Source organism: Pantoea sp. Seng (assembly GCF_009829935.1).
Lineage (GTDB): Bacteria > Pseudomonadota > Gammaproteobacteria > Enterobacterales > Enterobacteriaceae > Pantoea > Pantoea communis.
Map to the genome: position 1 here is coordinate 57672 of NZ_SZZV01000009.1, position 57671 is coordinate 115342.

The 57671-nt window shown below is 55.0% G+C and carries 50 protein-coding genes and 1 pseudogene (1 of these 51 only partly in view); 28 read left to right on the plus strand and 23 right to left on the minus strand.

Annotated elements, in window-relative coordinates:
- On the minus strand, nt 1–1937 hold the 5' portion of the coding sequence (gene hrpB / locus FD737_RS11230) for an ATP-dependent helicase HrpB (RefSeq protein WP_160833515.1). Its footprint begins 535 nt before the window's first position; 1937 of the gene's 2472 nt are visible here — the first part of the coding sequence; it begins with the start codon at nt 1935–1937; its stop codon lies beyond the left edge, outside the window.
- A 25-nt stretch (nt 1938–1962) separates the two neighbouring features.
- On the opposite strand from hrpB, the gene thpR reads away from it, so the two are divergent.
- From thpR to panD, 9 genes are all read left to right on the plus strand, one after another.
- A complete protein-coding gene (gene thpR, locus FD737_RS11235; RefSeq protein WP_097118377.1) occupies nt 1963–2502 on the plus strand; it encodes an RNA 2',3'-cyclic phosphodiesterase in 540 nt (179 codons plus the stop codon).
- Nucleotides 2503–3219 carry a DNA/RNA nuclease SfsA gene (gene sfsA, locus FD737_RS11240; RefSeq protein WP_160833516.1) on the plus strand — a complete coding sequence of 239 codons (717 nt, stop codon included), beginning with the start codon at nt 2503–2505 and terminating at the stop codon, nt 3217–3219.
- 258 nt (nt 3220–3477) lie between these two features.
- Nucleotides 3478–3933 carry an RNA polymerase-binding protein DksA gene (dksA, locus tag FD737_RS11245; protein WP_034829547.1) on the plus strand — a complete coding sequence of 152 codons (456 nt, stop codon included), beginning with the start codon at nt 3478–3480 and terminating at the stop codon, nt 3931–3933.
- 70 nt (nt 3934–4003) lie between these two features.
- Nucleotides 4004–4939, plus strand: coding sequence for a tRNA glutamyl-Q(34) synthetase GluQRS (gene gluQRS / locus FD737_RS11250; protein WP_160833517.1), 936 nt, complete (start codon nt 4004–4006; stop codon nt 4937–4939).
- A gap of 36 nt (nt 4940–4975) precedes the next feature.
- Nucleotides 4976–6391, plus strand: coding sequence for a polynucleotide adenylyltransferase PcnB (gene pcnB / locus FD737_RS11255; RefSeq protein ID WP_217992809.1), 1416 nt, complete (start codon nt 4976–4978; stop codon nt 6389–6391).
- The gene (gene folK / locus FD737_RS11260) at nt 6388–6873 is read left to right on the plus strand and encodes a 2-amino-4-hydroxy-6-hydroxymethyldihydropteridine diphosphokinase (RefSeq protein ID WP_160833518.1); all 486 of its coding nucleotides are present in this window, start codon (nt 6388–6390) and stop codon (nt 6871–6873) included. The genes pcnB and folK overlap by 4 nt, the downstream gene beginning before the upstream one ends.
- Nucleotides 6874–6955: 82 nt before the next feature.
- The gene (gene panB / locus FD737_RS11265) at nt 6956–7750 is read left to right on the plus strand and encodes a 3-methyl-2-oxobutanoate hydroxymethyltransferase (protein ID WP_160833519.1); all 795 of its coding nucleotides are present in this window, start codon (nt 6956–6958) and stop codon (nt 7748–7750) included.
- Between the two features lie 15 nt (nt 7751–7765).
- Entirely contained in the window at nt 7766–8620 is an 855-nt protein-coding gene (panC, locus tag FD737_RS11270; RefSeq protein ID WP_038648994.1) for a pantoate--beta-alanine ligase, read from the plus strand.
- 40 nt (nt 8621–8660) lie between these two features.
- Complete coding sequence (gene panD, locus FD737_RS11275; protein WP_034829560.1) at nt 8661–9041, plus strand: aspartate 1-decarboxylase; 381 nt, start codon at nt 8661–8663, stop codon at nt 9039–9041.
- A gap of 37 nt (nt 9042–9078) precedes the next feature.
- Here the strand turns inward: panD and FD737_RS11280 are convergent, their stop codons facing one another.
- From FD737_RS11280 to hpt, 3 genes are all read right to left on the minus strand, one after another.
- Entirely contained in the window at nt 9079–9849 is a 771-nt protein-coding gene (locus FD737_RS11280; RefSeq protein WP_034829563.1) for an ABC transporter permease, read from the minus strand.
- Nucleotides 9846–10769 (minus strand): ABC transporter ATP-binding protein, encoded by a 924-nt coding sequence (locus FD737_RS11285; protein WP_097118370.1) that lies wholly within the window; start codon nt 10767–10769, stop codon nt 9846–9848. Before FD737_RS11285 ends, FD737_RS11280 begins: the two co-directional genes overlap by 4 nt.
- A 245-nt stretch (nt 10770–11014) precedes the next feature.
- Nucleotides 11015–11551, minus strand: coding sequence for a hypoxanthine phosphoribosyltransferase (hpt, locus tag FD737_RS11290; RefSeq protein WP_039331277.1), 537 nt, complete (start codon nt 11549–11551; stop codon nt 11015–11017).
- Nucleotides 11552–11717: 166 nt separating this feature from the next.
- On the opposite strand from hpt, the gene FD737_RS11295 reads away from it, so the two are divergent.
- Complete coding sequence (locus tag FD737_RS11295; RefSeq protein ID WP_034829570.1) at nt 11718–13007, plus strand: cystathionine gamma-synthase family protein; 1290 nt, start codon at nt 11718–11720, stop codon at nt 13005–13007.
- 250 nt (nt 13008–13257) lie between these two features.
- Here the strand turns inward: FD737_RS11295 and cueO are convergent, their stop codons facing one another.
- Nucleotides 13258–14880 (minus strand): multicopper oxidase CueO, encoded by a 1623-nt coding sequence (gene cueO / locus FD737_RS11300; protein ID WP_160833520.1) that lies wholly within the window; start codon nt 14878–14880, stop codon nt 13258–13260.
- A 177-nt stretch (nt 14881–15057) separates the two neighbouring features.
- Here cueO and FD737_RS11305 point away from each other — a divergent pair, with 177 nt between their 5' ends.
- From FD737_RS11305 to speD, 3 genes are all read left to right on the plus strand, one after another.
- Nucleotides 15058–15405 (plus strand): YacC family pilotin-like protein, encoded by a 348-nt coding sequence (locus FD737_RS11305; protein WP_097118367.1) that lies wholly within the window; start codon nt 15058–15060, stop codon nt 15403–15405.
- A gap of 108 nt (nt 15406–15513) precedes the next feature.
- On the plus strand, nt 15514–16377 hold the full coding sequence (gene speE, locus FD737_RS11310; protein WP_160833521.1) for a polyamine aminopropyltransferase: 864 nt from the start codon (nt 15514–15516) through the stop codon (nt 16375–16377).
- Nucleotides 16378–16382: 5 nt separating this feature from the next.
- Complete coding sequence (gene speD, locus FD737_RS11315) at nt 16383–17192, plus strand: adenosylmethionine decarboxylase (protein WP_097118365.1); 810 nt, start codon at nt 16383–16385, stop codon at nt 17190–17192.
- A 117-nt stretch (nt 17193–17309) separates the two neighbouring features.
- On the opposite strand, the gene FD737_RS11320 is transcribed toward speD, so the two are convergent.
- From FD737_RS11320 to FD737_RS11330, 3 genes are read right to left on the minus strand one after another with little or no spacing between them, the layout of a single operon-like run.
- Nucleotides 17310–18071 carry a DeoR/GlpR family DNA-binding transcription regulator gene (locus FD737_RS11320; protein WP_034829581.1) on the minus strand — a complete coding sequence of 254 codons (762 nt, stop codon included), beginning with the start codon at nt 18069–18071 and terminating at the stop codon, nt 17310–17312.
- Between the two features lie 6 nt (nt 18072–18077).
- A complete protein-coding gene (locus FD737_RS11325) occupies nt 18078–19058 on the minus strand; it encodes a D-threonate 4-phosphate dehydrogenase (RefSeq protein WP_034829583.1) in 981 nt (326 codons plus the stop codon).
- Nucleotides 19051–20322: a four-carbon acid sugar kinase family protein gene (locus FD737_RS11330; RefSeq protein WP_160833522.1), complete on the minus strand. Its 1272-nt coding sequence runs from the start codon at nt 20320–20322 to the stop codon at nt 19051–19053. The genes FD737_RS11325 and FD737_RS11330 overlap by 8 nt, the downstream gene beginning before the upstream one ends.
- A gap of 189 nt (nt 20323–20511) precedes the next feature.
- Here FD737_RS11330 and FD737_RS11335 point away from each other — a divergent pair, with 189 nt between their 5' ends.
- From FD737_RS11335 to FD737_RS11360, 6 genes and pseudogenes are all read left to right on the plus strand, one after another.
- Nucleotides 20512–21660: an iron-containing alcohol dehydrogenase gene (locus FD737_RS11335; protein WP_034829587.1), complete on the plus strand. Its 1149-nt coding sequence runs from the start codon at nt 20512–20514 to the stop codon at nt 21658–21660.
- A 17-nt stretch (nt 21661–21677) separates the two neighbouring features.
- The gene (locus FD737_RS11340) at nt 21678–22562 is read left to right on the plus strand and encodes a dihydrodipicolinate synthase family protein (RefSeq protein WP_034829589.1); all 885 of its coding nucleotides are present in this window, start codon (nt 21678–21680) and stop codon (nt 22560–22562) included.
- A gap of 54 nt (nt 22563–22616) precedes the next feature.
- Nucleotides 22617–23570: a phosphoglycerate dehydrogenase gene (locus tag FD737_RS11345; protein WP_160833523.1), complete on the plus strand. Its 954-nt coding sequence runs from the start codon at nt 22617–22619 to the stop codon at nt 23568–23570.
- Between the two features lie 150 nt (nt 23571–23720).
- A complete protein-coding gene (locus FD737_RS11350; protein ID WP_160833524.1) occupies nt 23721–25040 on the plus strand; it encodes an MFS transporter in 1320 nt (439 codons plus the stop codon).
- A gap of 70 nt (nt 25041–25110) precedes the next feature.
- A pseudogene (locus FD737_RS11355) lies at nt 25111–26448 on the plus strand (MFS transporter).
- Nucleotides 26445–27488, plus strand: a complete 1044-nt coding sequence (locus FD737_RS11360; protein WP_058960880.1) for a cyclase family protein — start codon at nt 26445–26447, stop codon at nt 27486–27488. The pseudogene FD737_RS11355 and the gene FD737_RS11360 overlap by 4 nt, the downstream one beginning before the upstream one ends.
- Nucleotides 27489–27685: 197 nt before the next feature.
- On the opposite strand, the gene yacL is transcribed toward FD737_RS11360, so the two are convergent.
- From yacL to FD737_RS11400, 8 genes are all read right to left on the minus strand, one after another.
- Nucleotides 27686–28048: a protein YacL gene (gene yacL, locus FD737_RS11365; RefSeq protein ID WP_160833525.1), complete on the minus strand. Its 363-nt coding sequence runs from the start codon at nt 28046–28048 to the stop codon at nt 27686–27688.
- 112 nt (nt 28049–28160) lie between these two features.
- Nucleotides 28161–29096: a spore coat protein U domain-containing protein gene (locus tag FD737_RS11370; protein ID WP_160833526.1), complete on the minus strand. Its 936-nt coding sequence runs from the start codon at nt 29094–29096 to the stop codon at nt 28161–28163.
- Nucleotides 29093–31453 (minus strand): fimbria/pilus outer membrane usher protein, encoded by a 2361-nt coding sequence (locus tag FD737_RS11375; protein ID WP_160833527.1) that lies wholly within the window; start codon nt 31451–31453, stop codon nt 29093–29095. The genes FD737_RS11370 and FD737_RS11375 overlap by 4 nt, the downstream gene beginning before the upstream one ends.
- Nucleotides 31450–32214 carry a molecular chaperone gene (locus tag FD737_RS11380; protein WP_160833528.1) on the minus strand — a complete coding sequence of 255 codons (765 nt, stop codon included), beginning with the start codon at nt 32212–32214 and terminating at the stop codon, nt 31450–31452. The genes FD737_RS11375 and FD737_RS11380 overlap by 4 nt, the downstream gene beginning before the upstream one ends.
- A gap of 2 nt (nt 32215–32216) precedes the next feature.
- Nucleotides 32217–32732, minus strand: a complete 516-nt coding sequence (locus FD737_RS11385; protein ID WP_160833529.1) for a spore coat U domain-containing protein — start codon at nt 32730–32732, stop codon at nt 32217–32219.
- A gap of 7 nt (nt 32733–32739) precedes the next feature.
- Entirely contained in the window at nt 32740–33282 is a 543-nt protein-coding gene (locus FD737_RS11390; protein ID WP_160833530.1) for a spore coat U domain-containing protein, read from the minus strand.
- A 581-nt stretch (nt 33283–33863) separates the two neighbouring features.
- Complete coding sequence (gene acnB, locus FD737_RS11395) at nt 33864–36461, minus strand: bifunctional aconitate hydratase 2/2-methylisocitrate dehydratase (protein WP_160833531.1); 2598 nt, start codon at nt 36459–36461, stop codon at nt 33864–33866.
- A gap of 237 nt (nt 36462–36698) precedes the next feature.
- Nucleotides 36699–37694: an aldo/keto reductase gene (locus tag FD737_RS11400; protein WP_160833532.1), complete on the minus strand. Its 996-nt coding sequence runs from the start codon at nt 37692–37694 to the stop codon at nt 36699–36701.
- 98 nt (nt 37695–37792) lie between these two features.
- Between FD737_RS11400 and FD737_RS11405 the strand changes: the two genes are divergently transcribed.
- Together FD737_RS11405 and FD737_RS24145 are read left to right on the plus strand one after the other, a co-directional pair.
- Nucleotides 37793–38692 (plus strand): LysR family transcriptional regulator, encoded by a 900-nt coding sequence (locus tag FD737_RS11405; RefSeq protein ID WP_160833533.1) that lies wholly within the window; start codon nt 37793–37795, stop codon nt 38690–38692.
- A 280-nt stretch (nt 38693–38972) separates the two neighbouring features.
- Nucleotides 38973–39119, plus strand: coding sequence for a Hok/Gef family protein (locus FD737_RS24145; RefSeq protein WP_370523063.1), 147 nt, complete (start codon nt 38973–38975; stop codon nt 39117–39119).
- Between the two features lie 144 nt (nt 39120–39263).
- Here FD737_RS24145 and lpdA read toward each other — a convergent pair whose 3' ends face one another.
- The 4 genes from lpdA to pdhR all read right to left on the minus strand — a co-directional run bounded on the left by lpdA (nt 39264) and on the right by pdhR (nt 46327).
- Entirely contained in the window at nt 39264–40688 is a 1425-nt protein-coding gene (lpdA, locus tag FD737_RS11410) for a dihydrolipoyl dehydrogenase (protein WP_034829692.1), read from the minus strand.
- Between the two features lie 175 nt (nt 40689–40863).
- Nucleotides 40864–42753: a pyruvate dehydrogenase complex dihydrolipoyllysine-residue acetyltransferase gene (gene aceF / locus FD737_RS11415; protein WP_160833534.1), complete on the minus strand. Its 1890-nt coding sequence runs from the start codon at nt 42751–42753 to the stop codon at nt 40864–40866.
- 14 nt (nt 42754–42767) lie between these two features.
- Nucleotides 42768–45434, minus strand: a complete 2667-nt coding sequence (aceE, locus tag FD737_RS11420) for a pyruvate dehydrogenase (acetyl-transferring), homodimeric type (protein ID WP_160833535.1) — start codon at nt 45432–45434, stop codon at nt 42768–42770.
- 128 nt (nt 45435–45562) lie between these two features.
- The gene (gene pdhR / locus FD737_RS11425; protein WP_160833536.1) at nt 45563–46327 is read right to left on the minus strand and encodes a pyruvate dehydrogenase complex transcriptional repressor PdhR; all 765 of its coding nucleotides are present in this window, start codon (nt 46325–46327) and stop codon (nt 45563–45565) included.
- Nucleotides 46328–46840: 513 nt separating this feature from the next.
- On the opposite strand from pdhR, the gene aroP reads away from it, so the two are divergent.
- The 3 genes from aroP to FD737_RS11440 all read left to right on the plus strand — a co-directional run bounded on the left by aroP (nt 46841) and on the right by FD737_RS11440 (nt 50715).
- Nucleotides 46841–48196 (plus strand): aromatic amino acid transporter AroP, encoded by a 1356-nt coding sequence (gene aroP, locus FD737_RS11430; protein ID WP_097118353.1) that lies wholly within the window; start codon nt 46841–46843, stop codon nt 48194–48196.
- Between the two features lie 162 nt (nt 48197–48358).
- Complete coding sequence (locus FD737_RS11435) at nt 48359–49765, plus strand: glycoside-pentoside-hexuronide (GPH):cation symporter (RefSeq protein WP_160833537.1); 1407 nt, start codon at nt 48359–48361, stop codon at nt 49763–49765.
- On the plus strand, nt 49762–50715 hold the full coding sequence (locus tag FD737_RS11440; protein WP_097118351.1) for a family 43 glycosylhydrolase: 954 nt from the start codon (nt 49762–49764) through the stop codon (nt 50713–50715). The genes FD737_RS11435 and FD737_RS11440 overlap by 4 nt, the downstream gene beginning before the upstream one ends.
- Here the strand turns inward: FD737_RS11440 and ampE are convergent.
- Nucleotides 50697–51551 (minus strand): beta-lactamase regulator AmpE, encoded by an 855-nt coding sequence (gene ampE, locus FD737_RS11445; RefSeq protein WP_034829634.1) that lies wholly within the window; start codon nt 51549–51551, stop codon nt 50697–50699. The genes FD737_RS11440 and ampE overlap by 19 nt on opposite strands.
- A 16-nt stretch (nt 51552–51567) precedes the next feature.
- Nucleotides 51568–52119: a 1,6-anhydro-N-acetylmuramyl-L-alanine amidase AmpD gene (ampD, locus tag FD737_RS11450; protein ID WP_045816802.1), complete on the minus strand. Its 552-nt coding sequence runs from the start codon at nt 52117–52119 to the stop codon at nt 51568–51570.
- A gap of 181 nt (nt 52120–52300) precedes the next feature.
- Here ampD and nadC point away from each other — a divergent pair, with 181 nt between their 5' ends.
- From nadC to hofC, 4 genes are all read left to right on the plus strand, one after another.
- A complete protein-coding gene (nadC, locus tag FD737_RS11455) occupies nt 52301–53197 on the plus strand; it encodes a carboxylating nicotinate-nucleotide diphosphorylase (protein WP_160833538.1) in 897 nt (298 codons plus the stop codon).
- A gap of 177 nt (nt 53198–53374) precedes the next feature.
- Nucleotides 53375–53818: a prepilin peptidase-dependent pilin gene (ppdD, locus tag FD737_RS11460; RefSeq protein WP_097118349.1), complete on the plus strand. Its 444-nt coding sequence runs from the start codon at nt 53375–53377 to the stop codon at nt 53816–53818.
- Nucleotides 53818–55206 (plus strand): type II secretion system protein GspE, encoded by a 1389-nt coding sequence (gene gspE, locus FD737_RS11465; RefSeq protein WP_160833539.1) that lies wholly within the window; start codon nt 53818–53820, stop codon nt 55204–55206. Before ppdD ends, gspE begins: the two co-directional genes overlap by 1 nt.
- Nucleotides 55199–56398: a protein transport protein HofC gene (hofC, locus tag FD737_RS11470; protein ID WP_160833540.1), complete on the plus strand. Its 1200-nt coding sequence runs from the start codon at nt 55199–55201 to the stop codon at nt 56396–56398. Before gspE ends, hofC begins: the two co-directional genes overlap by 8 nt.
- A 173-nt stretch (nt 56399–56571) precedes the next feature.
- On the opposite strand, the gene FD737_RS11475 is transcribed toward hofC, so the two are convergent.
- On the minus strand, nt 56572–57612 hold the full coding sequence (locus FD737_RS11475; protein WP_160833541.1) for a GMP reductase: 1041 nt from the start codon (nt 57610–57612) through the stop codon (nt 56572–56574).
- Nucleotides 57613–57671 lie beyond the last annotated feature (59 nt).

The following is a 57671-nucleotide window of genomic DNA, read 5'->3' on the forward strand; positions in this document are numbered from 1 at the left end:
AGCTGTTCCGCTTCGGGGGTCCAGCCGAGTACCGAGAGCCCTTTTTCGCGGATCCAGCGCAACATCGCCGGGTGTAAAATCTCCGGTTCCGGTCGCGCCTGCGGCTGTGCTTTTAGGACCAGCGCACCCACGAGTTCCCGTTTCCAGGCGCGCAATGTCCCTTTCTCCTCATCCCATTCCACATCAATGCGCTGCGACACCAGTTCAGGACATTGCTGGCGTAACGCACTTATCTCTACCGGCAGCGCCAGTAACATGCGGGCTTCGGCGGCACTGGCGCCCTGTAACAGGGTCGGCGCGATTAACCACTCATAGCGGCTCAGGCCATCCTGTTCATCCAGCATGGCGCCAATACCGTTAGCCAGCTGATAGCGTGCGCTTTCGCCTCGTCGCTGCGCCAGACGATCGGCAAAGCCTGCCACCAATAATGCGGGGAAAAGATCGGGATTGACGCGGCCATCGCTGGCATTCAACCGTTGCTGCCACTGACGCGCGCGCCTTTGCCAATGCGGCTGTGGTCGATTAAGGGCGTCGCGCAAATCTGCACTACCGTTGCGCGGTGGATCTTCAAGTATCGCCACCAGCAGAGCGGCACTGGCGATGGCATCCTGACTTTGTGCCGCACACAGAATCGCCGTCAAACGTGGATCGCTGCCAAGCGTCGCCATTTTACGGCCGCGCGCGTTAAGCCTGCCGTTTTCTAATGCGCCTAAGCGCGTTAGCAAAGCCTGTGCCGCTCGCAAGCTGAGTTGCGGTGGCGCGTCCAGCCAGCAGAGCTGTGACGCATCCTGGCAACCCCATTGCAGCAAATCGATCTGCAGCGCAGCCAAATCGCTATTGAGGATTTCGGGTTCACTTTGCGCCGCTGCACGCATCGCCTGCTCCTGCGGCAGCAAATGCAGGCAAATACCGGGTTCAAGACGCCCGGCTCGCCCGGCTCGCTGGGTCATGGAAGCCTGGCTGATGCGTTGCGTTTGCAGGCGCGTGACGCCGCTACGCACATCAAACTGTGCCGAACGCTCCAGCCCGCTATCCACCACTAAGCGGATACCTTCAATAGTGAGACTGGTTTCGGCAATGTTTGTGGCGAGCACCACTTTGCGGCGACCGGCAGGCGCAGGCAGAATCGCTCGACGCTGCGCATCCAATGACAGCGCACCATATAAAGGAGAGAGAGCCACGTCTTCATCGACGCGGGATTCCAGCTCGCGCTTTACGTGCTCAATTTCTGCCACGCCCGGCAGGAACAGCAGCAGCGAGCCCGACTCCTCACGCAGCAACTGCGCCACTTCTCGCGCCACCGCTTCGTCAAAACGTTGCTGCGGGTTGAGTGAGGCATAACGGCGTATCACCGGAAAGCTGCGTCCTTCAGAAACAATAAAAGGCGCAGCAGGCAGTAGCTGGCGCAGCCTCTCGTTATCCAGCGTTGCGGACATCAGCAGAATTTTCAGGTCATCGCGCAGCCCTTGTTGCACATCCAGCAGCAGCGCCAGCGCCAAATCAGCCTGTAGGCTGCGCTCATGAAACTCATCGAGGATCACCAGCGACACACCTTCGAGCATCGGATCGCGCTGCAACATGCGCGTCAGAATGCCTTCGGTCACCACTTCCAGTCGCGTATGGGGGCCGCAGCAGTTTTCACCGCGCATGCGATAACCCACGGTGCCACCGGGCTGTTCCCCCAACTGATCCGCCAGGCGCTGCGCCACATTTCGCGCCGCCAGACGACGCGGCTCAAGCATAATGATGCGCCCCGGCAGCACCGACTGCTGTAGCAGTTGCAGCGGCAGCCAGGTCGATTTTCCCGCGCCGGTGGGTGCCGCCAGTAAAACTTGTGATGACTGAGACAATGCATCGAGCAATGCAGGCAGCACCTCACTTACCGGTAATTCACTCACACTTAACTCCCACTCTGCCTGTGCTAACATGGCGCGCATTGTAGCACTCAACGGCCACGTCACCATGTCGATACAACGTCTGTTTTTTGCCCTCGAACTGCCCGCGCCACTCCAGCAACAGCTGGTACAGTGGCGCGCAGATCACTTTGCAGAAGGGGCAGGAAAACCGGTGGCCGCCGCCAATCTGCATCTGACGCTGGCGTTTCTGGGGGATGTCAGTGCCGAGACCTCGCAGCAGTTACAGCAGTTAGCTTCGCGCATTGTTCAGCCCGGTTTTAGCCTGGATTTGGATGATGCGGGACACTGGCCGCGCCCCGGTGTCGTGTGGCTTGGCTGCCAACGTGCGCCACGCGGCTTGTTGCAGTTAGCGAGCCTGCTGCGTGCTCAGGCGGCACGCCATGGCTGCGCCCAGAGTGCACAGCCTTTTCACCCGCATATCACTTTGTTGCGCCACGCCACGCAAAAAGTGGCCTTACCCCCGCGCGGCTTTCACTGGCAGTACGATGTCAGTGACTTTGCGCTGTTCTCATCGACCTTTAGCCAGGGACGCACCCGCTATCGGCGGCTGGCGCGCTGGCCATTGCCCTCGTCGTCAGGAGCCTGAATGCAGTTTGATCCACCGTTAAAACCCGCTCGTCTTATCGCGCGCTATAAGCGCTTTCTTGCCGATGTCGTGACGCCAGAGGGGGAGACACTGACCATTCACTGCGCCAATACCGGCGCGATGACCGGCTGCGCCACACCGGGCGATACCGTGTGGTACTCCACCTCAGACAGCATCACGCGCAAGTATCCGCACAGCTGGGAACTGACCGAGACACAACAAGGCCACTGGATCTGCGTGAACACCCTCAGAGCCAATCAACTGGTACGTGAAGCCTTAACCCTTGACGCCATTCCAGAATTGTCCGCTTACAGCCACTGCCAACCTGAAGTGAAATACGGTACGGAAAAAAGCCGAATTGACTTCCTGCTGCAAGCGGAGGGCAGATCAAACTGCTATATTGAAGTCAAGTCCGTCACCCTTTTACAGCAGGGTAAAGGCTTTTTTCCGGATGCGGTGACGGCTCGAGGACAGAAGCATCTGCGCGAACTCAGTGCTATCGCGGCAGAGGGTCATCGAGCTGTTTTGTTGTTCGCCGTTCTGCATACGGGGATTGAGGACGTCTCCCCGGCGCGCCATATCGACGCACACTACGCAGAACTACTGGGACAGGCTCAACGCTGTGGAGTGGAAGTGTTGGCGTATCAGGCTCAGATTTCACCTGCTCAAATGTTACTCACTCAGCCCGTCGCCGTGACGATTAACGTAGAGTTGTAATATTTATAGCAATTTGCTGTGATAGGAATGTTCTGGGCGGTGCGCTAAATACGCTGTTCCTCACAGGCTTGTCAAGGTGCGAATATGAATAATTGCCAACCTTGACTGCTTCTGCTATTTATAGCGGCCTGTTTTTTCCCTGATGGGAATCGATATACCCCTTAATAATTCGCGTTGCTGGCAGTCGGTGGTCAATTTAGCCAATGCACATGCAACCTGAAGTATGACGGGAAGGGCGTGTTATCCAGGAGAAACAACATGCAAGAAGGGCAAAACCGTAAAACATCGTCCCTGAGTATCCTCGCCATCGCTGGTGTGGAGCCGTATCAGGTGAAACCGGGCGAAGAGTATATGAACGACGCCCAACTGAGCCATTTCCGCAAGATTCTGGAAGCCTGGCGCAACCAACTTCGGGATGAAGTAGACCGCACTGTGTCGCATATGCAGGACGAAGCTGCGAACTTCCCGGATCCGGTAGACCGTGCCGCACAGGAAGAAGAGTTCAGCCTGGAATTACGTAACCGCGATCGTGAGCGTAAACTGATCAAAAAGATCGAAAAAACGCTGAAGAAAGTGGATGACGACGATTTCGGCTACTGTGATTCTTGTGGTGTAGAAATTGGTATTCGTCGCCTCGAAGCGCGTCCGACTGCCGATCTTTGCATCGACTGCAAAACGCTGGCTGAAATCCGCGAGAAGCAGATGGCAGGCTAATGGCCGTGAGCAGACTGTCGCCGCACTGCCGGGAAAACCACTGTTTTCCCGACGTGCGGTGCACCTCAAAATGAACTCTTCAACCTCTTCCTGCGTCGGGCGTTTCGCTCCCTCTCCTTCTGGTGATCTGCATTTTGGTTCGCTGATAGCCGCGTTAGGCAGCTACCTGAGCGCGCGTGCGCAACAAGGCCGTTGGCTGGTGCGTATTGAAGATATCGATCCGCCGCGAGAAGTGGCTGGCGCAGCGACACGCATCCTGAAACAGCTGGAGCATTATGGCCTGCAGTGGGATGGCGACGTGTTGTGGCAGTCGCATCGTCATGATGCCTACCGGGAAGCGCTGAGCTGGCTGCAACAGCACCGTCAAAGCTACTTTTGTACCTGCACGCGCAGCCGTATTCAGCAGCTTGGGGGGTTCTACGACGGTCACTGTCGGGAATTACATCTCCCCGCAGAGAACGCAGCGCTGCGCCTGCGTCAGCATGCGCCGGTTTATGGCTTTGACGATCGCCTGCGCGGCCATTTAGCGGCAGAGCGCTCGCTGGCGGAAGAAGATTTTATTATCCATCGCCGGGATGGTTTGTTTGCTTATAACCTGGCGGTAGTAGTAGATGACCATTTTCAGGGTGTGACGGAAATCGTACGCGGGGCAGATTTGATTGAACCCACGGTGCGTCAAATCGCGCTCTACCAGCAGTTCGGCTGGCCGGTGCCTGCGTATCTGCACCTGCCGCTGGCCATCAATGACGATGGCAATAAGCTCTCTACACAGAATCATGCGCCCGCTCTACCTGATGGGGATGCGCGCCCATTGCTGATATGCGCGTTGCACTTGCTGGGGCAATCGGTTTTGGAGAGTTGGCAAGATGCCACAGTGGAGCAACTGCTCGATAACGCGGTGGCACAGTGGAGTATCCAACTGATCCCACAACAGAACGCGCGAATCACGGATGAGGCGACATCGCCATTCCTAAATGGTTCGCAACAGGCTATGATTAGCCGCTGATTTATTAACACCCTTTTATCACTGTCGAGGTGTCCCATTTTTACCCGAGTCGCAAATTTTTGCCGGAGAGTCCTCAAGCGTGACGAGGAGGCGCCTGAAGAGGTGGAAACTGAAAGTCTGATGACCGTCATTCCCCGTGAAAGCCATAACATCTCACGCAAAGATATCAGCGAAAATGCCCTTAAAGTGCTGTATCGCCTGAATAAAGCCGGTTTCGAAGCTTACCTGGTAGGCGGCGGCGTGCGCGATTTGCTGCTGGGTAAGAAGCCAAAAGACTTTGATATCACCACCAACGCCACGCCTGAGCAGATGCGCAAATTGTTCCGCAACTGCCGTCTCGTCGGTCGTCGTTTCCGTCTGGCACATGTGATGTTCGGTCCTGAAGTGATCGAAGTCGCGACTTTCCGTGGCCATCACCAGGAAGAAGCTGAAGACGATCGCAACAACTCCCAGCGCGGCCAGAACGGCATGCTGCTGCGTGATAACATTTTTGGCAGCATCGAAGATGATGCCCAGCGCCGCGATCTCACCATCAACAGCCTGTATTACAGCGTGGCGGATTTCTCCGTACGTGATTACGTCGGCGGTTTGCAGGATCTGGAAGACGGCGTGATCCGTTTGATTGGCGATCCGGAAACCCGTTATCGCGAAGATCCGGTACGTATGCTGCGCGTGGTGCGTTTTGCCGCCAAGCTGGAGATGCGCATTGCCGCGGAAACTGCCGAGCCGATTCCGCGCCTGGCCACGCTGCTGAATGACATTCCGCCTGCGCGTCTGTTTGAAGAATCCCTTAAATTGCTGCAAGCCGGTTACGGATTCCGTACCTATCAGATGATGCGTGAGTACCATCTGTTCCAGCCGCTGTTCCCTACCCTGACGCGTGGCTTCACCGCCGAAAGCGACAGTCTGATGGAGAAAATGCTGGCTCAGGTGCTGAAAAACACCGACAACCGCATTCAGAACGATATGCGCGTCAATCCGGCCTTCCTGTTTGCCGCGATGTTCTGGTATCCGCAGCTGGAATCGGCCCAACGCATTGCGCAGGAAAGCGGACTGACCTATTACGACGCCTTTGCGCTGTCGATGAACGAAACGCTGGATGAAGCCTGCCGTGCGCTGGCGATTCCTAAGCGTATCACCACCCTGATTCGCGATATCTGGCAGCTGCAGTTGCGCATGTCACGTCGTCATGGCAAACGCGCATGGAAGCTGATGGAGCATCCTAAATTCCGTGCCGCTTATGATCTGCTGGCGCTGCGAGCCGATGTGGAACACAACCGCGAACTGCAAAGCCTGACCCATTGGTGGGGCGAGTTCCAGGCTGCGGCGCCGGTCGAGCAGAAAACCATGATGAACACGCTGGGCGATGATCCGGTGGCACCGCGTCGCAAACCACGTCGTCCGCGCCGTCGTCCAACCGGCCCGCGCCGCGATACCAATAGCGCATCATGATTCGTGTTTACCTCGCCTTAGGCAGTAATCTGGCCGACCCGCTGCATCAGGTTGATGCAGCGCTGGCCGCGATTGATGCGATACCGCACACCTCGCGCGTCGTCACCTCTTCGCTGTATCGCACGCCACCGTACGGCCCGCCAGACCAGCCCGATTACCTGAATGCGGTGGTCGCGCTGGACACCACGCTGGAAGCTGAAGCGCTGCTCGATCATACGCAACGTATCGAGCTGGAACACGGACGAGTGCGCAAAGCGGAGCGCTGGGGTCCGCGCACCCTCGATATCGACATCATGCTGTTTGGCCAGCAGATGATTCACACCCCACGTCTCACCGTGCCACACTACGACATGCACAACCGTGCGTTTATGCTGGTACCGCTGCTGGAAATCGCGCCTGGCCTGCGCTTGCCCAACGGTCAGCCACTGACCGGCATCCTCGCCACGCTGGATCGCAGCACCATCCGCTTGTGGTCTGAGTAGGCGGCAATAATCGCACTACGGTCGTATCGCCTTTTCAATCAATCCAGTACACTGCGCGCATCAGAAAACTCTGGAGTGTGCGATGAAACCGACAACCATCTCCCATTTACGCCAGCTCAAAGCCAGTGGCCGCAAATTTGCCACCCTGACGGCCTACGACTTTAGCTTTGCCCGCCTGTTTGCCGATGAAGGCATTCAGGTGATGCTGATTGGCGACTCCCTTGGCATGACCGTGCAAGGCCATGAATCCACATTACCTGTCACCGTGGCGGATATCGCTTATCACACCGCGTCCGTGCGCCGAGGCGCGCCGAATGCGTTGGTGATGGCCGACCTGCCGTTCATGAGTTACGCCACACCGCAGCAAACCTTCGATAACGCCGCTCAACTGATGCGTGCCGGTGCCAACATGGTGAAGCTGGAAGGCGGTGAATGGCTGGCAGACACCGTGCGTATGCTTACCGAGCGCGCCGTGCCGGTCTGTGGTCATCTAGGCCTGACGCCACAGTCTGTGAACATCTTTGGTGGCTACAAGGTGCAGGGCCGTGATGAAGCGGGCGCGGAGCGTTTGCTGGCCGATGCACTGGCGCTGGAAGCCGCCGGAGCACAGTTGATGGTGCTGGAGTGCGTGCCGGTGTCGCTGGCAGAGCGCATCACTAAAGCGTTAAACATTCCGGTGATTGGCATTGGTGCGGGTAACGTCACCGATGGACAGATTCTGGTGATGCACGATGCCTTTGGCATTACCGGCGGTCATATTCCTAAATTTGCCAAAAATTTCCTCGCGGAAACCGGCGACATTCGCGCGGCAATTCGCCAGTATATTGCCGACGTTGAGGCGGGCATCTACCCTGCCGCCGAACACAGTTTCCAGTAAATCAGGAGAGTTGCAGTGCTGATTATTGAATCGCTGCCGATGCTGCGACGAGAAATTCGTCGCTGGCGGCAGGAAGGCAAACGTATCGCGCTGGTACCCACCATGGGCAACCTGCATGACGGCCACCTGACGTTGGTAGATGAAGCGCGCGAGCGGGCCGATATCGTGGTGGTCTCGATCTTCGTCAACCCGATGCAGTTTGAACGCGCCGATGACCTGGCGCGTTATCCCCGCACCTTGCAGGACGATTGCGAGAAGCTCAATCGTCACAGTGTCGATTTGGTGTTTGCCCCTGCGCCAGCGGATGTGTATCCCAAAGGGCTGGATAGCCAGACCTTCGTTGAAGTTCCGGGGTTATCGTCTCTGCTGGAAGGTGCCAGTCGTCCCGGTCACTTCCGCGGTGTGTCCACTATTGTGAGCAAACTGTTTAACCTGGTGCAGCCCGATATTGCCTGTTTTGGTGAGAAAGATTTCCAGCAGTTAGCCATTATCCGCAAGATGGTGGCCGACATGGGCTTCGATATCGAGATTGTCGGCGTGCCAACCGTCCGCGCGCAAGATGGTTTGGCGTTGAGCTCACGTAATGGTTATCTCACCAGCGAAGAGCGCGCGATCGCTGCGGGTCTGAGCCAGGTGATGAACAGCATGGCCGAGCGTCTGAACAACGGCGAACGCCATGTTGAAGAGATTATCGAAACGGCCGAGGCCGCATTGCGTGAGAAAGGCTTCCGCCCTGATGGCCTGGCCATTTGCGATGCCGACAATTTGCAGCCGCTGACGGTGGATAGCCAGCGCGCCGTGATTCTGATGGCCGCCTGGTTGGGCAATGCGCGCCTGATCGATAATCAGCAAGTGGATCTGACGGAGTAACCTCCGTCGTTTAATCGCAGCTTAATAAGGTTATCCCGTTATGATTCGTACCGTACTTCAGGGCAAACTGCACCGTGTGAAAGTCACGCAGGCAGATTTGCACTACGAAGGTTCCTGCGCCATCGACCAGGATTTTCTTGATGCATCCGGCATTCTGCAATACGAAGCCATCGACATTTATAACGTCACCAACGGTCAGCGTTTCTCCACCTACGCGATTGCCGCTGAGCGTGGCTCGAAGATCATCTCCGTCAATGGTGCCGCCGCCCGTTGTGCCTGTGAAGGTGACATCATGATCATCTGCTCTTATGTGCAGGTGGAAGATGAAGTCGCCCGCAGCTGGCAGCCCAAAGTCGCTTATTTCGAAGGCGACAACGAGATGAAACGCATCGCTAAAGCGTTGCCGGTTCAGGTGGCTTGATACAACGAGGGCGGCCATTCGGCCGCCCCCGTAAAACTTAAGTCCGCAATCCGCGACCGCGCTGAATCAACGCATACACCAGTACGTAAAACACCACAATAAAGGCAATCAGCACTGACAGGGTAAACACCAGCGGCACATCATTGATGCCGAGGAAACCGTAGCGGAATCCACTGATCATATATACCACCGGGTTCAGTTTCGACACCGCCTGCCAGAACGGCGGCAGCAGCGTCAGCGAATAGAACACCCCCCCCAAATAGGTTAACGGTGTCAGCACGAAGGTGGGGATCAAGCTGATATCGTCAAAGGTACGCGCAAACACCGCATTCAGCAGGCCAGCCAGCGAGAACAGAATCGCAGTCAGCAGCAGCGTCAGGGCCACCATTGACCACGAGTGCACGTGGAACGGCACAAAGAACAGCGAAATCGCCGTCACCAGAATACCGACGCACACGCCACGCGCCACGCCGCCGCCAACATAACCAGCGATGATAATGTGCGTGGGCACCGGCGCCACCAGCAGCTCTTCAATATTGCGCTGGAATTTGGCGCTGAAGAATGAAGAGGCCACGTTGGCGTAAGCGTTGGTAATCACCGCCATCATGATCAGACCCGGCACGATGAACTGCATATAGCTGAAGCCATGCATATCGCCGATGCGGGAACCAATCAGATTACCGAAGATGATGAAATAGAGCGTCATGGTGATCACCGGTGGCACCAGCGTCTGAATCCAGATGCGGGCAAAACGGTTGATCTCCTTGGCCCAGATACTCTTGAGCGCCACCCAGTATAAATGTGTCATGCTTTCACTCCTTTACCCTGGGTCAGGCTGACGAACAGCTCTTCAAGGCGGTTCGCTTTGTTACGCATACTCAGCACCTGCACGCCCTGCGCACTCAGCTGGCTGAACACGCTGTTGAGCCCCTGCTCACGCATCACTTCCACTTCCAGCGTAGAGGTATCCACCAGGCGATACTGGAAGCCTTCCAGCTGCGGCAGCGGACTACGCGGCGCCAGATCGAGGATGAAGGTTTCCGATTGCAGCTTTGACAGCAGGCCTTTCATCGAGGTGTTTTCCACCAGCTCACCGCTCTGAATAATGCCGATATTGCGGCACAGCATTTCTGCTTCTTCCAGGTAGTGCGTGGTGAGAATAATGGTGGTGCCTTTGATGTTGAGATCTTTCAGGAAGGTCCACATTGAACGACGCAGTTCGATATCGACACCTGCGGTCGGTTCATCCAGAATCAGCAGTTTTGGCTCGTGCATCAGCGCACGTGCGATCATCAAACGGCGTTTCATCCCGCCCGACAGCATGCGTGCACGCTCGTTGCGTTTGCCCCACAGATCGAGTTGGTTAAGGTATTTTTCCGCGCGCTTGTTAGCTTCAGAACGCTCCACGCCGTAGTAACCCGCCTGATTCACCACAATCTGCATCACGGTTTCAAACGGGTTAAAGTTGAACTCCTGCGGAACCAGACCCAGCTGGCGTTTCGCATTGACCACGTCTTTTTCCAGGTCATAGCCAAACACCCGCACGCTGCCGCCGGATTTATTCACCAGCGAACTGATGATGCCGATAGTGGTCGATTTACCCGCGCCGTTTGGCCCGAGCAGTGCGTAAAAATCGCCTGCCTCAACGTTGAGATCAAGCTTCTTCAGCGCCTGAACGCCGCCGGGATAGGTTTTGGTGAGCCCGGAAAGTTCCAGTGCATAAGTCATTGCGAATCCATACCCTGTTGTAGTGACATCAAAGCCCTATGAAATGATAGTGCGCTCACGCCGAGCATGCGGGGTTATTCAGAGATAACGAGTGAAAAATCAAAGATGAAGCGCTGAGCGATAACCCGCGACACTTTACCACTCTGCATGCGGTAGGGGAACGCAAGCGCAGCCCGTCAGTCATTGACTCGCGGGCTGCGCATCTTATCGCAGGCTGGCGGGATTAGCCTTGGAAGATTGTGCGGTTATTCACCGGTCGGGATAACTTTGCCAATATACGGCAGATGACGATAGCGCTGCGCGTAGTCGATACCAAAGCCGACCACGAACTCGTCAGGAATGGTGAAACCAACGTATTCCACGGTCACTTCCACTTCGCGACGCTCTGGTTTATCCAGCAGCGTGCAGATGGCCAGTGACTTTGGCTCGCGCAGGCGCAGGATCTCGCGCACTTTGCTCAGCGTGTTGCCAGAATCGATGATGTCTTCCACGATCAGCACGTCTTTGCCGCGAATGTCCTCATCCAGATCTTTCAGGATTTTCACGTCGCGGGTCGATGACATGCCGCTGCCGTAGCTGGAGGCGGTCATAAAGTCGACTTCATGCGGGACATCGATGGCACGGCAGAGATCGGCCATAAACATAAAGGAGCCACGCAGCAGACCCACCAACACCATTTCGCTGCCGCTGCTACGGTAGTGTTCGCTAATCTGCTTGCCCAGTTCGGCAATACGGGTTGCAATCTCCTGCTCAGAGATCATCACGTCGACGGTGTGTTTCATTGCATTCGCCTGGTTAAGGTTTTCAGAAAGCCACGAAGTCTATCATAGTCGAACCAACCTCTAACACCGCGCACAGAACGCAAACGATACCGTGGCAAAATTTATTGCGCTGGCCTTAACTACAGAAAACCCACCCGCACTCTCACCGGTATTCTCTGGAGATCCTATGGCCGCTTCATCCAGTAAAAAAACACAGATTGGCACCCACGATCTGCATCCGGAAACGCAGATGCTTAATTACGGTTACGATCCGCGGCTATCGGAGGGCGCAGTCAAACCTCCTGTATTCCTGACTTCGACCTTTGTGTTCAACAGCGCCGAAGAGGGACAGGACTTTTTTGATTTCGTTGCCGGACGTAAGCAGCCACCGGAGGGCAAGAGCGGTGGGCTGGTATACTCACGCTTTAACCATCCCAATAGCGAGATTGTGGAAGATCGGTTGGCCATCTATGAACAGGCAGAAAGTGCCGCGCTGTTCTCCTCCGGAATGTCGGCCATTGCCACCACGCTGCTGGCGTTTGCGCGGCCAGGTGAAGTGATTTTGCATTCGCAGCCGCTGTACGGCGGCACTGAAACGTTGCTAAGCAAAACGCTGCACGATTTAGAGATTAAAGCCGTCGGCTTCAGCGATGGCACCGATGAAGACAAAGTGTATGAAGCAGCCAAACTGGCGTGGCAGCGCGGTCGTGTGGCGCTGATTCTGATTGAGACGCCGGCCAACCCGACCAACAGCCTGGTGGATATTCAGCTGATGAAGCAGGTAGCAGATGTCATCACCCAGCAGCAAGGTTCGCGCCCGATTCTCGCCTGCGATAACACCTTGCTTGGCCCGCTGTTTCAACGCCCTTTGCAGCACGGTGCAGACTTGTCGCTCTACTCGCTCACCAAATATGTCGGCGGCCATTCGGATCTGATTGCCGGTGCGGTGCTGGGCAGCAAAGCGCTGGTGAGCAAGGTGCGATCGCTGCGCAGCGCCATCGGCACCCAACTTGATCCGCACTCCAGCTGGATGATTGGACGATCGCTGGAAACGCTGTCGTTGAGGATGGAGAAAGCCGCCAGCAATGCAGAAAAAGTCGCCGCGTTTTTGCGTGATAACCCGCAGGTAGAAAAATTGCACTGGCTGCCCTATCTCGATGCGGACACCTCTGCGGGTGAAACCTTCCAGCGACAATGCAGCGGCGCAGGTTCCACCTTCTCGTTCGATATCAAAGGCGGCCAGCCAGCAGCATTTCGTTTTCTCAATGCCCTTGCGTTGTTTAAACTGGCCGTGAGCCTGGGCGGTACCGAATCACTCGCCAGCCATCCGGGCAGCACCACCCATTCCGGCGTGCCGCAGGAAGTACGCCAGCGTATTGGCATTACCGATGCCACGGTACGTTTGTCGATTGGTATCGAACATGCTGATGATTTGATTGAGGATATCCGGCTGGCACTGGAAGCGGCTCAGGCCTAATCACTTGCCTGGCACGCTCAGTGCGTGATGGGCGGCGTTGACCATGCATCGAGCAGTTGGATAAGGCTGTCCGATGTCCACGCTCGGGTGCTGCAGTAACCAGGCCACTTGTGCCCTGCCCCTGTAACAGGAAATCAGGCCACTTACGCCCTGATACTGCTGCTGAGCAGTCAATGTCCCGCTTATGCCCGGGCATTGCTAAACAACCCGCAGCGAAGACGTTAAGGCTTCGCTGCGGTGTGGCAGTCACTTAGCCGACGGTGAAGCCCAGCATCATGCCCGTATCTTCATGCTCCAGCAGATGACAATGCGCCATGTAGGCGTTATCGGCATTGGCAACGTAGTTAAACCGCACCAGCACCTCACTGCGCCAGCCGTTCACGCTGACCATGTCTTTCCAGCCCGCGCGATGCGGCGCTGGCGGCTTGCCGTTTTCTGACAGGATGCGGAACTGAGTGCCATGAATGTGGAACGGATGCAGCATGGCATCGCCCTCACCGGAAATGGTCCATTTTTCCAGCTTGCCGAGTTCAGCATTGAACATCGGCTTGGTCATGTTAAACGCCTGACCGTTGATTTTATTGCCGTTGTGGAAATCGTAAGCCGCTGTTTTTGCGTGATCCATCGGCATACTGCCATGGTCCATCTTCATGGCACCGCCGCTCATGTCCATGTTGCCGTGATCCATCTGCATCGCCCCACCCTTCGAGTCCATGTTGCCGTGGTTCATTTTCATCCCGGCCATGGCTTGATGACCGTAACGATCCATCAACGCCTGCATGCCTTGTTGATCCAGCTGCGGATCCATCATCAGTTGTAGCCAGCGGCTTTGCACGCCTTCCACTGATGGCAGCGGCGGCAGATCCACCAGCTTATCCGGCATAGAACCACTTGCCATCACGCGCAGTGGCAGAATTTGCACCAGCGGCAAGGGTTGATCAAAGGGTGCCAGCGTCATGCCCATCTGCGTCACCGGCAGCGTCACCATGTCGAAGGTTTTGCCGTCTGAAGTATCAATCATCACTTCGAAACGCTCGCCAGGCAGCAGCGGCAGGCTATCCACTTTTACCGGCTCGGCCAGCAAACCGCCATCGCTGGCAATCACGTACATTGGGCGCTTATCACTGGTGGCGATATCCAGCGAGCGGGCATTGCAGCCGTTCAACAGACGCAAGCGCAGCCAGCCGCGTGGCACCGCTTGCTGCGGATACTGCACGCCGTTGGTTAACATCATGTCACCAAACCAGCCCACCGCCGCGCGCATGATGTCGAGTTGGTAATCGATTTTTGCGCCGTCTTTGGTCAGCTGTTTATCCTGGAAAATCAGCGGCACATCATCTTCGCCCCACTGCATCGGCAGACGCAATTTGCCGGAATCTTCGTCCTCTAACAACACCAGTCCCGCCAGCCCCTGCGCCACCTGATAGCCGGTTTTGCCATGCTGATGCGGATGGAACCAACAGGTGGCAGCCGGTTGATCGGGCGTAAAGGTCACCTGACGTGAGGCACCGGGCGCAATCAGTGCTTGCGGTCCACCATCAACATCGCCAGGAATTTCCAGACCGTGCCAGTGCAATGTCGTTGCTTCCGCCAGCCGATTATGAATATTCACCGTAACGGCTTTCTCGCGCGGCAACCGCAGCGCCGGGCCGAGCAGACTGCCGTTATAGCCCCACGTCGGGACGGATTTGCCGTTCCATTGGCTGGTGCCACTCATCGCGGTGAGCGTGTACGCTCCGCGTGCATCGGGCTGCAAAATAGAGGGGATCGGTAACAGCGGGCGCGTCGCCGCCATTAACGAACGGCTCCACAAAGGCAGCGCACCTGCCGCGCTGAGTGCGGCGGTCAACTTTAGAAAATGACGACGTTGCATATTCTTATCCTTGTCGTGAATAAGGGCACAGCGTAAACCTTTACCCTGCGGGAGGGTCAAGCCCCTTAACAGAATGCGCCGATAAAAACCGTGGGAATGCCCCATTTGGGCAAATTTAGCGGAATCCCTGCAATAACTGTGCTAACGTCAATAAATTGTCCCTTGTTGAGAATGATTATGACGAAAAGCATCAAGATCCTGCTGCTGGCGGGACTCCTTGGCTTCTCCTCCACCAGTTTTGCCCTGAGCGAATCCGAAGCTGAAGATCTGGCCGATCTGACCGCGGTGTTTGTTTACCTGAAGAACGATTGTGGCTATCAGGATCTGCCCGATGCGCAAATTCGCAAAGCGCTGGTGTTTTTTGCCCAGCAGAACCGCTGGGATCTGGGCAATTACAGCAACTACAACATGAAGTCGCTCGGCGAAGAGAGTTACAAAGATTTGAGCGGTATCGCCATTACCAATGACAAGAAGTGTAAGTCGCTGGCGCGTGACTCGCTGAGTCTGCTCGCTTACGTCAAATAGCCCGCCATCCCGCTCTGCTGCTGAAGATTTGACCGTGCAACCACGGTCATATTTCGCTATGCTTTTTCCCCTAATTTCATGGCGATGACATTCGAGGAGAGCCCCATCATGGCCCAGAATGAAATGTGGTATGAGACGCTTCATGCCGGATTTGGACAGTATTTCACGGTAGATAAACTGCTTTATCGCGACAAAACGGCGCATCAGGATCTGGTGATCTTTGAAAATGCCGCTTTTGGTCGTGTCATGGCGCTGGACGGTGTGGTGCAAACCACCGAGCGCGATGAGTTCATCTACCACGAAATGATGACCCACGTGCCAATCCTGGCGCACGGCAAGGCGAAACGCGTGCTGATCATTGGCGGTGGCGATGGCGCCATGCTGCGCGAGGTCTTACGTCACCAAACGATTGAACAGATCACCATGGTTGAGATCGATGCCGGCGTGGTGAGTTTTTGCAAGACGTATCTGCCCAATCACAGCGCCGGTGCCTACGACGATCCACGGCTGAATCTGGTGATTGATGATGGTGTGAATTTCGTCACCCAGACGCAAGAGAAGTTCGACGTCATTATTTCCGATTGCACCGATCCCATCGGTCCCGGTGAAAGTCTGTTTACCTCTGAATTCTATTCCGGCTGTAAACAGGCGCTAAATCCCGGTGGAATCTTTGTGGCACAGAACGGCGTCTGTTTCCTGCAGCAGGACGAAGCGATCAACAGCCATCGTAAACTCGGCCATTACTTCTCCGACGTCAGCTTTTATCAGGCGGCGATCCCCACCTATTACGGCGGCATCATGACATTTGCCTGGGCAAGCGACAACGAGACGCTACGCCAGTGGGATGCAGTCACCCTGCAATCACGCTTTGACGACGCGGGCCTACGCTGCCGCTACTACAATCCCGCGATTCATGTCGGTAGCTTTGCCTTACCGCAATATCTGCTGAATGCCTTATCGTGTGAGGAGTGACGAAATTGCAAAAGCTGAAACTACACGGCTTCAATAATCTGACGAAGAGCCTGAGTTTTTGTATTTACGATATTTGCTACGCCAACAGCGAAGCGGAGCGTGATGGCTACATCGCCTATATTGATGAGCAGTATAATGCGAATCGCCTCACCGAAATCCTGACTGAGACCTGCTCAATCATTGGTGCCAACGTGCTGAACATCGCGCGACAAGATTATGAACCGCAGGGTGCCAGCGTTACCATTCTGGTCAGCGAAGAGCCGATCAATCCGCAGGATATCGACAAATCTGAGCATCCGGGTCCGCTGCCCAATTCGGTGGTGGCGCATCTGGATAAGAGCCATATTTGCGTGCACACCTATCCAGAAAGCCATCCTGAGGGGGGATTGTGCACCTTCCGCGCTGATATCGAAGTCTCCACCTGTGGGGTGATTTCGCCGCTTAAGGCGCTGAATTATCTGATTCACCAACTGGAATCGGACATCGTTACCATTGATTATCGCGTGCGTGGTTTTACCCGTGATGTGAATGGCTTAAAGCACTTTATCGATCATGAGATCAATTCGATTCAGAACTTTATGTCCGAGGATATGAAGTCGATGTACGACATGGTGGATGTGAACGTCTATCAGGAAAATATCTTTCACACCAAGATGTTACTGAAGGAATTTGACCTGAAATATTACCTGTTCAATACCAGGCCTGAAGAACTCAACCCGCAGGAGCACAAGCGCATCACCAATCTGCTGTGGAAAGAGATGCGTGAAATCTACTACGGCCGCAATATTCCGGCGACGGGATTGAAGCTATCGTAGTGGGCTGCGATTAGCGGTTGCGCATCAATGGGCACCTACGCAAGCAAATGTCGGTGCAGGGCTAGCATTGGGTTAACCCTTTGCTGAAGGGTCGCCTTTGATGGCGACCTTGTTACATCAGGCTGTCAGCTGCAAACCAATGCCACGCTCACGCAACGCGCGACAAACTGCGTCGTCGAGACGCGCATCCGTCACCACATCGGTCAAACTATCAATTGGTGCGGCGCAGTATAGCGACCAGGAACCGTACTTACTGCTGTCAGCCAGCAGAATGCGGCGGCGTGCATTCGCCAGCAGATCCATCTTCAGACCGGCTTTATCTTCCGTCGGCGTCGTAATCCCGCGTTCGATACTCCACGAGTTACAGCTAACGAACGCGATATCCGGATTGATGCTGCGCAGCAGGCGTCGGCCATGCTCCCCAATACAAGACTGACTGGAGTCATCAATACGGCCACCAATAATGGTGGTTTCAATCTGCTTGAATTCAGACAGGAACAGCGCGATATGCAGGTCGGCGGTGATCACTCGCAGTTGCAGATGCGTGAGCTGGCGCGCCAGTTCCAGCATGGTGGTACCGGCATCCAGCACCACGGAGTCGCCCGACTGCACATAACTGGCGGCAAACTGCGCGATGGCCTGCTTCTCTGCCAGATTACGCTGCATTTTTTCCAGCGTGGTCGGCTGCGCAGGAATAAAACGATTGAGCGTCACTCCGCCATGGCTGCGGCTAATGACGCCTTCCTTGTCGAGCTTGATCAGATCGCGGCGGATCGTCGCCGGTGAAGCCGAGATCGCACTCACCAGCTGTTCTACAGTGACCAGATTATGACTTTTCAGGTAGTCCATAATCTGGTCGAGACGGCTTTGTCCCTTCATATTTCCCTATGCTAGCTGCATCGCGAGTTTAATGGAGATCGCCATGCTCGCAGAGTTCGCTTTACCTGTCCAGGCGATATCAAACGCCGTGCCGTGGTCCGCGGAAGTACGGATAAACGGCAGGCCAGCGGTGATATTGACGCCATCATAAAAACCTAACAATTTCAGAGGGATGTGCCCCTGATCGTGATACATCGCCACCACCATATCGTACTGACCTTGCTGACACTGCAGGAACACGGTATCCGGCGGGCACGGGCCATAAACATCAATGCCCTGCTCTTTCATCACTTTGATTGCCGGTGCTACGGTGGTGATCTCTTCGTCACCAAACAGGCCATTTTCGCCCGCATGCGGATTCACCCCAGCTACGGCAATGCGCGGCTTGTCGAAACCGACGCGGCGCAGGAAAGTATCCGCCATGCCAATTACCGTCTGGATGCGATCGCCATTCAGGGTATCCAGGAACTTACGCAGCGCGATATGCGTCGTGACGTGGATCACCTTCAGATGATCGGTGTACAGCACCATGGCGTAGTTTTTGGTGTTAGTCAGCTGCGCCAGCAGTTCGGTATGCCCCGGATAAATATGCCCGGCTGAGTGCAGTGCTTCTTTATTGAGTGGAGCTGTCGCGATTGCGTGCACTTCCCCGGCCAGTGCCAGTTCGGTGGCGCGTTTCACACAACGCCAGGCCAAATCACCGGCTTCTTTCTGCACCACACCCGGTTTTAATGCCTCTGGATTGGCCAGCGGTTCATCGATCACGTTGATGATGCCCGGTGCGAAATGCGCGTCTTTGACGTTATCCAGTACGCGTAATTCTGCCTGCGGCGTAATGTTCAATCCCATCACCCGACGCAGCGTGCTGGCACAGCCGACCACCACTGCCGGGATCCCCGCCAGGTCACCTTCCGCTAACGCTTTAATGATGATCTCCGGGCTGATGCCCGCCGGATCGCCCATGGTCACCGCAATAATTTTATTCACTCGACTTCTCCTCAATGAAACGGATGGCTTCTACCAGGGTGTTTTCGTCACCAAAGCCACCCGCTTTGGTCATCACCGGCAGGTGTAATTCGCTATTTAGCAGAACCCCGTGCGGCACACAGCCCGCCACCAGGCCCTGAATCTGAAAACCACTGGCGCCGAGCGCTTGTGCGACGGCAATTGCCACGTCGCCGCCCGAAAGATACAACCCGGCAGGCAAGGCCTGGCGGCAAACGTTGTGGGTCAATTGGGCGAGAAAGTGGCAGAAGCGTTCTCCCAGCTCCTGGCGTGACACCTGATGTTGCTGACACAGCTGTTCAATCTCATGGCGTTGCTCTGCATGCTGTGTGGTGCGCACTACGCAGTGTGCGCCGTCGCGTAAAGCCTGTTGCATCGCCTGCTGCCACTCGACAGCCTGCGGCCACGCGGGCTGAGCAAACAACTGACGGATATCAATATCGATAATGCGAATGTCACGTTGGGTCGCGAGGCGGGCGATTTGCTGCTGCGCGATGGCGCTCATCGAACCCACCACGGCCAGCACCGGCCTGGCTGGACGCGTCGCCAGATATTCGCCCAATGCATCACCTAATCCGGAAGCGCCTGCGAGTAAGGGTCGTGCGGGTAAACTCGCCGCCGCCGCCACAATCAGCGCAATATCAGCATCCTGCTCGGCATCCAGCACCACTAAGCCCTGCCTACTGGCAAGCACCTGTGCCAGCTTGCCACTGCGCACCGTCGCCAGGTCCAGAGTTTCACCGGTCAGATCGCTTTGCATGTGCAGGCGGGTTAACACATGGCTACTGGTCACCGGGGTTTTCGGGTCGCTGGCAAATTCGGTGTCCGTCAGACGCTGCTGGTTGATCCAGACTTCACCTTCACGCGTGGTACGGCCCAATTTCGGCACAGCGGGCACCACCAGCGCTAAGGTTTTTCCGCTGGCGTGCAATGCGGCCTCAATCTCTGCGCCCGGATTGCCGCGCAGCGTGGAATCAATCTTTTTAAACAGCCAGCCATCCTGGGCAATCGCCTGATGCTGCTGTAATGCTAGCGTTGTACGATGCGCTGCTTCTGCTGCACTGACTGCACGGCTGTCGGTGCTGATGACCAGCACATCGGCGCTGCTGGCATCGTGGGCTGTACTGCTATCAAACAGCACATGCACCTTTGCGCCTGCTCGCGCCAGTCCGCTACCGGCGTCGTTGGCACCGGTAAAATCATCCGCGATCACTAAGACGGGTGTTTTCCATGGCTGTGAAGTCATTCTCTTTCCTCTGACGGCAGTTCGCCGTGTTGAGATTGATTATATTCAATCATGATTGATTATATGTGAGCAAGATCAAATTATTTGAAATCAATTTGTCCTATAAATTTAGGCACTGTAGTGACAGAACCCGCACTGAATGAGCAAAGTTAATCATTTAGTACGAAAAAACCGCGATAAGGGTATGAAATGAATATCAACAGCACCGTGATCAGTGGCTTCCAGGCGCTTAATGACCTCAGCTATTTACTGCAGAGTAAAGACAAAGCGCTTCTGGTCACCGACAAGAATATCGAAGGCATTCCAGCGGTTCAGTCGCTGATCGCGCAGCTGAAACAGCAGATCAGCAGTTTGAGCATCGTCAACAGCGTGCCGCCGGAGCCAAGCCAGCACGATGTCGCCGCCATTGTTGCCGCACTACCTTCTACCGACGTCGATCTGGTGATCGGCGTGGGCGGCGGCAGCGTGCTGGATGTCGCCAAACTGCTGTCGATTCTGTGCGTTGATGGCGCGCCAACATTGGATGCCCTGCTGGCCGGAGAGAAACCGCTGACCCGCACCACGTCACTGTTGATCCCGACCACCGCCGGTACCGGCTCCGAAGCCACGCCAAACGCAATCCTGGCGATCCCAGAGAAAGAGACCAAAGTCGGCATCATCACTCCGGTGATGCTGCCCGATTATGTCGCACTGGTGCCTGAACTGACCACCAGCATGCCGCCACATATCGCCTCTTCGACCGGTATTGATGCACTCTGTCATCTGATCGAGTGCTTTACCGCCACCGTGTCCAATCCGGTGAGTGATAACTATGCGCTGATCGGCATGAAAAAGCTGTTTGCCAGCCTGGAGACCACGATTGCCGAACCGGGCAATCTGGAAGCGCGCCTGAATATGTTGTGGGCTTCTTATTACGGTGGCGCATCGATTGCCCACGCCGGTACCCATCTGGTGCATGCGATGTCCTATCCGCTGGGCGGCAAATATCATCTGCCGCACGGCGTGGCGAACGCCATTCTGCTGGCACCGTGCATGCGCTTTGTACGCCCCGCCGCCGTGAGCAAATTCGCGCAGGCCTACGATCTGCTGCCGGACGCAGATGCCTCACTGGATGAAGAAGCCAAATCGCATGCGCTGGTGGAGTACTTTGCCGCGCTGGTGAAACGTCTCAAACTGCCTGCCAGTCTGGAAGAACTGGGTATCGGCCCGGATCACCTGCCGTATCTGGTTGAAGCCGCGCTCGACGTGCAGCGACTGATGAAGAATGTACCGATGAAAGTGAGCGCCGATGACGTACGAAACGTCTACCTGACACTCTTTCCGGCTTTGAATCACTAAGGATTAATGAGGGCATCATGAGTAAGAAAATTCAGGGCGTATTAACCGCCATCGTCACCACCTTTGACAGTGAAGGTGCGTTTAATCCCGCGGCTCAGCGCCTGCAGGTACAACGTCAGCTCAGCGCGGGTAACGGCATCTTCTGCGGCGGTACCAACGGTGAGTTCTTTGTGCTCAACGAGCAGGAGAAGTTAGCGGTTACCGAAACCTGCGTCGATGAAGTGAACGGCGCTGCCCCCGTTGTGGCGCACATCGGTGAGATCTCTACCCGTGAAACCATCCGCCTCGGCAAACAAGTCGCCAAACTGGGCGTGGATGCGGTTTCGGTGATCACTCCGTATTTCGTGCCGCTGAAGCAGGAAGAGTTGATTGCCCACTACCGCGCGGTGGCAGATGCAATTGAAGTACCGCTGTATCTGTACAACATCCCTGCACGCACCGGCAACACTTTACAGCCGGAAACCGTGCGTGCGCTGGCTTCACATCCCAACATTATCGGCATCAAAGACAGTGCGGGCAGCTATGAGAGCCTGAGCGGTTTCCTGAAGGCCGCTGAAGGCGTGGAAAACTTCAACGTGCTGACCGGCCCAGACTCGCTGATCCACCGTGGCTTTGTTGAAGGTTGTACTGCCTGTATTTCGGGTCTCGCCAACGTGGCGCCGAAAGAGATCAACGCTATCTGGGCACGTTTCCATGCGGGCGATATTGAAGGCTCACGCCAGGCACAAGAGAACATCACGGGCCTGCGCACCGATCTCTACAGCGTTGGTTTCCCACCGGCCACCGTGAAGAAAGCTGTTTCACTGCTGGGTTCAGATGTGGGTAACAGCCGTTATGCGGTGAGCTTCTCTGCCGAAGAAGAGCAGAAGATCCGCCAGATCGTAAATCAGTACCTGCAGTAAAGACCGATTGGGCAGCGGTTGCTGCCCGTTCCAACACCAGGATTGGGAAACGCTATGAAAGTTATCTGTACTTCACCGTCTTTCGCCAAATACGACGCTGCGCCTATTGATGCGCTGGAACAGCAGGGTTTTGAGCTGATCACCCTGCCCGCCGATGCACCGCTTAGCGCGCTGGAGCCGCATCTGGCCGAGACCGTGGCGATGATCGTTGCCTTTACCGATGTGAATGAAGCACTGCTGGCAAAAGCACCTCAGCTGAAGATCGTGTGTAAGCATGGCGTGGGCGTCGACAACATCAATCTGGATGCCACCCGCGCACGCGGCATTTACGTCACCAATGTGCCGGATGCCAATAAACATGCCGTGGCTGACTTCGCGTTCGCGTTGATTCTGAATAGCGCACGCCAGATTACCCAGGCTGCAATTGAAACCCGTGCCGGTAACTGGCCGCGCATCTTTGCCACCGATGTGTATGGCAAAACGCTGGGCATTATCGGCCTCGGGAATATCGGTAAACAGGTTGCGCTGCGTGCCAAAGGCTTCAACATGCGCGTGATTGCTTTCGACTTTTATCCGGATGAAAAATTTGCCGCCGAGCATGGCATCGAATTCGTCAGCCTCGATCAGCTGACCGAAAGCAGCGATTTCATCACCTTGCACAAGCCGCTCACCGATAAAACCCAGAATCTGTTCGATGCTGCGCGCATCAAGCGCATGAAGAAGAGTGCATTCCTGATCAATGCCTCACGCGGTGGCATCGTCAATGAGCAAGATCTGTATCAGGCACTGCTGGACAACGTCATCGCTGGCGCGGCCGCCGATGTGTTTGAGCAGGAACCGCTGGCGGAACATCCGCTGCTCACCCTCAGCAACTTTATCCCGACTTCGCATATCGCGGGTTACACCGACGGTGCCATCAGTGCCATTGGTGAACGTTGCGTCGCGCAGATTGTGCAGTGCATCAAACAGGGCGAGCGCCCGACAAATGTTATGAACGGGCTGGATTAATTTTCTCAAAACCCTACTTAATCCAAATTTTAATCCCCAGCCATTGGTGCTGACGCCAGCGACAAGGTCATCTGTCCCCCGAATGTGGGGTGGATGATTGCAGTCAACGCCGCGACAGCGCGAAAGACACCGGGAAGGTGAAAAAATATTATGAACAACACCTCTCGCTCTACCCGAATTCGCTGGTGGATTGCTGGCCTGATGTGGCTGGCGATCGCCATTAACTATATTGACCGTACCGTACTCTCTGCGGCTGCCCCGCATTTGATCAAAGAGCTCGACATTAATCCCGAGATGATGGGCTTTATCATGGCAGCGTTCTTCTGGTCTTACGCGCTGTTGCAGATCCCGGCAGGCTGGTTTGCCGATCGCTTCGGTCAGAAAAAAGGTCTCGGTATTGCGGTGGCCTGGTGGTCAATTGCTACCATGGCGATGGGCCTGGCAACCGGCTTTAAATCTCTACTGGCGCTGCGTTTAGCGCTGGGTGTCGGTGAGGCCGCAGCCTATCCGAGCAACGCCGGGATAACCGCGCGCTGGTTCCCGGATCGCGAACGTGCCACCGTTTCAGGCCTGTTCGACAGCGCCTCGAAGTTTGGTGGGGCCGTGGCCATGCCGTTGATCGTATTTATGATCGCCATGTTCGACTGGCGCATCACTTTCCTGGTGATTGGTTCACTCGGTGTGTTCTGGGTGATTGCGTGGTACTTCATCTATGCGGAAAACCCGGAAGATCACAAATCGATCAGTCAGGATGAAGTGCGCTTTATCCGTAATGGCCAGGCGCAGAAACACGGCGACAAAAGCGTACGTCCGATGAAGTGGTACAAACTGCTGCGCTACCGCAATATCTGGGCAATGTGCATTGGCTTTTTCACCATCAACTACACCTCATACTTCTTTATTACCTGGCTGCCGACGTATCTGGTGAAAGATAAAGGCATGGATTTCCTCAAGATGGGGATGGTGGCTGCGCTGCCGCTGATTTGCGGCATGGTGATTGAAGTGCTGGCCGGTTGGGCATCGGATCGCATGGTGCACAAAAAAGTGCTGTCACTGACCGCCACGCGCAAGCTGTTCCTGACTATTGGTCTGATGATGGCACTGTGTATCGGCTTCGCCCCGTTCACTGACTCGGTATTTATGACCGTGCTGTTGCTGTGTATCGCCAAATCGGGCACCACCGTTGCGGCTTCTCAGGTGGGGGCACTGCCTGGCGATGTGGCACCGCAGAACAGCGTGTCGATCGTGGCTGGCCTGCAAAACACCGTATCCAACATGGGCGGTGCGGTGGGGCCGATTATTACTGGTGCCATCGTCGGGGCGACAGGCCACTTCACCTGGGCACTGGTGTTCTCTGCTGTATTAGTGGTTATCGGTATTCTTAACTACCTGTTCCTGATGGGCAAAGTCGAACCCATCGTGGATGAGGAACAGGCGCATCATCCACACTCCGTGGTAAGCGGCGCGTAAGTGCCAAACTCGCCGCATCGTCCTGATGCGGCGTTTCCCCTACAGAAAATAAAAAACAATTGGAGGCGACATGTCGCTGAATTCCAATGGATCACCTGCTGCAATTCAGGCAAGTAAAGCGAAAGGGAAATTTCGTTTCGTCATTCTCACGGTGCTGTCAGTCGGCATCGCCATCAACTATATCGATCGCGCCGCCATGAGTGTCGCCATGCCGTTTATGAGCCAGGAGCTGCACTTCTCGCCCACGGACAGCGGCTTATTACTCTCGGCATTTTTCTGGAGCTATGTGCTGTTCCAGCTACCCGGCGGCTGGCTGGTGGATAAACTCGGCCCGCGCATCACTTTTGCTGTCAGCAGCCTGGGCTGGGGTTTAGCCACCGCCGCCTGTGGCCTGGCCAGCTCCATCGCTGCTCTGGTGGGCTTCCGCTTTGTTTTAGGTGCCGTGGAAGCGCCCAGCTAACCCGCCAGTTCGTCGACGGTCACGCGCTGGTTCCCGCGTCAGGAGCGCAGCTTTGCCGCTGCCACCTTCAACAACGGCAGTAAGATCGGTGGCACGCTGGCGATCCCGATCATCTCTTTCCTGATCGCGCTGGTCGGCTGGCGTATGACATTTGTCATCTCCGGCGTGGTGGCGGTGGTGTGGGCGCTGGCATGGTACTTGTGGTATCGCGATCCGCGCGATCACAAAAGCGTCTCGCTTGAGGAAGTGGAATTCATCGAGGCCAACCAGGATCCACAAACCGGCGAGCCGATGAGTGTGCGACAGTTGCTGGGCCAACGTGCCGTACAGGCAATGATGGCCGGCTTCTTCTGCATTAACTTTGTTTCCTACTTTTTCTTTACCTGGTTCCCAACCTATCTGGTGGAAACCTTCCATCTCTCACTGATGAAATTCGGCCTGCTCGGCATGCTGCCAGGGCTGGCAGCGATTGTTGGCGGTTGGTGCGGTGGGTTGCTGTCCGATTCACTGGTGCGTCGCGGCTACTCGCTGAGCGTGGCGCGCAAAATTCCGCTGGTGGGCGGCATGTTGGGTAGTGCCACCATCGGTCTGGCGGCATTTTCCCCAACTGTTGGCCTGGCGTTGGCGGCACTCTGCTTTGCCAACTTCGCCGCCACGTTTGCCTCTGCCGCGCTGTGGGCACTGCCGTCTGATGTCGCACCCAACCGCGCGAACGTCGCCACCATCGGCGGTATCCAGAACATGGCGGCCAATCTGGCCGGGATTATTTCACCTATCCTGATCGGGGTGATCATGCAATACACCCACTCCTTTGTGATCCCACTGGAGATCGCCGGGGTGATCGGTGTCGTCGGAGCGCTGATTTACGCCTTCTGGCTGCCGCGTGTGCAGCCGATGGGCACCGAATCTGCCGCAGCACTGGAAGGCAACTTAAGGAGGGAAGTATGAATACTCGCTGGAAGCAACGCCCGGCGCACGCGACCTGGGGTGATTTTGGTCCCGACGATCAACTCGGTCGATTGAATCTCCTGACCGCGCAAAAGGTGCTGGAAGGCGTAGCCGAAGTGAAAACCGGGCAAACGTTCTGCCTGAGTTTACCGCTCGACTTACCGGGCGGCACGGCGATGAACCCGCGCCGTCCGCCGCCGCAGCTCAATGCCACACGACGCGGCGAGCATGCCAATATGACCTATCCGTTATCGCGCGATAATCCACTGCTCACCGACGTGATTTGCGATGATACCGTGACGCTGGCGCTGCAATACTCAACGCAATGGGACAGCCTGGCGCATATGGGCCAGTGGTTTGATGTCAATGGCAACGGCGAGCCCGAGATGGTGTTCTACAACGGCTACAAAGCCAATGTCGATATCGTTGGGGAAACGGATTATCGCGGCGGCTGTGGCTGCGACCACGGCAGCCATTTGGGCGCGAAGAAACTCGGCATCGAAAATGTGGCGCAGCACGGCATGCAAGGCCGCGCGGTGATGATTGATATTAAACGTCACTTTGGCACCGAGCGGTTTGCCTTTGGTTATCAGCATCTGCAGCAGATTTTACAGGCGGATGGTATCGAGGTGCGCCAGGGCGATATGGTGTGTTTCCGCACCGGCATGGATGAAGCGATTCTGGCGATGCAGGGCGAGCCGGATATGACGTTTTTAAACAGCCACTTTGCGGGTCTGGATGGCAGTGATGAGCAGCTGCGCAACTGGATCGTCGAGAGCGGCGTGGTGGCGCTGATCGCCGATAACCCAGCGGTAGAGATTTTACCGGCACGCCCAATGAACGATGATTTTTATCCGTCGCATCCGCTGCACGATCTCTGTCTGTTCCGGCTGGGAGTGTATCTCGGCGAACTGATGTTACTCAGTCCGCTGGCGGATTGGCTGGCGCAGCAACAGCGCCATGCGTTTCTGCTCACCGCCCCGCCGCTGCGGCTGCCGGGCGCGGTGGGTTCACCAGCAACACCGATTGCCACCGTTTGATGTTGGTATATACGGAAGCACACTGTGGCCGTGGCAGGCGCGATACATGGCGCCGCTACGGCTCTTGCGCGTCTTAGGCAGATCTGGGGGGGAAGGCCCATGCGCGCCTGAGGCAGCATAGCGGCTAAGGGAGGCCGAATACCATTGCGCGGCGTTGCGAGTATGACGCTCGCGACCCTTCAGGCGAAGGGTTGCGGTTATTTCCCCGCGATAAACTGCCGATAGGCTGCAATCACCGCAAGAAAATCTTCCACGCCGCAAAATGACAGGCTCTCTTCGTCGTAATAGGTCATACCCTCTTCCATGCCATCATCTTCCAGCGCCAGCTGGTTGGCTCGGATCATCACCTCTTCTTCATCCAGCCAGATGGTGTACTCATGTCCGACGCGCTGCCACTGATTGATAGTGCCTTTCACTGCCCGCGCGGCCGCTTCCACTTCATCCAGCAGGGCCAGATTGTCGCTGGCCTCTTCATTGAACCAGTGACCCACCGCTTCGTGGTCCATCGACATACGTACTTTGACCTTACCGGTCAAATCACGCAGAAATTCATACTCCATGGGTTTGCCTCGTGTAGCTAATGGCGCGACGTGCAGCACCGGTTAGGTGCATTTTGTGCGTAGCGCGCTGAATAAAGTGAGATCGCGCTCGCATTATGCCAGAAGCCGCCGCTCAATAGGTGACGGTAACCGTCACGGTATCACTGTAGCTTCCGGCAGGCTGATTGGTTTGATCGGGATTCACCTTTGCGGAGTAGTTGATACTTTGCGCGACGCCGGTGCCGGTCTCACTCAGGTCATTACTGGGTGTCCATGCTGTGCCATCTGCCTGATATAACTGATACTGCAGCAGCGAAGAGCCGTTGCTCATTTGTCGCCAATCCCCACTGGTGGCGTTGCTGCTGGCAAGGTTAACGCTGTACGCCGCATTCAGCGTGCAGCGAATGGCCAGCGCCGATGAGACGCTGCTAAAACTGGCGGGCAGTGAAGCGCTGCCAAAGTCCAGATCGGGCGCGCTGTCGATGGCACAGTCATTGGTCACCTCAAACTGGATCTGGATGGTGGAAGTGGCCGTGCCGGTGGTATAGGCACATATCCCGAGAACGCCAACAAAACAGATACTGTAACTCCAGTTCAGCGTAATGGTGTCGGTATAGGTTCCCGCGGGCACATTGACGCCTGCGGTGCTTTTCAAATACAGCGGCAGTGAGCCATCGCTGGCATTGAATAACCCCAGCAGACCCAGCAGTGAGGTCGAGCTCCAGGTTTTACTGCTGCCGATGCTGTAGGTGGTGCTGCACGCGCTGTCACCGCAAATCGTATAAGGGATATAACTGCCGGTGCTGCTGTTGTAAGCCTGTGGCGAGGTGCCGGATGCATTGGCTGAGCTGCTGATAGTGCCCGTCACGGTATTGGTGCTCAGCAGGGATAGTGCGCTGCCCGAACAGGTGAAGCCGGTACCGGTTTCAACCACCTGTGCGGTGCTGGCTAACGTAAAAGAGCTGACGCTGCCAAAGTCCGTACTGCTTGAGCTGGCTGTACAGGCCGCCCAGAGCGATCCGCTCCAACCGGACAGTAAGACAATCAACGCCACTAGCACCCTTTTCATTGATGTTTCTCCTGATTTTCAGCCATAGCACACACCAGAGGCCCTGTGCGAAATTGTTCGCTGTTAATCGTCAGCGCATGTCGGCACTGTCCCGCCGGCAACGACACGCTGATTTCACTGTGCTCAGGCACATCGTCAAACCACGCCTGGCCGCCATATCCCATTTGGGTGGTTTGCCCACTGTGCATTTCCGTCACCAGCGTTCCCGGCGGTAAAGGGTGATGTTGCGCATCCACCAGCGTCAGCAATAGTGGTCGGGTTTTGCGCAGCGGGAAGTTCACCAGTGCACCGCTCGCTTCACGCACTGAGACGCGTTGCTCGACCTGCGGCGCATTGATATCCGCAGGCAAATTCAGCGGATCGATGGTCAGTTTGGCCGGATACCATGCGCTGACCCACGGCACCAGAATATGGCCCTGGCTATCGGTACTGCCCAACAGTTGGTTTTCATAGCGAACCGGTACGCCGCTGTAGCCAGAAGTACTGACCACGATAAAGGCATCATTAATTTTGCTGGTGGCAAACAACGCGTTATCCATCCACACCAATGCACCGCTGGCATCAAACCATTGCGTACGATCGCCCGAGGATCCGTACACGCCGCCGCTTAATACCGAGTAGCGGTTTTTCCACGTAACATCCGCCTGGCGATAGCCGTCGTTGTTTTGTGAAGCCGCCAGATTCCAGCCAATGCCACCGGACGCCGGTGCTGCACGGCTGTAGCTCAAGGTTTGCGCACGCTCGCCGTTGCTGTCACGCTGGCTGGAGAGTGATACCGATCCCGCCTGATCAAACGGAATCAGTAACTGGATTTGCGCCGCCATGCCGTGCTCGCCAAGGGTTTTATTCAGTGCCACGTGCACGCTGCTATTGCCCCACAGGCCACGGCTCCAGGATAAATTGGCTAAGCGAGTGCGCGTGCTGTCATGGGCGGTGATATCGAAATAACCGAGGCCAAAGGTGCCCGCCCTGCGACCAAAAGGTGCAACACTGAGCGTGGCTTGTTCTGCGCGGTGGCTGAGGCTCGCGCTGGTGTTGTAAACCGACAAGTCGCTGAATCCCGCGGTACGCTGAACATGGCTGAGGCTGAGGCTAAAACGTGGGGCGTACCACGAATAACCGGCAGAATATTGCTGCCCAGCGCGATCAGCTTGAGACTGGCTGGCACTCAACGAAAGCGTGCCCAAACGCGCCACCGCTATATCCGCCCCCGCGCCCATCCGCGCCAGCCCTTCACGACCTTCACCCTGTAGCGCCAGCGTCAGATGATCATTCACGCCATAGCGATAAAAACCGCTGACGGCGGCGGCATCGTAATCGGCACTGCGAATGCCATAGTTTTGCCGCAATGCGCCTGCGCTAAAGTCAAAATCGCTCAATCCACTGCGCAGCAGTTGGTTAGAGACATAAAACGGAATGCTGGTTTCAACCTGCCGGCCCAGTGCATCGGTGGTGACGACGGTGGCTTCACCCGCGCCGTTGATATAAGGCGTACTGGTCAGCGTCCAGGGACCTGCATTCAGACTGTTGCTAATGGTTTTATAGCCGTTGATAAACACATCCACACTACCGGGCACGGCAGCGTTGCCTGACCAGTTCAGCATCGGATAGGTGACTAAATCGGGTCGGACGGCAAAACTGCGGCTGATACGCAGCCCGCCTAATCGCACCGAATTGCTCCAGCTGAGTGAGTTGCTGATGACATCCCCCAACTGAAAACTCACCATGCGATCGACATTGCTGTATTTCCAGGTGGTGTCATAACGCAGATAGCCCGCGCGGCTTTCGCTATCAGCTTCTCCCTGCCAATACTGCCGCCAGGTGCCGGTATTCGACAGATAACCCGAGGTGGAAAAAAAACGTTGTTCCAGCCAAACCGCGCTGTAACTACTGGCGTCGGCGCTTTTTACGTTATAGGCATCGTAATTCAACAACATGCCGGGCGAGCTGATGGCCTGATACGCCGTTTGCGGCCTGTCGCTCAGCGTTTGCTTTGGCAACCAGCTGTCCGGCACCTGCAGCTGTAATATCTGGTGCACACTGTCATAACTGACGTAGATCTGCGGCAGCACGCTGACATCCTGCGCCCCCCTGGCCGTGGCCGGTAACTGCACGTTGTTACGCCGCAGCACTGCTGCATCCAGCAGATAATGTGCGTTATGCACCGTAACGGGCACGACACTGCCATCGTTACGGCCATTGACACTCAGTGTGAGCCACAATGTGTAATCGTTTTGCTCACTCTTCAGTGCGCGCGGCGGAGGCAAACCGTCATACACTTCGGCATGGGCATCCATGATGCCGCACAACAGCAGGCCGGGTAACAGAGCCAGCCGGCGTGCACTTGTGAGCCTCATGGTGAGATCGCCACCACGGGACCGTTATCAGTGAGATGAGTGAACAGCGTGCTGCCGATGGGCACTGTTTTCCCCGCAGGCAGGGGGAATTGCATGCTTTGCCCAGCCAGCACGTAACCCAAAAATCCTTTTGCCACGATCAACGATGCTTTACTGACATCCGCTTCTCTGCCCCAGAACACCTCACTTAAACGTGCATGGACCTTGCCTGCATTACGAATGCGCAACAGTGTTTTTCCCTGCTCGGTCACCAGCTGCCAGCTCAGTTGTGGCTGGCTGGCGGAGGCGGGATCGCGCCGCACATCGCTGCGTGGCTGAGTCCAGACGCCTTTGCCATCGAGGAACAGCGGCAGCACATAGCGCATCTGCAATCGCAGCCCGGCGCTGTTTTTCACCGCAGGCACGTCCGCGTTGGGTATCTCATCGAGGATGATGCGATAGGCTTGTTCGCCCTGCTCTGGCGGCGCAGCTGTGCGGATCAGCCGAACCAGCTGGCGCTGTTGCGGCGGAATAGTGGTAAAGGGGGGACTGGCAACCACCTCACCCTGATCAGCGTATCGGTCGCGGTACGCCTGCTGCTGCCAGGCTAAAATACGGACCTGCAAGCGCACTGGCTGGCTGCCACGGTTCTCTAACCACAAAGCGCTACCGTGCTGGTCGGCTTCGATCACCTGGAAAATCGGCCAGACCAACACTGAACTGGCGGCATGCAACAGCGAACTCTGTAACGTAAACAGAGCAATCAGGAGCCATTTTTTCATATTCAATAGGTCAGCGTGACCGTTACGGTGTCGCTATAAGTGCCAGAAGCGGGTAAGCCAGCCGTGGCAAACAAGCGTCCATAAACAGTGTAAGTTTGTGTGCTATCAGGAAATGACGACACGCTGTAGGCCAGGGAATCGCTGCCCCATACCGTGGTGTGTGCCGCATCCTGATAGAGCTGATACGCCAATGTTGCGCTGCCGTTGCTCAGGTATCGCGAGCTGGAGCTTCCGCCATTTTCACCGTAGTCCAGTGCGAGAGTGATGGCCGTTCCCGGCGTGCAGGTCACCACAATCGAACCCGCACCACTGCTGCTCGCCACATCGACATTGCTGCTGATCGCCGACATCGTGCCAAAATCCAGCGTGCCGAAATCCGTGCTGCTACTGCTGCCCGAACTGCCAAACGCACAACCACTGGTAATTTCGGCGGTGACCTGAAAACTGTCGGTGGTGCTGCTGGCGAAACAGGGTGATGCACTCAGCAGCCAGCCAGCGGCGATAAGGTAGCGCGCCATGGCGCTATTACCAGGCGAGTGTCGCCGTTACGGTATCAACGTAAGTGCCTGAGGCTGGCGCCGTGGTGCTTTGGTCTGAAGGTAAAATACGACCGTAAATCGGCACATCCTGCGCGGTTCCGTCAGCGGAAAGTGACACACTGCCGTTCACGGCAATTTCCGTGCTACGGGAGGAGTCAGAATAGAGTCGATAAGGGATTAAAGTGGTACCGGAAGTCATGTTGCGCAGCGTACTGCTGCCATTTAATCCGCCATCTAAGGTTAGCGTGGGGGATAATCCGCTGGTGCAGGTGACCGTAACACTGCTGCTGCCATCCGATCCCAATACGCTACCATCAATGATATTGGCAAGATCGGCATAGGTACCGAAATTAATCGAACCCCAGTCATTGGTGGTGCCACTGGAATCATTGTTGCCAACTGTGCAGCCATCACTGATGACCACCTGAATACCCACTTGCCCGGTCAGCGTACCTGCCGCTTGCACGGTTAAAGGTGAACTACAGATAACAGCCATCGATAAAGCACAGAATGCGGATTTGAATTCCATTTTTCCCCCACACAATTGCAATGGATAGATTTAGATAGCGATACCTGGAAATGATTAAACACTTTTACATTGTGATGCATTTTACAGCGCACACCCTTTATACAAGTGTTAAGAACTTATCATTTATTATCGCAGATTGAGTGCACTCAGCCGCTTTTTAAGCGAAGCGATAAGTGTCACTTTTTTAAAACATAACTGGATGGGATAAATTTGGAAAGGATTGAATTCGGAATAATCTGAATACAAGCCAACTCGCTATATTTGCGTTAAGTTCTGGCATTAATGCTGACTTAAATCCATTTTAGGTAGCATATTGCTTGGTTATTTCGTTAGGTAAAAATTAAAGCCTATCCGATGTAAAATGATAATTAACGATATGCTTACATAATTATGCGCAAACAGTGTTAACTCACCGCGATAATTAAAATCAAAACATAATTATTGAGAGTGTTAAAAATCACAATCATTGATGACCATCACTTATTATTTTTAAAAAATGACAATGTCATTTATTTGATCTATTGGTTTACGCATAAAAAAAGGGACGATTCGCATCGTCCCCTCTTCATCCTTCGCGCCGATTAAACCGCGGTCTGGAAGATCACACCGTCAGCTTTTTCAGTGTACTGACCCAGCTGGTCAAAGTTGAGATAGCGGTAAGTATCTGCCGCCGTCTTATCAACCTGAACCATAAACTGCTGATACTCATCTGGCGTAGGCAATTTGCCCAGCAACGAGGCTACCGCAGCCAACTCAGCCGAAGCCAGGAACACGTTCGCGCCGGTACCGAGGCGGTTCGGGAAGTTACGGGTTGAGGTGGAAACCACCGTCGCACCGTCTTTCACACGCGCCTGGTTACCCATGCAGAGTGAGCAACCTGGGATTTCGATACGCGCACCGCTCTTACCGAAGACGCTGTAATAGCCCTCTTCCGTCAGCTGAGCGGCATCCATCTTAGTAGGCGGCGCCACCCACAGACGGGTTGGCAGTTGGCCTTTGTGCGCATCCAGCAGTTTACCCGCTGCACGGAAGTGACCGATGTTGGTCATACAAGAACCGATGAACACTTCATCGATCTTCTCGCCCTGCACATCAGACAACCAGCGCGCATCGTCCGGATCGTTTGGTGCACACAGGATTGGCTCTTTGATTTCGGCCAGATCGATATCGATCACTGCCGCATATTCTGCATCCGCATCGCCTTCCAGCAGTTGCGGATCCGCCAGCCATTTCTGCATGCCTTCTACACGGCGCTCCAGCGTACGACGATCGCCGTAACCTTCAGAGATCATCCACTTCAGCAGCACGATGTTTGAGTTCAGATACTCAATGATCGGCTCTTTATCCAGCTTGATGGTACAGCCCGCTGCAGAACGCTCAGCTGACGCATCGGTCAGTTCAAATGCCTGCTCCACTTTCAGTTTCGGCAGACCTTCGATTTCCAGCACGCGGCCAGAGAAGATGTTTTTCTTCCCTTTCTTCTCAACAGTCAGCAGACCCGCTTTGATGGCGTACAGTGGGATGGCGTGAACCAGATCGCGCAGGGTAATGCCCGGCTGCATTTCGCCTTTGAAGCGCACCAGTACCGACTCAGGCATATCCAGTGGCATCACGCCGGTCGCAGCAGCAAATGCCACCAGACCAGAACCTGCCGGGAAGGAGATCCCGATTGGGAAACGGGTGTGTGAATCGCCGCCGGTACCCACGGTATCTGGCAGCAGCATACGGTTCAGCCAGCTGTGGATAACCCCGTCACCCGGACGCAGTGAGACACCGCCACGGTTCATAATGAAGTCAGGCAGGGTGTGGTGCGTGGTCACGTCAACCGGCTTAGGATAGGCTGCGGTATGACAGAATGACTGCATGACTAAATCGGATGAGAAGCCGAGGCACGCCAGGTCTTTCAGTTCATCACGGGTCATTGGACCGGTGGTGTCCTGAGAACCCACAGAGGTCATTTTAGGTTCACAGTAGGCACCCGGACGGATACCTTCAACGCCACAGGCACGGCCAACCATTTTCTGCGCCAGTGAATAACCACGGGTGCTCTCTGCAACGTCTTTGGCTTTCACAAACACATCGCTGTGCGGCAGACCGAGAGATTCGCGTGCTTTGGTGGTCAGGCCACGACCAATGATCAGTGGAATACGGCCACCGGCACGCACTTCATCCAGCAGCACTTCGGTTTTCAGCTCGAAGGTCGCCAGCAGTTCGTCGGTTTCATGATTGCGCACTTCACCCTTGTACGGGTAAACGTCAATCACATCGCCCATGTTCAGACGGTCAACGTCCACTTCGATCGGCAGTGCGCCCGCATCTTCCATAGTGTTGAAGAAGATCGGTGCGATTTTACCGCCGAGGCACAGACCGCCGCCTTTTTTGTTTGGCACGTACGGAATGTCATCGCCCATGAACCACAGCACCGAGTTGGTGGCAGATTTACGGGAAGAACCGGTACCCACCACGTCACCGACGTAGGTCAGCGGGAAGCCTTTTTTCTGCAATTCTTCGATCTGTTTGATCGGCCCAATGCTGCCGGCATCGTCGGGTTCGATACCATCACGTGGGTTTTTCAACATCGCCAGTGCGTGTAGTGGAATATCCGGGCGAGACCATGCATCCGGTGCCGGAGAGAGGTCATCGGTGTTGGTTTCGCCGGTCACTTTAAACACGGTGGTGGTGATTTTTTCAGCCAGCTTAGGACGCTTCAGGAACCACTCAGCATCGGCCCAGGACTGGATAATTTTCTTCGCGTGGGGGTTACCCGCTTTCGCTTTCTCTTCGACATCGTAGAAGTTATCGAACATCAGCAGCGTATGGGACAGGGCTTCAGCGGCAATCGGAGCCAGTGCTTCATCGTCAAGCGCTTCGATCAGGGCATGGATGTTGTAGCCACCCTGCATGGTGCCCAGCAGTTCAACTGCCTTTTCGCGAGTAACCAGAGGAGAGAGGGCTTCGCCCTTCGTGACAGCTGCCAGGAAACCAGCTTTTACATAAGCCGCTTCATCAACACCTGGGGGTACACGGTTGACCAATAGATCGGTCAGGAATTCTTCTTCACCCGCTGGCGGGTTTTTCAGCAGTTCAACCAGCGCGGCCATTTGGGAAGCATCTAACGGCTTAGGTACGATTCCCTGGGCAGCACGCTCGGCAACGTGCTTACGGTATTCTTCTAGCACGACGTTCTCCTCGCTCTCATTGTATAGCTTTCCGGTACACCCCTTGAGCTGTCAAACAGTAGGGTGAGGTGCCCGGTTCCGCGTCGGCCAGCATAGCAGCATTTCGGCTGATTGTTAATCTGTTTACAAAAAAGCAACATCCGCGCGTTATTTAGCAGATTTATCTGGATTTTGAGCGGGGTCACACAAAAAAGCAGGCCACCTGAGCCTGCCATTTTGTGATTGAAGGGCTAAAAATTAGCGATCGACCAGGGTGAATTCGCTTTCGTTGTAGCGCTCACCCTGAATATTTTGTGGATTGAATAGCGTATCCAGGGCCTTAATATCGGCTGAATGAAGTGTGAGAGCGGCCGCAGCACAGTTCTGTTCCAGATTGGCGATTTTACTGGCACCAGGGATCGGCACGATATGCTCACCTTTCGCCAGCACCCACGCCAGCGCCAGTTGTGCTGCTGTCGCATCATAACCTGCAGCCATCTCTGAAAGCTGATTCACTAACTTCTGGTTATGCGCCTGTGCGTCCTGTTGGAAACGCGGCAGATAGCGACGAAAATCATCTTCCGCCAGCGTGGTCGCCGCCGGGAATTTACCGGTGAGGAAGCCGCGGCCTAACGGACTGTAAGGGACAAATCCGATATTCAGCTCACGGCAGGTGGCGAGAATTTCTTGCTCCGGATCGCGCGTCCACAGTGAGTATTCGCTCTGCAGGGCCGAAATCGGATGCACCGCCTGCGCGCGGCGTAACGTGGCGGATGAGACTTCGGATAAACCGAGATACTTCACCTTCCCTTCACGCACCAGATCCGCCATCACGCCTACCACATCCTCAATCGGCACGGCTGGATCGAGACGATGCTGATACAGTAATTCAATGGCTTCGACACCCAGGCGCTGAAGTGAGCCTTCCACGGCGCGGCGGATATGCGCCGGTTCGCTATTGGCACCGGTAATGCGCTCCCAGCCCTCCCCATGATCGGTAATGCGGAAACCAAACTTGGTCGCCACTTTGATATCGCTACGGCCTTTGATCGCTTTCGCCAGTAACATCTCATTGGTGAAAGGACCATACACTTCAGCGGTATCGAGGAAATTGACGCCGAGTTCAAATGCACGCGCCAGCGTATTCAACGCTTGCTTTTCATCATTCTGACCATAGGCAAAGTTCATGCCCATGCAGCCCAATCCTAACGCTGAAACCTGTAATCCCTGACTGCCTAATTGACGCTGTTGCATTGATTTATCCTCTTCGCTTACGGTGTTAATGTTATAAACCTCAGCAATCGCAGCAACAATTGCGCGATTTTCGTTGATTTAGTGAGTGGAATTCAGCAATGAACAACTACCGTGCATCAATGCAGGAACTGGAGATGTTTGCCGCTATCGCGCAGCATCTGAGTTTTCGCAAAGCCGCTGAGGAGCGAAATGTCACGCCCTCGAGCCTGAGCCACGCCATGCGCAACTTTGAGGAGCGGTTGGGAGTGCGTCTGCTGCACCGCACCACGCGGAAAGTGGCGCTGACCGAAGCCGGCGAGCGATTCTTGCTGCGTATCCAGCCTGCGCTGGCCGATCTTTCACAGGCGGTGGATGAACTGAATGACTGGCGTCGCGATCCTCGTGGCGTGTTGCGCATCAGCATGCCGCGTTCGGCGGAGGCGCTGTTTTTCCAATCCGTCATTTTACCGTTCGTGCAACGCTTCCCGGAGATTACGCTGGAGATCGACAGCAATGACGCGTTGGTAGATATCGTTCAGAGTGGTTTTGATGCAGGCGTACGCTATGGCGATGTGCTGGCGCAGGATATGATCGCAGTGCCCTTTGGCAAGCCGATGCGCGCACTGGCGGTGGCCAGCCCGGCTTTTCTTGCTCAACATGGCGTTCCGCAGTTCCCGGCGGAGTTATTGCAGTTTCCCTGTATTGAGCGGCGCTTTCCGAGCGGACGTCGCTATCGTTGGGAATTTTGGCAAGACGGGCGCAAGCAGGAAGTGGCGGTAAAAGGCTCACTGGTGCTGGACAATAATGAGCGCATTCTGCAAGCGGCATGTGCCGGATTAGGTATCGCCTTTTTACATCAGGACGCGGTCAACGCTGCTTTGGCGGAGAGAGAATTAGTTGAAATACTTAATGAGTATACGCAGATTGAAGAAGGATTCTGGCTTTATTACCCCAGCAGGAAATACCTTTCCGCACCGCTAAGGCATTTTATTGATTGGATTAAAGATATCAATAATTAATCACATGAACACTTAACATCTTTAATTAAAGACTAACGATAAAACTGGGAAATTTAATTAAAATTAAAGATAAATTAGACGTGAAATAAGAAACAAAACGCGTAGACTGCCTGCGGGCGCTTGAGGCAATCTGCCTCAAGCATTATCAATTGAGGTGGGTTGTGGAAGGAGAAACTCATGCGGTCAATTTTCATCAACCGCACGAGCAGGCAACTACCCGAAACACCTAAGCAATGTTAGGGTAGTTGCTTGCTCGTGCTAATGCAAGGAGTAAGTGATTATGAAGTTATCATTCAGCAAGCTGATTATCGGCGGGCTCATGCTATTAGTATTGTGCCTGGTGAATCGCAATACACGCTGTGAATTACGATTCAAGGTATTCACTGCTGAATTATCTGCGGTAATGGCTTACGAAGTCAGGCAGTAACACTTCAATAGCAGGGGTTCGCCCCTGCTATTTCCGGCAGGGCTTATGCGTTAGCTCCAGCGCCTTATTTATCGATTCAATTTAATAGAACCCGTAATAAAAAACGGCTCCATTAAGGAGCCGTTTCTTTATTTATTATAAAAATTATTTCTTTTTCGCTTTCGCGTTTGGCAGGTCCGTGATACTACCTTCAAACACTTCTGCCGCCAGACCAACTGACTCATGCAAGGTTGGGTGCGCGTGAATGGTCAGTGCGATGTCTTCTGCATCACAGCCCATTTCGATCGCCAGACCGATTTCACCCAGCAGCTCGCCGCCGTTGGTGCCGACAATCGCGCCACCGATCACACGGTGAGTTTCTTTGTCGAAGATCAGTTTGGTCATACCGTCTGCACAATCAGAAGCGATTGCACGGCCAGAAGCAGCCCACGGGAAGGTGGAGACTTCGTAGCTGATGCCTTTCTCTTTAGCTTCTTTCTCGGTCAGACCTACCCAGGCAACTTCTGGCTCGGTATAGGCGATAGAAGGGATCACTTTCGGGTCGAAGTAGTGCTTCAGACCAGAAATCACTTCTGCCGCGACGTGGCCTTCATGCACGCCTTTGTGCGCCAGCATTGGCTGACCGACGATGTCGCCGATAGCAAAGATGTGTGGCACGTTGGTACGCAGCTGTTTGTCGACGCGGATGAAACCACGATCGTCCACTTCCACGCCCGCTTTACCCGCATCCAGGCCTTTACCGTTTGGCACACGGCCAATCGCCACCAGCACTGCGTCATAACGCTGTGCTTCAGCCGGGGCTTTTTTGCCTTCCATTGACACGTAGATACCATCGTCTTTCGCTTCAACAGCGGTCACTTTGGTTTCCAGCATCAGGTTGAATTTTTTGCTGATACGTTTGGTGAAGACCTTCACCACGTCTTTATCGGCAGCAGGGATAACCTGGTCGAACATCTCAACCACGTCGATCTCTGAACCCAGCGCGTTATACACGGTGGCCATTTCCAGACCGATGATGCCGCCGCCCATAACCAGCAGACGCTTAGGCACTTCTTTCAGTTCCAGCGCATCTGTTGAATCCCACACGCGTGGATCGTTGTGTGGGATGAATGGCAGCTCAATCGGGCGCGAGCCTGCAGCGATAATCGCGTTGTCGAAGTTGATGGTGGTTGCGCCACCCTCACCTTCCACCACCAGGGTGTTAGCACCGGTGAATTTACCCAGACCGGTTACCACTTTCACTTTACGGCCTTTCGCCATGCCGGCCAGACCGCCAGTCAGTTGGGTGATAACTTTTTCTTTCCAGGTACGGATCTTGTTGATGTCAGTTTGCGGCTGGCCAAACACGATACCGTGCTCTTCCAGTGCTTTGGCTTCTTCGATCACTTTCGCAACATGAAGCAGCGCTTTTGACGGGATACAGCCTACGTTCAGACAAACACCACCGAGGGTGCTGTAACGCTCAACGATTACGGTTTCCAGACCTAAATCAGCGCAACGGAAGGCTGCAGAGTAACCTGCAGGACCTGCCCCAAGTACCACGACTTGAGTTTTAATCTCTGTACTCATCATGACCTCTTATTAGATTGCCGGCGGCCAGACGTAGAGCCTATCCCAGGCTCTGCATGCCCTAAATCCACCGGGACATTTCACCGCAAGAGTTTACAGAATTGTTAATAAACTGCCAACCGCGGCAACTCCGAATGCTTACAACAAGGCCGGCATTTGCCGGCCTTGATTAACTTCACATCACCAGACGGCGAATGTCGGACAGTGTGTTGTTGATGATGGTGATAAAGCGCGCACCATCAGCACCGTCGATCACGCGGTGGTCGAAGGAGAGAGAGATTGGCATCATCAGACGCGGTTCAAACTCTTTACCGTTCCACACCGGTTCCATCGCAGACTTAGACACACCGAGGATCGCCACTTCTGGCGCATTCACGATAGGTGCGAAGTGCGTGGTGCCCAGGCCACCAAGGCTGGAGATGGTGAAACAACCGCCCTGCATATCGCCAGCGGTCAGCTTGCCATCACGCGCTTTCTTAGAAATCGCCATCAGCTCACGCGACAGTTCAGTGATGCCTTTCTTGTTCACATCTTTGAACACTGGAACCACCAGACCGTTTGGCGTATCAACCGCCACACCGATGTTGATGTATTTCTTCAGCGTCAGGCGTTGTGCATCTTCAGACAGTGAACTGTTGAAACGCGGCATCTGCTCCAGCGCAGCGGCAACGGCTTTCATAATGAACACCACAGGCGTGAACTTCACATCCAGCTTACGTTTTTCCGCTTCGGCGTTCTGCTGTTTACGGAACGCTTCCAGATCGGTGATATCAGTCTTGTCAAAGTGCGTAACGTGCGGGATAACCACCCAGTTACGGCTCAGGTTCGCACCCGAGATCTTCTGGATACGACCCAGTTCCACTTCTTCCACTTCACCGAACTTGCTGAAGTCCACTTTCGGCCAAGGCAGCAGACCCGGCAGGCTTCCGCCGCTCGCTGCAGCAGCCGGCGCTGCTTCCGCACGTTTCACCGCATCTTTCACGTAAGACTGTACGTCTTCTTTCAGGATGCGACCTTTACGGCCGGTGCCTTTGACTTTCGCCAGATTGACACCGAACTCGCGCGCCAGGCGACGAATCACCGGGGTAGCGTGGACGTAAGCGTCGTTTTCAGCAAACTCACCTTTCGCGTCAGCTTTCGCCGCAGGTGCTGCAGCAGGTTTCGCTGCCGCTGGAGCCGGAGCCGCTTCCTGTTTCGCCGCAGGAGCCGCAGCAGCAGGCGCAGCGCCTTCTACTTCGAACACCATGATCAGTGAACCGGTGCTGACTTTATCGCCGGTAGAGACTTTCAGCTCTTTCACCGTACCGGCGAATGGCGCAGGCACTTCCATTGACGCTTTGTCGCCTTCAACCACGATCAGTGACTGCTCAGCGGTGACTTTGTCACCCACTTTCACCAGCACTTCCGTGACTTCAACTTCATCGCCGCCGATGTCAGGCACGTTGACGTCTTTCGCGCCACCTGCAGCAGCAGGGGCTGCAGCCGGAGCCGCTTCCTGCTTCGCAGCTGGGGCCGCAGCCGGTGCAGCACCTTCTGCTTCGAAGATCATGATCAGCGAGCCAGTATTCACTTTATCGCCGGTGGCGATTTTGATCTCTTTCACCACGCCCGCGAACGGTGCTGGCACTTCCATTGAAGCTTTGTCGCCTTCAACAGTAAGCAGAGATTGTTCAGCTTCAACTTTATCGCCCACTTTCACCAGAATCTCAGTGACTTCAACTTCATCACCGCCGATGTCTGGCACGTTGACCTCTTTGCTGACGGCCGCAGCCGCCGGAGCAGGAGCCGCTTCCGCTTTTTTCTCTTCTGCCGCTGGTGCAGCAGCCGCTGCGCCTTCTGCTTCAAAGATCATGATCAGCGAACCGGTATTCACTTTGTCACCGGTAGAGATTTTAATCTCTTTCACTACGCCAGCCTGTGGCGAAGGCACTTCCATTGAGGCTTTATCGCCTTCCACGGTGATCAGCGACTGTTCAGCTTCAACTTTGTCGCCCACCTTCACCAGGATTTCGGTGACTTCAACTTCGTCTGACCCGATATCCGGTACGTTAATTTCGATAGCCATTACTCTCTTACCTCTTAAGCCAGACGCGGGTTAACTTTATCGGCATCGATGCTGAATTTGGTGATCGCTTCTGCCACCACTTTCTTATCGATTTCGCCGCGTTTAGCCAGCTCACCCAGCGCTGCAACCACAACATACGATGCATCCACTTCGAAGTGGTGACGCAGGTTTTCACGGCTGTCTGAACGACCGAAGCCATCGGTACCCAGTACGCGATAATCGCTTGAAGGAACGTAGCTGCGAACCTGTTCTGCGAACAGCTTCATGTAGTCGGTTGAGGCAACAGCTGGCGCTTCGTTCATCACCTGAGCGATGTACGGGACGCGTGGGGCTTCGGTTGGATGCAGCATGTTCCAGCGCTCACAATCCTGGCCATCACGAGCCAGTTCGGTGAACGAGGTGACGCTGTAAACATCAGAACCGATGCCATAGTCTTTCGCCAGGATCTGTGCCGCTTCACGCACGTGACGCAGGATAGAACCTGAACCCAGCAGCTGTACTTTGCCTTTGCTACCGTCTAAGGTTTCCAGCTTGTAGATACCTTTACGGATACCCTCTTCCGCACCCTGCGGCATCGCAGGCATGTGGTAGTTTTCGTTCAGCGTGGTGATGTAGTAGTAGATGTTTTCCTGCGCTTCGCCGTACATACGTACCAGGCCATCTTGCATGATGACCGCCACTTCGTACGCGTAAGACGGATCGTAAGAGATACAGTTCGGGATAGTCAGCGACTGAATGTGGCTGTGACCATCTTCATGCTGCAGACCTTCACCGTTCAGCGTCGTACGACCTGAGGTACCGCCGACCAGGAAGCCGCGCGCCTGTTGGTCGCCCGCCAGCCACATCAGATCGCCGATACGCTGGAAACCGAACATCGAGTAATAGATGTAGAACGGAATCATCGGCAGGTTGTTGGTGCTGTAAGAGGTCGCCGCCGCCAGCCAGGATGAACCTGCGCCCAGCTCGTTGATCCCTTCCTGCAGAATCTGGCCTTTCTCGTCTTCTTTATAGTAAGCAACCTGCTCACGGTCCTGCGGGGTGTACTGCTGGCCGTTCGGGCTGTAAATACCGATCTGACGGAACAGACCTTCCATACCGAAGGTACGCGCTTCATCCGCAAGGATTGGCACCAGACGATCTTTGATCGACTTGTTCTTCAGCATCACGTTAAGGGCACGTACAAACGCGATGGTGGTCGAGATCTCTTTGTTCTGCTCTTCCAGCAACGGTTTGAACTCTTCCAGCGTTGGCATCTCCAGCTTCTCGCTGAATTCTGCCTGACGGGTTGGCAGGTAGCCACCCAGCTTCTCACGCTGACCGTGCAGGTAGTTATACTCGTCAGAACCTTTCTCGAAGGTCACGTACGGCAGGCTTTCGATCTGATCGTCAGCCACTGGCACGTTGAAGCGATCACGGATGTAGCGAACGCCATCCATGTTCATCTTCTTCACCTGGTGCGCGATGTTTTTACCTTCCGCCGTGTCACCCATACCATAACCTTTGATGGTATGTGCCAGGATCAGGGTCGGCTGACCTTTGGTGTCCTGTGCTTTTTTCAGTGCTGCGTAGATTTTCTTCGGATCATGGCCACCACGGTTCAGGGCGAAGATCTCTTCGTCTGACCAGTCTTTCACCAGTGCAGCGGTCTCCGGGTATTTACCGAAGAAGTGCTCACGCACGTAGGCGCCATCACGGGATTTGAAGGTCTGGTAGTCACCATCAACGGTTTCGTTCATCAGCTGGATCAGTTTGCCGCTGGTGTCCTGCTTCAGCAGTTCATCCCAACGTGCGCCCCAGATCACTTTAATCACGTTCCAGCCAGCACCGGCAAAGATGCCTTCCAGCTCATTGATGATTTTGCCATTACCGGTAACCGGGCCATCAAGGCGCTGCAGGTTACAGTTAATGATGAACACCAGGTTGTCCAGCTTCTCACGGGTGGCGATGGTGATCGCACCTTTAGATTCTGGCTCATCCATCTCGCCATCACCGAGGAAGGCGTAAACGGTCTGGTTAGACGTGTCTTTCAGGCCACGGTGTTCCAGATATTTCAGGAACTTCGCCTGATAGATCGCGTTCAATGGACCGAGGCCCATAGAAACGGTTGGGAACTGCCAGAAATCAGGCATCAGTTTCGGGTGCGGGTAAGAAGACAGACCTTTACCGTGCACTTCCTGACGGAAGTTATTCATCTGTTCTTCAGTCAGACGGCCTTCAAGGAAAGCACGTGAGTAGATGCCTGGAGAAATATGGCCCTGGAAGTAAACCAGATCGCCGCCGTCTTTATCACTGCGCGCACGGAAGAAGTGGTTGAAGCACACTTCATAAATGGTGGCAGAAGACTGGAAAGATGAGAGGTGACCACCCAGCTCCAGATCTTTCTTCGATGCACGCAGGACCGACATAATGGCGTTCCAGCGAATTGCGGAACGGATACGACGTTCAAGAGAGGTGTTGCCCGGATAGTCCGGTTCATCTTCAACAGCAATAGAGTTGATGTAGTTACTGATAGCCGACGCACCGCCAGCCACTTTCACGCCACCTTTGCGTGCTGCGTTCAATACCTGATCAAGCAGATACTGCGCGCGCTCAACACCTTCTTCACGGATGACCGATTCGATCGCCTGTAGCCAGTCACGAGTTTCGATCGGATCCACGTCATTCTGTAAACGTTCTGACATGGGGTGTGTTCCTTATCTGTGTCTAATACGTTGAATTATCAGGAGCCTGTCTGCTTGTGCTTTGCTTCTGGTTCACAGCACAAGTAAGACAGGCCCGTCGTTTATGTCCGCACGTTCGTTGCCGTGCGTTATTCCTTACGTTGCTGTAAACGACGCAGGGAGCGTTCACGACGGCTCTGCTCCCGACTTCTATCCAGCAAGATTTCCTCAATAAACGCCAGGTGACGATGGGATGCCTCGCGTGCTTGTTCTGGCTCACGAGCCACAATCGCCTCAAAAATACTGGCGCGGTGACCGCTCACTTTCGCCAGCATTTCCCGGCGAGCGTAAAGCAATTCGAAATTCTGACGGACGTTTTGTTCCAGCATAGGGCCCATGGAACGCAGCAAATGTAAAAGCACCACATTATGGGCGGCTTCTGTGACAGCGATCTGATACTTCATCACTGCATCTGCTTCAGCATCCAGATCGCCGCTGTCCTGCGCCTGTTGGATGTGAACATGGCAGTCGCGAATACTCTGCAAGTCTTCATCCGTGCCACGTAGCGCCGCATAATAGGCAGCAACACCTTCCAGCGCGTGACGGGTTTCCAGCAGGTCAAACTGGGATTCTGGATGTTCGGCAAGCAGGCTGACTAAGGGATCGCTCATGCTTTGCCAGAGATTTGTTTGCACGAAGGTACCACCGCCCTGACGGCGTAGCAGCAGGCCTTTGGCTTCCAGGCTCTGAATCGCTTCGCGCAGGGATGGACGTGAGACATCAAACTGTTTCGCCAGTTCGCGCTCGGGGAGAAGCTTTTCACCTGGCTGGAGCGTCCCTTCCATAATGAGAGACTCCAACTGTTGCTCGATCGCATCGGAGAGCTTGGGTTGGCGAATTTTACTGTAAGCCATCTTCCCTTCTTATTGTGAAAACGTCCGGAGTAAATTGGTAATACCAATTGAAAAATGGTGCCCGTAAAGTAACAAAGTATTCACCTTGTGTCTATATGGCAGGCATCACACTTCCGGGGTATATCGCTGTTACAGCGCGCTAACTTACCGTGATAAAGGCATATATTTGCTCCGTAAGTGAATTGTTAACAGATTTCACTTTTACCAAACCTTACACTGAGTTAGCCCTAAGCCTTACAGGCAACCATAAGGGAAAGCTATTCGTGTTTATTGATTTTTCATGTCAGAAATAGCGCGAGCGACACCCAGTGGATAGTGCTGCTTTTTCAGCCATCTCTCAGCACAAAAAGCAAAAGCAGGTGCAAAGCGGCGCGCTTATCACTATTCTGGTCGCCATGGTAGTTTCAGCATGCACACAGCACGCCAAATACCGTAAAGAAAAGAATACATTGCGTAAAACAGCCTTACAGTGCGCGCACTGCAGGTGCACAATAACAACATCACGAGGTTTGTATGGAACAACAGCATGGCGAATCGCTGCACCGCGGCCTGAAAAATCGCCATATTCAGCTGATTGCGCTGGGCGGTGCCGTGGGTACTGGCCTGTTTCTGGGTAGCGCATCAGTGATCAAATCGGCCGGTCCAGCCGTGATTCTCGGTTATGCGATTGCAGGATTTATTGCCTTTCTGATTATGCGCCAGTTAGGTGAAATGGTCGTGGAAGAGCCGGTTGCCGGCAGCTTCAGCCACTTCGCCTATAAGTACTGGGGCAACTTTGCCGGTTTCGCCTCTGGCTGGAACTACTGGGTGCTGTATGTCCTGGTTGCCATGGCTGAACTGAGTGCCGTCGGTAAATACATCCAATTCTGGTATCCCGAATTCCCGACCTGGGCCAGTGCGGCGATCTTCTTCGTCGTCATCAACGCCATTAACCTGACCAACGTAAAAGTGTTTGGGGAAATGGAATTCTGGTTCGCGATCATCAAAGTCGTCGCGGTTATCGGCATGATCCTGTTCGGCGGCTGGCTGCTGTTCAGCGGCAACGCCGGTCCGCAGGCCAGCGTCACTAACCTGTGGAGCCAGGGTGGATTCCTGCCACACGGTATGACCGGCCTGGTGATGATGATGGCGATCATTATGTTCTCGTTTGGTGGTCTTGAGCTGGTGGGTATCACGGCGGCTGAGGCTGACAATCCGCAAGAAAGCATCCCGAAAGCCACTAACCAGGTACTGTGGCGTATCCTGATTTTCTATATTGGTTCACTGGCAGTGTTACTGTCATTGCTGCCATGGACGCGTGTCACCGAAGAGACCAGCCCGTTTGTGTTGATCTTCCACGAATTGGGTGATGCCTTCGTCGCCAACGCGTTGAATGTGGTGATCCTGACGGCGGCGCTGTCGGTCTACAACAGCTGCGTGTATTGCAACAGCCGTATGCTGTTCGGCTTAGCGCAGCAGGGCAATGCACCTAAAGCGCTGCTCAATGTTGATAAACGCGGCGTGCCAGTGGCAACCATTTTGGTCTCTGCAGTAGCCACAGCGCTGTGCGTCCTGATCAACTACCTGATGCCGGGCGAAGCCTTTGGCCTGCTGATGTCACTGGTGGTCTCTGCGCTGGTGATCAACTGGGCGATGATCAGCCTCGCGCACATGAAATTCCGTAAGAAGAAAGACCAGCAGGGTGTGACCACGCGCTTTAAAGCCGTGCTCTATCCGTTTGGTAACTGGCTCTGCCTCGCGTTCATGGCGGCCGTACTGGTCATCATGGCGATGACGCCGGGTATGGCGATTTCTGTGTGGCTGATTCCTGTCTGGATCATTATCCTGGCAGTGGGTTACACCATCAAAAATAAAGTGCAAGAAGCCTAATGTATGCTCTTGCCCGGCGCGTCAGCGCCGGGCAACATTCCTGATCTGCCTCACACTTTTCTGCGCCCACCTGTTTTGTCCATCTACGTGACCAATTGTTCCCCAGCAGGTTACTGATTTAACGCTGATAATTTCGTCTCACCTTTTCGCGGGAGACGAACAATGGAAGGCGCAGCGCTCTCATTCAGAGAGAAACTGGGATATGGCATGGGCGATGCCGGATGTAATATGATCGGCGGTGCGATCATGCTTTTCCTTAACTATTTCTACACCGATGTGTTTGGCCTCGCACCCGCGCTGGTCGGTACACTGCTACTTTCTGTTCGCGTGCTGGATGCCGTCACCGATCCCATTATGGGCGCCATCGCCGATCGTACCCAAAGCCGCTGGGGGCGTTTTCGCCCGTGGCTACTGTGGGTTTCCGTCCCCTATGTGCTGTTCAGCGTGCTGATGTTCACCACGCCAGACTGGAGCTATGACAACAAAGTTATCTGGGCCTTTGTCACCTACTTCTTGATGTCGCTCACCTACACCGCCATCAATATTCCTTACTGCTCGTTGGGCGGTGTGATCACCAACGATCCCGGTGAACGCGTCTCCTGCCAATCTTACCGCTTTGTGATGGTGGGCGTGGCGACACTGATCCTGTCGCTCTCTCTGCTGCCGATGGCCGAGTGGTTTGGCGGTGACAACAAAGCACGCGGATACCAAATGGCGATGAGCGTGCTGGCACTGATTGGCCTGGCGATGTTCCTGTTCTGTTTTGCCACGGTTCGCGAACGTATCCGTCCAGCCGCGCCCAGTAATGATGATTTGAAGAAAGATCTGCGTGACGTCTGGAAGAACGATCAATGGGTGCGCATTCTCCTGCTCACCTTCTGCAATGTTTGTCCTGGCTTTATCCGCATGGCCGCCACCATGTATTACGTTACCTGGGTAATGGGGCAATCCACGCATTTTGCCACGCTGTTTATTAGCCTGGGTGTGATTGGCATGATGTTCGGCAGTACGCTGGCAAAAATCCTCACCGACCGCTGGTGCAAGTTGAAGGTGTTTTTCTGGACCAATATCGCGCTGGCACTCTTCTCGTGCGGTTTCTATTGGATTGATCCTCATGCGACTGTGGCGGTTGTCGTCGCCTACTTCCTGCTGAATATCCTGCATCAAATCCCGTCACCGCTGCATTGGTCGCTGATGGCGGATGTCGATGATTATGGTGAATGGAAAACGGGAAAACGCATCACCGGCATGAGCTTCTCCGGTAACCTGTTCTTCCTCAAAGTGGGTCTGGCGGTGGCCGGTGCGATGGTTGGTTTCCTGCTGTCTATTTATGGCTATGACGCGGGTGCAAAGCAGCAGGCTCCCAACGCCATCAACGGCATCATGCTGCTGTTTACCGTGATTCCCGGTGTTGGCTATCTGATCACCGCCGGTGTAGTGCGCTTGCTGAAGGTGGATCGCAAACTCATGCGCATCATTCAGGATGATCTTGCGCTACGCCGTGCCAATGCACGTGAATTATCCCCTGCCTCCCTGACTGTCACCCCGCAACCTGGAGAGATCAAATGAGCTGGCCAAATCCCTTTATTACCCAACGCGCCGATCCATTTATCCTGCGTCATGGCGAAGGCTACTACTTCGTGGCATCGGTGCCGGAATATGATCGACTCGAAATCCGCTACGCTGACACACTGAATGGACTGATTGAGACGGAGGCGATTACGGTGTGGCGCAAGCCTGATACCGGGCCGTATAGTGCGTTAATTTGGGCGCCGGAACTGCACCATATCAATGGACAATGGGTGATTTACTTTGCTGCTGCGCCAACACGCGACATCAAAGATGGCCTGTTTCAGCATCGCATGTATGCCCTGGTGTGTGATGACAGCAATCCGCTTTCCGGCCACTGGCAACCTGTTCGCCGAGTGTTTACCCCAATCGACTCTTTCTCGCTTGATGCGACGCATTTCGTGCATCAGGGCAAAAACTGGTATCTGTGGGCACAGAAGGATCCCGCTATTCCGGGTAATTCCAATCTCTATCTCGCGGAATTGCTTAATCCCTGGACGCTGAAAAGCGCACCGGTGATGCTCAGCCGGCCGGAGTATGAGTGGGAGTGCGCAGGCTTTAGCGTCAATGAGGGCCCAGCAGTTATTCATCACGGCGATCGGCTGTTTGTCACCTATTCCGCCAGCGCAACTGATGAGAATTACTGCCTGGGAATGCTCAGCATCGACATGATGGCCGATCCGCTCGACAGCACTGCCTGGCAGAAATCTGCGCGTCCAGTCTTCACCACCAGCTGGGAAAATCAGCAGTATGGGCCGGGGCATAACAGCTTTACGCGGGACGAAAACGGCAGGGACGTGCTGGTGTATCACGCGCGGAATTACACCGAAATTGAAGGCGATCCATTATGGGATCCGAATCGCCATACGCGCCTGAAGTACATTGAATGGCGCGAAGACGGCACACCAGATTTCGGTGTACCGCCTGCCGATCACACCAGCGTGCCGTAAATGGTCAGCAACGCGACCACAACCACCAGCACTAACGATATCCGCTTCGCCAGCGCCACGGCCACCCGTGGCGTTTCCACTTTATCCATATGCGGATCGCGCGCCAGCGAGAATTGCGCCAGACTGGTCAGCACCTGATATTGCGAACGATGCCGATCGCTTAGCGAGGCAAACCACGCAGGCAATGCCCGCTCACCGTGGCCTAACAGCGCATAAGCCACACCTGCCAGTCGCACCGGGATCCAGTCCAGCACGTGCAGTATGCTGTCTACACCTGACTGCGCGCGCTCCAGTGGAGAATGGTGTTTTGCCAGCCAACTTTGCCAGGCACGCAAGAAGGCATAACCCACCAGCAGCACCGGTCCGTAAGGGCCACCGACCACAAACCAGAACAGTGGCGCGAGGTAAAAGCGGAAGTTAATCCAAATCAGCGCATTTTGTAGCTCACGCAGAAACTCGCGTTCGCTGCACTCAACAGGCACACCATGAATCAGTGTCAGCTCCGCTGCCATGGCCTGATGCGCCGCTTCATCATCGTGGCTGGCGGCTTTCAGGTAGCGATGATAGTGCAGACGCACCGAGCCTGCGCCGATACACAGCAAGCCCACCACAATCCAGAATGCCAGTTGTGCCACGCCAAACAGAATGCCTTTCAGACTCCACACCAACAGCCAGACGATCAGCATCGCGATGAGGGTCATCACCAACGTGCGCAGCAGTGAAAATCGCTGGCGTCCGCGAAACAGCGGCTCCAGACGATGATCCAGCTGCCAATGCTCACCCAATTTAAACAGGCGTTCCCAACCTAACACTAATAACAAGCTAAACAACGTCATACCTGCTCCTGCTGTTTCAGGGATTCTCCTGCCTGATAGACTCTTTATAGCGTATCCAGTCAAATGCGGGGCCTGGATCGGTTTTGCGCTGTGGCGCGATATCGCTGTGTCCGGTGATGCGTTCCAGCGTCAGCGGATAGTGCTTAAGCAACAAGGCCGTGACCTTTTTTAAGGTCTTATACTGCGCGTCGGTATACGGCAACGTATCCGTGCCTTCCAGCTCAATGCCCATCGAGAAATCATTACAGTTTTCTCGCCCGGCAAATTGCGACACACCGGCATGCCATGCACGCTGATCAAACGAAACATACTGCACCAACTCACCATCACGACGAATCAGGCAGTGCGCCGCCACGCGCAGCTGCGCGATATCGGCAAAATAGGGGTGAGCATCCGGCGGCAAGGTCCCGGTAAACAGTTGATCAATCCACGGGCCACCAAATTCACCCGGCGGCAAACTGATATTATGAATAATCAGCAACGAGGGAATTTCATTTTCCGGTCGTTGGTTAAAGTGCGGCGAGGGCACTTTGCGCGCGCTGGTAATCCAGCCATCTTCCAGTTTCATGTTCTAAATCCCAGGCAAAATCAGGCTGAGAATAACATGTTTCCCCTTTTCGGCTTGTGACTTAATGCGAATGGCGAACGGTGTTAAGTATACTAAACATTTCAGCTATCACGACTGGCAATAGGCTATAAATCAGGCTAAGGTGAGCGCAGTTAAATCCGATTAATGGAGTGGCATAAGCATGGCATCGCGTCGTTACGATCCCGATCATCGTCGTCAGGAACTGATTAAGCGTATTGAGCAGGACATCCCCGAAGCCGTTGCGCGCGCACTTCGGGAGGATTTAGGTGGTGAGGTGGATGCTGACCGTGACATCACCGCCCTGCTCTTACCGGAAGATAAACAGGCCGAAGCACAGATCATCACGCGTGAAGCCGGTGTTTTTTGTGGTAAACGCTGGGTGCAGGAAGTGTTTATCCAGCTTGGCAATAAAGTCACGATTGTCTGGCATGTTGAAGAGGGTCAAAATGTCGCAGCTGACCAGTTGCTATTCGAGTTAAAAGGTCCGGCCCGGCTGCTGTTAACCGCTGAACGAACTGCATTAAATTTCGTCCAAACGCTTTCCGGGGTGGCCACGGAAGTGAGTCGTTATGTCGACTTGCTCGACGGCAGCGAAACGCAATTGCTGGATACGCGCAAAACCTTGCCTGGCCTACGCACAGCGCTGAAATATGCCGTATTGTGTGGCGGCGGCAGTAACCATCGGCTGGGTCTTTCCGATGCCTTCCTGATCAAAGAAAACCATATTATTGCCAGCGGTTCGGTACGCAAAGCCGTTGAGAAAGCGCTGTGGCTGGCTCCCGATGAACCGGTTGAAGTAGAGGTAGAGAGCCTGCAGGAACTGCAGGATGCGATTGATGCCGGTGCCGACATTATCATGCTAGATAACTTTAGCTTCGAGATGATGCATGAAGCCGTCCTTCTCACCGACAAACGTGCCCTGCTGGAAGTCTCCGGTAACGTCACGGAAGCCACGCTGCCGCAAATTGCCAAAACCGGCGTCGACTTCGTGTCCGTGGGGGCATTGACCAAGCACTTGCGCGCCATGGATCTCTCCATGCGCTTTCGCGACAACTAAATCCTCCCTCTTACCGCCGCAATTGCGCGGCGGTTTGTGAGTCGCCTTCCTGTTTATTGATACTTCTTCTGCAAACGCGGCGATTCATTACATCCTGCCTTCCAGCGTTAAACCGTCTCACTATCGCTTTCAGACGCCGTTTTCTACCTTAGCCGCTCCACAACAAGGAGCTGAATAATGGATAGACAACAAGGTTTTACCCTCATCGAATTGATGATAGTGATTGGCATTGTGGCCATTCTTAGTGCTATTGGCCTGCCCAGCTACCAAAATTATCTACAACGCGCCGCGCTGACTGACATGCTGCAAACCATGGTGCCTTATAAAACCGCCGTGGAACTCTGCGCGATTGAACGTGGCGGCCCCACTCAGTGCCAGGCGGGTGCAGGCGGCATTCCTGCTGCCAAAGGTTCACGCTATGTGGCCTCGCTAACCGTCGTGAATGGCGCCATCACCTTAACGGGTCAGGAGAGTCTTACCGGGTTGAGTGTAGAAATGACACCTATCTGGAACACCACGGAAGGCACGCTGGACTGGCAACGCAGTTGCACCAGCACCAATGCCAGTCTGCGCGACAGCTGTCTTGAACAGTTCCGCTTCACCGATAAGGACACTCACTGATGGCACAGCCCAATACCCCGATCCAGACCTTATGCGCACGTTACCAGGCGGTGATGCTTCAGCATGACGCCACATCACTGCGCGTCGCAGTAGCCGAGACGCCCGATCCGCTGCTGCTGGAAGCCCTGCAATTCGCCAGTCAGTGCAAAGTGGAAGTCGAGTGCTGGCCAGCGGCACGACTGGAGCAACTCCTGCACACCCCTGATGACTCGGCGACGTTGCACGAACCGGCCGCTACCGAAACAGCGATTAATGCCGTTGAACAGATTTTGCGCCAGGCGATCCAACGCCGTGCTTCTGACGTGCATTTTGAACCTCAGCAGCAGGGGTTACGCGTCCGATTACGTATTGATGGCGTCTTGCACAAACTGTCACATTTGCCAGATGCACCTACGGCTGCGGTGCTTGCCAGACTGAAAATCCTCGGCGGGCTGGATATCGCCGAGCGTCGCTTGCCACAAGATGGGCAATTCACACTGAACCTTGACGATCAACAGGCCGCATTTCGCCTTTCTACTTTACCCATTAGTCACGGTGAGAAAGCCGTGGTGAGACTGCTGCAAAGTGAAAACAGCGCGATCGCATTGGATAAACTCGGCATGCCGGTTACCCAACTCCGGTTACTGAAGCACGCGCTGGCTAAACCTCAGGGACTGATACTGGTCACCGGGCCTACCGGCAGCGGTAAAACCTTTACCCTCTACAGCGGATTAAGCGCTCTGAATGTGCCGGATAAAAATGTCTGCAGTGTAGAGGATCCCGTTGAAATTCCATTAGAGGGCATTAACCAGACGCAAATCCAACCGCGGAGCGGGCTCGATTTTAACCGTGTACTGCGGGCTCTGCTGCGACAGGATCCGGATGTGATTATGGTGGGCGAAATCCGCGATGCCGAAACGGCCAGCATTGCCGTTAAAGCGGCGCAGACCGGACATCTGGTGCTATCAACATTGCACACCAATTCGACGGCAGAAACGCTCACGCGTCTGCGACAGATGGATATTCCCGGTTACCTGCTCGGCCCGGCATTACAGTTAGTCATCGCGCAGCGTCTGGTACGACGGCTCTGCGAGCACTGCCGCCAGCCAGCGCAGGCCATTGCACATCTGCCACACGAAATCTGGCCAGGCACCTTACAAACATGGCGCGCCCCAGGCTGTGACCACTGCTTCTCGGGCTATTACGGACGCCTGGCGTTATTTGAGGTGCTGCCGATGAGTAACAAGTTACAGAACGCGATTTCTGCCGATATGCCGCTGGAGCACATCATCTCACTGGCCAATGAAGGCGGGATGAAAACCCTGCTCGCCGCCGGGTTGGAGGCTGTGAGTCGCGGTGACACCTCCTTTGAAGAAGTTCAGCGGGTTGTGGGATTGGAGGATGGCTAATCTCTACCATTATCGCTGGCAGGCGCTGGACACGCTGGGCGCGTTACGGCAAGGAACCTCATTAGTTGCCAGTCAGGAAGAGCTCCTGCAGCAACTCTCAGATCGCGGTATGATGCCGGTTAGCTGGCAGCGTGGGCAATGCTGGCGCACGCGTGACTGGAAGTGGCAGCACAAAATTGACCTTGTTCGCCAGTTGGCGACCTTGCTCAAGGCAGGATTGCCGCTGGCGGAGAGTCTGACGTTGCTGGCTGAGGGGCACCCGCATGCTGGCTGGCGCGAACTGCTTAATGAATTGCAACGTCGGGTAATGGCCGGAGAGGCATTTTCATCTGCACTCCGCGCCTGGCCGCAGATCTTCCCCGCGCTGTTTCCGGCATTAATGGAAGTGGGTGAACTCACCGGTCAGCTTGATGAATGCTGTCGCCAGCTGGCGTTACAGCAAAGCAAGCAACAGCACTTGAGACAGAAAGTGGTTAAAGCTCTGCGCTATCCATTGTTTATCTTGCTGGTGGCGCTGGCGGTGAGTGCGGGCATGTTGCTGTTTGTGCTGCCCGAATTTGTCTCCGTGTATGCCAGTTTTGATGCCCCCCTTCCCGCCTTCACCGCCGCCGTGATGAGTCTGTCAGCGTTTTTACAACAGGCAGCGCTCCCCCTGGCGATAACGATAATGTGCTTATTGTTCGGCGCAAGGTGGGTTTACCGTGGTTCTGTGCTCTGGCAAATTCGTGTTCATCGCTGGCTATTGCGTCTGCCGTTGCTTTCAACACTCTGGCGCGGTGGTCAGCTCAGCCAGATTTACGCCATCCTGCAATTAACGCAGCAGGCTGGACTCACGTTATTACAAAGTCTGCAAGCCGTTGAGGTCACGCTGGGATCGCCACTGTGGCGTGAGGCGATTATCGCGTTACAGCGGCATATCGCTGGCGGCTTACCACTGCATCAGGCGATGCAGCATCATCTGCTTTTCACCGCGCTCTGTGCACAACTGATCCGTGTCGGTGAGGAAGCGGGGGCGCTGGATGTCATGCTGGCACGATTAGCGGAGTGGCATGAAGCACAAACGCTGATGCGGGCTGATGCACTGGCGGCTTCGCTCGAACCCTTGATGATGATCGTGATCGGTGGAATTGTCGGCACGTTAGTGATTGCCATGTATCTGCCGGTATTTGGCTTAGGGGATGCGATTCGTTGACAGATGCGCACGGTGCGCATCTGTCTGCAACCTTCAACCTTCAACCTTCAACCTTCAACCTTCAACCACCGATAATCGACCTTCAGCCATCAGCCATCAGCCATCAGCCATCAGCCATCAGCCATCAGCCATCAGCCATCAGCCATCAGCCATCAGCCATCAGCCATCAGCCATCAGCGCGTGAATACCCGATTTTCCTGTTCCGCCACACGAATAAACGTGGTGCGTTTTGTCAGTTCTTTAAGGCGTGCTGCACCCACGTAAGTGCAGGCCGAACGCAGGCCGCCGAGGATATCCTTCACGGTGTCCTCCACCGGGCCGCGCAGCGGCAGGCGAACGGTTTTCCCTTCCGCAGCACGATACTGGGCGACCCCACCGACATGGCGTTTCATCGCGGATTCTGAGCTCATACCATAGAACAACATAAACTGCTCGCCCTGCTCTTCGACAACGTTCCCCTCGCACTCATCGTGCGCCGCCAGCATGCCGCCGAGCATGACAAAATCTGCCCCACCACCGAAAGCTTTCGCGATATCCCCCGGCACTGAACAACCGCCATCGCTGACAATCTGGCCGCCAAGGCCGTGCGCCGCATCGGCACACTCAATCACCGCAGACAGTTGCGGGTAACCGACGCCGGTTTTTACACGCGTGGTGCAGACCGAACCGGGGCCAATGCCGACTTTGACGATATCCGCGCCAGAGAGGATCAACTCCTCGACCATTTCACCGGTGACCACATTTCCCGCGCAAATGGTTTTGCCAGGGAAACTTTCACGCACTCGCTGCAGGAACTCAACAAAGTGCTCGGAGTAACCGTTGGCAACATCAATGCAGATGAAATTAAGCTGAGGCGATAAAGCGAGAACAGCGGCGAGCTTAACGAAATCGGCTTCGGAGGTACCGGATGACACCATCACATGCCCAAGCACTGCAACCGGCACGCGCTGGATAAATGCCTGCCAGGCTTCCACGCTGTAATGTTTATGCACTGCCGTCAGGACATTGAAGCCCGCCAGTGCTTCGGCCATGGTGAATGTGCCCACGGTGTCCATATTGGCGGCAATCACCGGAACGCCGGTCCAGTTCAGACCTGAATGCTTGAAAGTGTAGGTGCGTTCGAGTTCAACCTCAGAACGGCTTTTCAGGGTGGAGCGTTTGGGGCGGATCAAAACATCTTTAAAGCCCAGTTTTAAATCTTCTTCAATACGCATAGCTGAGAGTCCTGGTTAGTGACGACGAACCGCAGTTCGGGTAGCGCTCACGGCTCCAG

What these genes read in the sequence shown, in the direction of transcription:
- thpR (WP_097118377.1), top strand. Translation starts at nt 1,963, where the DNA reads ATGTCGATACAACGTCTGTTTTTTGCCCTCGAACTGCCCGCGCCACTC.
- sfsA (WP_160833516.1), top strand. Translation starts at nt 2,503, where the DNA reads ATGCAGTTTGATCCACCGTTAAAACCCGCTCGTCTTATCGCGCGCTAT.
- dksA (WP_034829547.1), top strand. Translation starts at nt 3,478, where the DNA reads ATGCAAGAAGGGCAAAACCGTAAAACATCGTCCCTGAGTATCCTCGCC.
- gluQRS (WP_160833517.1), top strand. Translation starts at nt 4,004, where the DNA reads ATGAACTCTTCAACCTCTTCCTGCGTCGGGCGTTTCGCTCCCTCTCCT.
- folK (WP_160833518.1), top strand. Translation starts at nt 6,388, where the DNA reads ATGATTCGTGTTTACCTCGCCTTAGGCAGTAATCTGGCCGACCCGCTG.
- panB (WP_160833519.1), top strand. Translation starts at nt 6,956, where the DNA reads ATGAAACCGACAACCATCTCCCATTTACGCCAGCTCAAAGCCAGTGGC.
- panD (WP_034829560.1), top strand. Translation starts at nt 8,661, where the DNA reads ATGATTCGTACCGTACTTCAGGGCAAACTGCACCGTGTGAAAGTCACG.
- FD737_RS11280 (WP_034829563.1), bottom strand. Translation starts at nt 9,849, where the DNA reads ATGACACATTTATACTGGGTGGCGCTCAAGAGTATCTGGGCCAAGGAG.
- FD737_RS11285 (WP_097118370.1), bottom strand. Translation starts at nt 10,769, where the DNA reads ATGACTTATGCACTGGAACTTTCCGGGCTCACCAAAACCTATCCCGGC.
- hpt (WP_039331277.1), bottom strand. Translation starts at nt 11,551, where the DNA reads ATGAAACACACCGTCGACGTGATGATCTCTGAGCAGGAGATTGCAACC.
- FD737_RS11295 (WP_034829570.1), top strand. Translation starts at nt 11,718, where the DNA reads ATGGCCGCTTCATCCAGTAAAAAAACACAGATTGGCACCCACGATCTG.
- cueO (WP_160833520.1), bottom strand. Translation starts at nt 14,880, where the DNA reads ATGCAACGTCGTCATTTTCTAAAGTTGACCGCCGCACTCAGCGCGGCA.
- FD737_RS11305 (WP_097118367.1), top strand. Translation starts at nt 15,058, where the DNA reads ATGACGAAAAGCATCAAGATCCTGCTGCTGGCGGGACTCCTTGGCTTC.
- speE (WP_160833521.1), top strand. Translation starts at nt 15,514, where the DNA reads ATGGCCCAGAATGAAATGTGGTATGAGACGCTTCATGCCGGATTTGGA.
- FD737_RS11320 (WP_034829581.1), bottom strand. Translation starts at nt 18,071, where the DNA reads ATGAAGGGACAAAGCCGTCTCGACCAGATTATGGACTACCTGAAAAGT.
- FD737_RS11330 (WP_160833522.1), bottom strand. Translation starts at nt 20,322, where the DNA reads ATGACTTCACAGCCATGGAAAACACCCGTCTTAGTGATCGCGGATGAT.
- FD737_RS11335 (WP_034829587.1), top strand. Translation starts at nt 20,512, where the DNA reads ATGAATATCAACAGCACCGTGATCAGTGGCTTCCAGGCGCTTAATGAC.
- FD737_RS11340 (WP_034829589.1), top strand. Translation starts at nt 21,678, where the DNA reads ATGAGTAAGAAAATTCAGGGCGTATTAACCGCCATCGTCACCACCTTT.
- FD737_RS11345 (WP_160833523.1), top strand. Translation starts at nt 22,617, where the DNA reads ATGAAAGTTATCTGTACTTCACCGTCTTTCGCCAAATACGACGCTGCG.
- FD737_RS11350 (WP_160833524.1), top strand. Translation starts at nt 23,721, where the DNA reads ATGAACAACACCTCTCGCTCTACCCGAATTCGCTGGTGGATTGCTGGC.
- FD737_RS11360 (WP_058960880.1), top strand. Translation starts at nt 26,445, where the DNA reads ATGAATACTCGCTGGAAGCAACGCCCGGCGCACGCGACCTGGGGTGAT.
- yacL (WP_160833525.1), bottom strand. Translation starts at nt 28,048, where the DNA reads ATGGAGTATGAATTTCTGCGTGATTTGACCGGTAAGGTCAAAGTACGT.
- FD737_RS11370 (WP_160833526.1), bottom strand. Translation starts at nt 29,096, where the DNA reads ATGAAAAGGGTGCTAGTGGCGTTGATTGTCTTACTGTCCGGTTGGAGC.
- FD737_RS11375 (WP_160833527.1), bottom strand. Translation starts at nt 31,453, where the DNA reads ATGAGGCTCACAAGTGCACGCCGGCTGGCTCTGTTACCCGGCCTGCTG.
- FD737_RS11380 (WP_160833528.1), bottom strand. Translation starts at nt 32,214, where the DNA reads ATGAAAAAATGGCTCCTGATTGCTCTGTTTACGTTACAGAGTTCGCTG.
- FD737_RS11385 (WP_160833529.1), bottom strand. Translation starts at nt 32,732, where the DNA reads ATGGCGCGCTACCTTATCGCCGCTGGCTGGCTGCTGAGTGCATCACCC.
- FD737_RS11390 (WP_160833530.1), bottom strand. Translation starts at nt 33,282, where the DNA reads ATGGAATTCAAATCCGCATTCTGTGCTTTATCGATGGCTGTTATCTGT.
- FD737_RS11400 (WP_160833532.1), bottom strand. Translation starts at nt 37,694, where the DNA reads ATGCAACAGCGTCAATTAGGCAGTCAGGGATTACAGGTTTCAGCGTTA.
- FD737_RS11405 (WP_160833533.1), top strand. Translation starts at nt 37,793, where the DNA reads ATGAACAACTACCGTGCATCAATGCAGGAACTGGAGATGTTTGCCGCT.
- FD737_RS24145 (WP_370523063.1), top strand. Translation starts at nt 38,973, where the DNA reads ATGAAGTTATCATTCAGCAAGCTGATTATCGGCGGGCTCATGCTATTA.
- lpdA (WP_034829692.1), bottom strand. Translation starts at nt 40,688, where the DNA reads ATGAGTACAGAGATTAAAACTCAAGTCGTGGTACTTGGGGCAGGTCCT.
- aceF (WP_160833534.1), bottom strand. Translation starts at nt 42,753, where the DNA reads ATGGCTATCGAAATTAACGTACCGGATATCGGGTCAGACGAAGTTGAA.
- aceE (WP_160833535.1), bottom strand. Translation starts at nt 45,434, where the DNA reads ATGTCAGAACGTTTACAGAATGACGTGGATCCGATCGAAACTCGTGAC.
- pdhR (WP_160833536.1), bottom strand. Translation starts at nt 46,327, where the DNA reads ATGGCTTACAGTAAAATTCGCCAACCCAAGCTCTCCGATGCGATCGAG.
- aroP (WP_097118353.1), top strand. Translation starts at nt 46,841, where the DNA reads ATGGAACAACAGCATGGCGAATCGCTGCACCGCGGCCTGAAAAATCGC.
- FD737_RS11435 (WP_160833537.1), top strand. Translation starts at nt 48,359, where the DNA reads ATGGAAGGCGCAGCGCTCTCATTCAGAGAGAAACTGGGATATGGCATG.
- FD737_RS11440 (WP_097118351.1), top strand. Translation starts at nt 49,762, where the DNA reads ATGAGCTGGCCAAATCCCTTTATTACCCAACGCGCCGATCCATTTATC.
- ampE (WP_034829634.1), bottom strand. Translation starts at nt 51,551, where the DNA reads ATGACGTTGTTTAGCTTGTTATTAGTGTTAGGTTGGGAACGCCTGTTT.
- ampD (WP_045816802.1), bottom strand. Translation starts at nt 52,119, where the DNA reads ATGAAACTGGAAGATGGCTGGATTACCAGCGCGCGCAAAGTGCCCTCG.
- nadC (WP_160833538.1), top strand. Translation starts at nt 52,301, where the DNA reads ATGGCATCGCGTCGTTACGATCCCGATCATCGTCGTCAGGAACTGATT.
- ppdD (WP_097118349.1), top strand. Translation starts at nt 53,375, where the DNA reads ATGGATAGACAACAAGGTTTTACCCTCATCGAATTGATGATAGTGATT.
- gspE (WP_160833539.1), top strand. Translation starts at nt 53,818, where the DNA reads ATGGCACAGCCCAATACCCCGATCCAGACCTTATGCGCACGTTACCAG.
- hofC (WP_160833540.1), top strand. Translation starts at nt 55,199, where the DNA reads ATGGCTAATCTCTACCATTATCGCTGGCAGGCGCTGGACACGCTGGGC.
- FD737_RS11475 (WP_160833541.1), bottom strand. Translation starts at nt 57,612, where the DNA reads ATGCGTATTGAAGAAGATTTAAAACTGGGCTTTAAAGATGTTTTGATC.